At 53.7% G+C, this 42,858-nt stretch carries 34 protein-coding genes, 1 tRNA gene and 1 pseudogene (1 of these 36 cut by a window edge); 15 read left to right on the forward strand and 21 right to left on the reverse strand.

The genetic code is table 11. The annotated features are described in order from the left end of the window. Window positions 1-912: the 5' portion of a DUF445 domain-containing protein gene (locus tag CSR02_RS08085; protein ID WP_095045857.1), read on the reverse strand. The gene continues 453 nt to the left of window position 1, outside the view; only the first 912 of its 1,365 coding nucleotides appear in the window; its start codon is at window positions 910-912; its stop codon lies beyond the left edge, outside the window. A 106-nt stretch (window positions 913-1,018) separates the two neighbouring features. On the opposite strand from CSR02_RS08085, the gene CSR02_RS08090 reads away from it, so the two are divergent. Next, window positions 1,019-3,817 carry a phosphoenolpyruvate carboxylase gene (locus tag CSR02_RS08090; RefSeq protein WP_099541204.1) on the forward strand — a complete coding sequence of 933 codons (2,799 nt, stop codon included), beginning with the start codon at window positions 1,019-1,021 and terminating at the stop codon, window positions 3,815-3,817. 45 nt (window positions 3,818-3,862) lie between these two features. Here CSR02_RS08090 and CSR02_RS08095 read toward each other — a convergent pair whose 3' ends face one another. The 5 genes from CSR02_RS08095 to CSR02_RS08115 all read right to left on the reverse strand — a co-directional run bounded on the left by CSR02_RS08095 (window position 3,863) and on the right by CSR02_RS08115 (window position 9,920). Continuing rightward, window positions 3,863-4,888, reverse strand: a complete 1,026-nt coding sequence (locus tag CSR02_RS08095) for an alpha/beta fold hydrolase (RefSeq protein WP_099541205.1) — start codon at window positions 4,886-4,888, stop codon at window positions 3,863-3,865. Window positions 4,889-5,036: 148 nt separating this feature from the next. Next, window positions 5,037-7,124 carry an elongation factor G gene (gene fusA / locus CSR02_RS08100; protein WP_042787520.1) on the reverse strand — a complete coding sequence of 696 codons (2,088 nt, stop codon included), beginning with the start codon at window positions 7,122-7,124 and terminating at the stop codon, window positions 5,037-5,039. A 229-nt stretch (window positions 7,125-7,353) separates the two neighbouring features. Further along, entirely contained in the window at window positions 7,354-7,659 is a 306-nt protein-coding gene (gene rpmB, locus CSR02_RS08105) for a 50S ribosomal protein L28 (protein ID WP_003624085.1), read from the reverse strand. A 117-nt stretch (window positions 7,660-7,776) separates the two neighbouring features. Further along, window positions 7,777-8,070 (reverse strand): hypothetical protein, encoded by a 294-nt coding sequence (locus CSR02_RS08110; protein ID WP_042787690.1) that lies wholly within the window; start codon window positions 8,068-8,070, stop codon window positions 7,777-7,779. Window positions 8,071-8,168: 98 nt separating this feature from the next. Then, window positions 8,169-9,920, reverse strand: a complete 1,752-nt coding sequence (locus CSR02_RS08115; protein ID WP_183172616.1) for an ABCB family ABC transporter ATP-binding protein/permease — start codon at window positions 9,918-9,920, stop codon at window positions 8,169-8,171. A 181-nt stretch (window positions 9,921-10,101) separates the two neighbouring features. Here CSR02_RS08115 and CSR02_RS08120 point away from each other — a divergent pair, with 181 nt between their 5' ends. Next, window positions 10,102-10,974 (forward strand): NUDIX hydrolase, encoded by an 873-nt coding sequence (locus CSR02_RS08120; RefSeq protein WP_099541207.1) that lies wholly within the window; start codon window positions 10,102-10,104, stop codon window positions 10,972-10,974. Window positions 10,975-10,978: 4 nt separating this feature from the next. Here the strand turns inward: CSR02_RS08120 and CSR02_RS08125 are convergent, their stop codons facing one another. From CSR02_RS08125 to CSR02_RS08135, 3 genes are read right to left on the reverse strand one after another with little or no spacing between them, the layout of a single operon-like run. Beyond that, on the reverse strand, window positions 10,979-13,966 hold the full coding sequence (locus tag CSR02_RS08125; protein ID WP_244176870.1) for a [protein-PII] uridylyltransferase: 2,988 nt from the start codon (window positions 13,964-13,966) through the stop codon (window positions 10,979-10,981). Window positions 13,967-13,974: 8 nt separating this feature from the next. Next, entirely contained in the window at window positions 13,975-16,629 is a 2,655-nt protein-coding gene (gene mutS, locus CSR02_RS08130; RefSeq protein WP_099541208.1) for a DNA mismatch repair protein MutS, read from the reverse strand. A 40-nt stretch (window positions 16,630-16,669) separates the two neighbouring features. Further along, the gene (locus CSR02_RS08135) at window positions 16,670-18,556 is read right to left on the reverse strand and encodes a tetratricopeptide repeat protein (protein ID WP_099541209.1); all 1,887 of its coding nucleotides are present in this window, start codon (window positions 18,554-18,556) and stop codon (window positions 16,670-16,672) included. A gap of 74 nt (window positions 18,557-18,630) precedes the next feature. Here CSR02_RS08135 and CSR02_RS08140 point away from each other — a divergent pair, with 74 nt between their 5' ends. From CSR02_RS08140 to CSR02_RS08170, 7 genes are all read left to right on the forward strand, one after another. Continuing rightward, the gene (locus CSR02_RS08140; RefSeq protein ID WP_099541210.1) at window positions 18,631-20,136 is read left to right on the forward strand and encodes a carboxypeptidase M32; all 1,506 of its coding nucleotides are present in this window, start codon (window positions 18,631-18,633) and stop codon (window positions 20,134-20,136) included. A 146-nt stretch (window positions 20,137-20,282) separates the two neighbouring features. Further along, window positions 20,283-21,434 carry an L-dopachrome tautomerase-related protein gene (locus CSR02_RS08145; RefSeq protein ID WP_099541232.1) on the forward strand — a complete coding sequence of 384 codons (1,152 nt, stop codon included), beginning with the start codon at window positions 20,283-20,285 and terminating at the stop codon, window positions 21,432-21,434. Window positions 21,435-21,500: 66 nt separating this feature from the next. After that, window positions 21,501-22,901 carry a threonine synthase gene (thrC, locus tag CSR02_RS08150; protein WP_099541211.1) on the forward strand — a complete coding sequence of 467 codons (1,401 nt, stop codon included), beginning with the start codon at window positions 21,501-21,503 and terminating at the stop codon, window positions 22,899-22,901. 66 nt (window positions 22,902-22,967) lie between these two features. Further along, window positions 22,968-24,233, forward strand: a complete 1,266-nt coding sequence (locus CSR02_RS08155; RefSeq protein WP_099541212.1) for a M16 family metallopeptidase — start codon at window positions 22,968-22,970, stop codon at window positions 24,231-24,233. Next, window positions 24,230-25,570, forward strand: a complete 1,341-nt coding sequence (locus CSR02_RS08160) for a TldD/PmbA family protein (protein ID WP_099541213.1) — start codon at window positions 24,230-24,232, stop codon at window positions 25,568-25,570. Before CSR02_RS08155 ends, CSR02_RS08160 begins: the two co-directional genes overlap by 4 nt. A 26-nt stretch (window positions 25,571-25,596) precedes the next feature. Beyond that, window positions 25,597-26,568, forward strand: a complete 972-nt coding sequence (locus CSR02_RS08165; RefSeq protein WP_099541214.1) for a Tim44 domain-containing protein — start codon at window positions 25,597-25,599, stop codon at window positions 26,566-26,568. Between the two features lie 86 nt (window positions 26,569-26,654). Next, complete coding sequence (locus CSR02_RS08170) at window positions 26,655-26,852, forward strand: hypothetical protein (protein WP_099541233.1); 198 nt, start codon at window positions 26,655-26,657, stop codon at window positions 26,850-26,852. A gap of 57 nt (window positions 26,853-26,909) precedes the next feature. On the opposite strand, the gene CSR02_RS17155 is transcribed toward CSR02_RS08170, so the two are convergent. The 4 genes from CSR02_RS17155 to CSR02_RS08185 form a co-directional block, all read right to left on the reverse strand. Beyond that, window positions 26,910-27,044, reverse strand: a complete 135-nt coding sequence (locus tag CSR02_RS17155) for a hypothetical protein (RefSeq protein WP_264820427.1) — start codon at window positions 27,042-27,044, stop codon at window positions 26,910-26,912. A 5-nt stretch (window positions 27,045-27,049) separates the two neighbouring features. Continuing rightward, window positions 27,050-28,018 carry a heme o synthase gene (locus CSR02_RS08175; RefSeq protein WP_099541215.1) on the reverse strand — a complete coding sequence of 323 codons (969 nt, stop codon included), beginning with the start codon at window positions 28,016-28,018 and terminating at the stop codon, window positions 27,050-27,052. Beyond that, complete coding sequence (locus CSR02_RS08180) at window positions 28,015-29,271, reverse strand: cbb3-type cytochrome c oxidase subunit I (RefSeq protein WP_099541216.1); 1,257 nt, start codon at window positions 29,269-29,271, stop codon at window positions 28,015-28,017. The genes CSR02_RS08175 and CSR02_RS08180 overlap by 4 nt, the downstream gene beginning before the upstream one ends. 155 nt (window positions 29,272-29,426) lie before the next feature. Further along, on the reverse strand, window positions 29,427-30,224 hold the full coding sequence (locus CSR02_RS08185) for a class I SAM-dependent methyltransferase (protein ID WP_095045859.1): 798 nt from the start codon (window positions 30,222-30,224) through the stop codon (window positions 29,427-29,429). A 34-nt stretch (window positions 30,225-30,258) separates the two neighbouring features. On the opposite strand from CSR02_RS08185, the gene CSR02_RS08190 reads away from it, so the two are divergent. Next, a complete protein-coding gene (locus CSR02_RS08190; RefSeq protein WP_244176874.1) occupies window positions 30,259-30,465 on the forward strand; it encodes a hypothetical protein in 207 nt (68 codons plus the stop codon). Between the two features lie 3 nt (window positions 30,466-30,468). On the opposite strand, the gene gshB is transcribed toward CSR02_RS08190, so the two are convergent. From gshB to CSR02_RS08210, 4 genes are all read right to left on the reverse strand, one after another. Beyond that, a complete protein-coding gene (gene gshB, locus CSR02_RS08195) occupies window positions 30,469-31,464 on the reverse strand; it encodes a glutathione synthase (protein ID WP_099541217.1) in 996 nt (331 codons plus the stop codon). 99 nt (window positions 31,465-31,563) lie between these two features. Next, on the reverse strand, window positions 31,564-33,039 hold the full coding sequence (locus CSR02_RS08200) for an ArnT family glycosyltransferase (RefSeq protein WP_244176876.1): 1,476 nt from the start codon (window positions 33,037-33,039) through the stop codon (window positions 31,564-31,566). After that, window positions 33,036-34,121 (reverse strand): glycosyltransferase, encoded by a 1,086-nt coding sequence (locus CSR02_RS08205; protein ID WP_183172615.1) that lies wholly within the window; start codon window positions 34,119-34,121, stop codon window positions 33,036-33,038. The genes CSR02_RS08200 and CSR02_RS08205 overlap by 4 nt, the downstream gene beginning before the upstream one ends. Window positions 34,122-34,153: 32 nt before the next feature. Beyond that, on the reverse strand, window positions 34,154-34,669 hold the full coding sequence (locus CSR02_RS08210) for an Lrp/AsnC family transcriptional regulator (protein ID WP_042787693.1): 516 nt from the start codon (window positions 34,667-34,669) through the stop codon (window positions 34,154-34,156). A 183-nt stretch (window positions 34,670-34,852) separates the two neighbouring features. Here CSR02_RS08210 and trxB point away from each other — a divergent pair, with 183 nt between their 5' ends. The 4 genes from trxB (at window position 34,853) to CSR02_RS08230 (ending at window position 38,239) form a co-directional block, all read left to right on the forward strand. Then, entirely contained in the window at window positions 34,853-35,800 is a 948-nt protein-coding gene (gene trxB / locus CSR02_RS08215) for a thioredoxin-disulfide reductase (protein WP_099541219.1), read from the forward strand. A 116-nt stretch (window positions 35,801-35,916) separates the two neighbouring features. Then, the gene (locus CSR02_RS08220; RefSeq protein WP_099541221.1) at window positions 35,917-36,798 is read left to right on the forward strand and encodes a LysR family transcriptional regulator; all 882 of its coding nucleotides are present in this window, start codon (window positions 35,917-35,919) and stop codon (window positions 36,796-36,798) included. Window positions 36,799-37,315: 517 nt separating this feature from the next. Continuing rightward, a complete protein-coding gene (locus CSR02_RS08225; protein ID WP_099541222.1) occupies window positions 37,316-37,780 on the forward strand; it encodes a MucR family transcriptional regulator in 465 nt (154 codons plus the stop codon). A gap of 147 nt (window positions 37,781-37,927) precedes the next feature. Beyond that, window positions 37,928-38,239, forward strand: coding sequence for an integration host factor subunit beta (locus CSR02_RS08230; protein WP_042787541.1), 312 nt, complete (start codon window positions 37,928-37,930; stop codon window positions 38,237-38,239). On the opposite strand, the gene CSR02_RS08235 is transcribed toward CSR02_RS08230, so the two are convergent. Together CSR02_RS08235 and murJ are read right to left on the reverse strand one after the other, a co-directional pair. Next, window positions 38,231-39,493, reverse strand: a complete 1,263-nt coding sequence (locus tag CSR02_RS08235; protein WP_099541224.1) for a UdgX family uracil-DNA binding protein — start codon at window positions 39,491-39,493, stop codon at window positions 38,231-38,233. The two genes, CSR02_RS08230 and CSR02_RS08235, sit on opposite strands and share 9 nt — an antisense overlap. 27 nt (window positions 39,494-39,520) lie before the next feature. Further along, complete coding sequence (gene murJ, locus CSR02_RS08240) at window positions 39,521-41,071, reverse strand: murein biosynthesis integral membrane protein MurJ (RefSeq protein ID WP_099541226.1); 1,551 nt, start codon at window positions 41,069-41,071, stop codon at window positions 39,521-39,523. Between the two features lie 173 nt (window positions 41,072-41,244). Here murJ and CSR02_RS08245 point away from each other — a divergent pair, with 173 nt between their 5' ends. Continuing rightward, complete coding sequence (locus CSR02_RS08245; protein WP_052013538.1) at window positions 41,245-42,417, forward strand: AI-2E family transporter; 1,173 nt, start codon at window positions 41,245-41,247, stop codon at window positions 42,415-42,417. A 42-nt stretch (window positions 42,418-42,459) separates the two neighbouring features. On the opposite strand, the gene CSR02_RS08250 is transcribed toward CSR02_RS08245, so the two are convergent. Both CSR02_RS08250 and CSR02_RS17000 read right to left on the reverse strand, forming a co-directional pair. Beyond that, window positions 42,460-42,533: transfer RNA gene (locus CSR02_RS08250), tRNA-Pro, on the reverse strand. A 64-nt stretch (window positions 42,534-42,597) separates the two neighbouring features. Then, window positions 42,598-42,858: pseudogene (locus tag CSR02_RS17000) on the reverse strand (MerR family transcriptional regulator); the annotation flags it as partial.

The raw sequence follows: 42,858 nt of genomic DNA on the forward strand, positions 1-42,858 counted from the left end.
TGTTTCTATGCGATCAATCTGGCCACGCACCCAGCTGGTAAAGCCTTCACGCAAGCTGGAATTTTGTGGATCGATTCGGTCCAGCTCCTTTGCTGCAGCCAGCAGGACCTTGGTGGCAATAGACCCCCCTATTGCCCAGCCCAGCAAACGCCCGCCCTGTTCACGCACGCGCTCCTCAATCATCTGGCGCAAAGCGCCTTCCTTGGATTGTAACGCATCCTTGATCTGCTCAAGCAGGAAGGAGAGCACTTCCTGATGTTTATCGTCATCCACAAGGCTACGCAGGGCACGCGCAATAATAGGAGCGAGATTACTGCCACCCAAAAGCTTGGGCATAATGCGGGCCACAGCATTACTGGCACGGCCATCTTCCAGCCTGTCCAGCATCTGTGGCAAAGAACGTGTTATGGATTTTACCAACGCATCCCGCGTGCCGGGGTCATCCAGCATATCCGCCATAAAAGCAGGAAGATCTACCTGCCCTAATACACGCTCAACTTCTTTTTGCGTAAACACCTGCCCGGCAACAAACCGCCCCAGCGCCCGCCCCAGCCTGTCCTTTTGAGCTGGCAGAATAGCAGTATGCGGAATAGGCAGCCCCATAGGCCGCCTAAACAGCGCCACCACAGCAAACCAGTCTGCCAGACCACCTACAACGCCGGCCCGCGCCCCGGCCCGCAGCATTTCCAGCCAGAAACCATCCCTCACCCAACCAGCGGCTGGGGCTGCATATCCCAGCACGGTTACGCCAGCCATAAGGCCCACCAGCCCTGTAGCTGCATTCTTATATCGCCGCAGTGTCTGGCGGGCAGCGAAATCCGCATCCTGATGAGGTTGAGATGTCATAACCCATTCAATAGCACTGTGCGCAAACACCCCCAAGAGTGCGTGAGCTGGTTGCATGCAAAACATAGACGTGAAAAGTTGTTCATCACTCTTTTTCACTTTGTTTCGTTGTTATTTCGATTCATTCCGGCTTTATAACCGTTCTATTGCAGGAACCTTCAGGACGCCCTTGATGACTATGGATAACGCATCTTCCCCTTCTTTTTTGGACAATATCCTTGCGTCCGCCACAACACATCCAGATGCTGGCACGGCCGCTGAGGGCACCAATCCTGTTATGAGCATTGCGCTCCGACTAGGAGAAGCTTTTTGCCGCAAAGAAGTTTCGCAGGCAGATATTGTTTCCTTGGTGCAAAAGCTGCGTGATGAAGCCTTTCTGGCGCGTGCGCGTAAGCTGCATCGGTATGTTGGGGGTGCCACGGTTGACGCCACCAAGGAAAAACTCCGTAATGTGGCACGTGGCGTGGCTGAAGCATGTGAGAACGGTTCTTTTACTGAATATCAAGATCGTATCTCAGCCATTCAGTTTGCAGCGGTTTTTACGGCACACCCCACTTTTGCCCTGAGCAATCCGGTCTATGCGGCTTTGGCAGAAAGTGCATCCCAAGCCATCCCCCCGCAGGAAGCACCATTTTTTGAAACGCACAGACGTGCCGCTCCCCCCACTTTGGAAGAAGAATTCACACTGGCAGCGCAAGCCATTACCCGTGCACGGGATGCCATGGACCTGCTGGTTGCCGCCTTGCTGGAAGAAGCCGCTACCCGCTGGCCAAAAGAATGGACCAGCCTGAAGCCCTGCCCCGTTATTGCCACCAGCTGGGTTGGATATGATACCGATGGCCGCACGGATATTGGATGGTGGGATACCCTGCGCCTGCGCCTGCGTATGAAGCTGTTCCAGCTCATGCGGCTGGAAAGCCAGATCATGCATGAAGGCGTGCTGGCCCCTGAACTGACAGAAAAACTGCAACGCGCCATAACTTGCGTAAAGGAACAGATTAGCGCTGTTCCTACTGGCCCAAGCGATGTGCAGGCTGTGGCGCATTTTGCAAAACTTCTGGTTTCTCAGCGTGATGCAGCATTAACACATGCTGCGGAACTGGATGCTCTGCTCCAAACGGCCATCAATACGGCACCCCCTTCTGCGCGTATTCCATTGGCCGTCGCCCGCGCGGGTTTTCTGGCACATGGGCTGGGGCTTGCACATACGCATGTGCGGCTTAATGCCTCCCAGATCCATAACTTTGTCCGCCAGAAGCTAAACCTGCTGGATGACCCCAACAACCCCGCACATCGCCGGGCGCTACTGAACCAGATTAACGAAGCACTGGAAGCCGTATCTCCTGTTCCTGTAGATTTTGGTGCATTGTTGAGTGATCCGTCCAGTGCCGGGCGCCTGATGATGACCATTGCGCAAATGGTCAAATTTATCGATTCCGACACGCCTGTCCGTTTCCTGATTGCGGAAACTGAAACAGGCTACACTCTGCTTTCAGCCCTATGGGTGGCCTCCTGCTTTGGCGTAGCGGATAAAATAGAAATCTCGCCCCTGTTTGAAACAGAAGACGCGCTCATGAATGGTGAGCACATTGTGGAAGAAGCCCTGCGCTCGCCCACATGGCGTGCGTATATCCGCCGTATTGGCCGTATCTGCTTCCAGTTTGGATATTCCGATTCTGGCCGATACGTTGGCCAGTTGGCAGCAACGTATCTGATAGAGCGCCTGCGCCTGCGTATTCATGATCTGCTTGTGCGCTGGAACATGCAGGATATTACCGTGGTGTTTTTTGATACACACGGTGAAAGCATAGGCCGCGGCGCGCATCCTTTCCGTATGGCAGACCGGCTGGATTACCTTTCTCCCCCACATGTGCGTGCCCGTTTTAAAACAACAGGCATTGCCTGCCGTGAGGAAACGGCTTTTCAGGGCGGTGATGGCTACCTGCTTTTCGGCACACCAGAACTTGCGGGGGCAACATTAGCCACTATTGCGGAAAATCTGTTTCTGCCCCTACGGCAGGAAGAAGACCCTATTTACGATCAACCGGATTTTTCGGCTGATTTCTTTTCCAGCATTAGCGAGGGCATGAAAAAACTGGTGGAAGACCCCGGTTATGCCGCACTATTGGGCGCTTTTGGCCCCTCGCTTATTGATAGAACGGGCTCTCGTCCACCTGCACGGCAAAGTGCAGAAAGTGCCACCCGTAAGCGCATTACGCACCCCGGACAGCTCCGTGCCATTCCCAACAATGCCATTCTTCAACAGTTGGGGTGGTGCGCCAATACTCTGCAAGGGCTAGGGGCTGCTGTACGCCGCCACCCGGAAACCTTTGAAACATTCCGCACATCCAGCCCGCGTTTTCATCGTGCGCTGGATTTTGCCCAGCATGGTCTTGCCTGCTCGGATGATAAGGTTCTGAAAAGCGTTGTCTGCCTGCTTGATCCCGGCTTCTGGCTGGACCGTGCTACAGAAGAGCAAACCCCTGCGCGCCAGCAGGCTTTTCTGTCTTTAATGCATGATCTGGAAAAGCTTGATCTCTCGGCAGAACTTCACACCATGTTTCGCCGCATTCAGGCTGATCACCTTGCATTAAGAGATGCATGGGTACATGCGCCGCGGACAGAACCGCAAATTCGCTTGCTACATGCCATCCGCATTATGCTTATTGAACAGATTTGGCTGCTGGCATGCCGTATTCCTTTCTTCATGCCGCGTGGGGGTTTTAATCATGATGTGATGATGCAGCATATGCTGTGTCTGGATATTCCAACCGTGCTGGAAGAACTGGCGCATATCTTCCCCACCACAACCAGCCCAACCACCCTTGATTTTCATGAACCACAAGGCCCGCGGGAAGAAGGTATTTACGAACGCGAACATCGCGACATCTTTGCACCCATGCAGCAGATGTTTGAACTTATCCGTGAAATTAGTGTGGCCATCATGCACAACATTGGTGCATTTGGTTAAAGCTTAATATTTTACCGGGGTTACCTGCATGGTAGCCCCGTATATTTACCGGCCACCCAGAAAACTTTCTACCGCCAACGTAAACAGTTGCGGATTTTGCAAAAATGCAAAATGGCTGGTGTTGGGCAGCACAAGTAAGCCTGCTCCTTCTATTGTTGCAGCCATATGCTCTGCCTGTACACGCCCCACAACACCATCATGATCTGCCGCAGCCACCCATAATGGCGCTGTAACCCGCATCAGGTCTGCATCATTCCAGTTAGGCTGCCTGCTGCGCATGGTTTGTAGAGCAGACTCAACATCTTCAAACCGATGCGGTGTTGGAGAAAGTTGCCGATATTCCTGCCGGGTTCTTTCCATAAAGGATTTGTAAGCGGGAATACCTTCTGCACGGGATAACAGGCCATCTGGCGTGCTCCACGGTGCAAACGCAAATATGCGGCTTACGCTGCTTGGGTGGCGCATGCCTACATCCAACGCCTGCACGGCGCCATCTCCCCACCCAACCAAGGCCACACGTCGCAAGTGTAGAAAGGCCATAACTGTCAGCACATCATCGGCCAGTAGGTCATACCCCAAAGGCAAGGCCCCCAAGGTACTACGCCCATGCCCGCGCATATCCACAACAATCACACGGCATCTGGCACGCAGCAATGCACGAGCCAGATCTCCCATATAGTTGGAATTGGCCAGACCATCATGCAGCAGCATGACGGGCACCCCTTCTCCGGCTGAAGCATAATAGAGCTGTGCCTTGCCTTGCGCTGGCACCATGCCCGTATCTACTGATAGACCACCACTTTCCGCTTCCAGCGCCAAGGGCGTTGGGGGCAAGGCACGCCAATCATAAACTCCGTTGATAGGCGGCATTTTATCTACAGAAGAAGATGCAAACGCCAATGAAGGCGCCTGCGCAAAAGCTTTGCGCGCAAAAAAGCCCGATGCCATACCCCCTAGCGCAAACTGCACAAGCTTACGCCGGTTTACCCGCGTTGTCTGCGTGATCGCATCGGGTGCACATCCAAACAGCTTTGGCATCTTGCTTGTCTTTCCGTTTCTTTTCTGTGCCATCACAAAACACTCACAGCGCGGTGATCTTACGCCACAACATGCCGCTTTGTATTTAGCGCACGCAACGTAATCTGGTTTTACACAATAAAAAAGCCGCCCCCTTTGCAGAGAGCGGCCTTTATATTCCGAAACCGAAAACCGGCTGAAATTACTTGGACTGTGCCATGATTTCTTCAGCAACGTTGCGCGGCACCGGATCGTAGTGATGGAACTGCATGGTGAAGGATGCACGACCCTTTGTCATGGAACGCAGGTGAGAAATGTAACCGAACATTTCTTTCAGCGGCACATAAGCACGCACCATAACGGTAGAACCGGAGGTTTCCTGGCTCTGGATCATGCCACGACGACGGTTCAGGTCACCCACCACGTCACCAACGTGATCGTTCGGGGTGGTGATTTCCACGTCCATGATCGGTTCCAGAATAACCGGACCAGCTTTTTTCATGCCTTCACGGAAACAGGCCTTTGCCGCGATTTCGAACGCCAGAGCGGACGAGTCAACGTCATGGTACTTACCGTCAAGCAGCGTGAACTTGAAGTCCACTGTCGGGAAGCCTGCCAGCACACCGGTGGAAGACTGAACGCGAATACCCTTTTCAACTGCCGGGATGTATTCTCTGGGAACAGCACCACCAACAACCTTGTTTTCGAACAGGATACCTTCGTTACGTTCAACCGGCTGGAACTCAATCTTCACTTCAGCGAACTGACCGGAACCACCAGACTGCTTTTTATGGGTGTAGGTTTCCGTATGCGGCTGCGTGATGGTTTCACGGTATGCCACCTGCGGTGCGCCCACGTTTGCATCCACACCATATTCACGACGCAGACGGTCGATAATGATGTCCAGATGCAGTTCGCCCATACCGGACAGAATGGTCTGGCCTGTTTCCTGATCGGTCTTGAGCTGCAGGGAGGGATCTTCACCAGCCAGCTTCTGCAGGGCCAGTGTCATCTTTTCCACGGCATCCTTGGTTTTCGGCTCAACAGAGATGTCGATAACCGGAACCGGGAAGGACATACGTTCCAGAACAACCGGATCTGCCGGATCTGCCAGCGTGTCACCAGTCTGGGAGTCTTTCAGGCCCACAAACGCAGCAATATCACCAGCGTGCACTTCCGTCAGTTCTTCACGCTTATCAGCATGCATCTGATAGATACGGCCAATACGTTCCTTGTGACCCTTGGTGGTATTCAGAACCGTATCACCGGTTTTAAGCACACCGCGATAAACGCGCACAAAGGTCAGCGTGCCGTATTTGTCGTTGATGATCTTAAAGGCCAGACCAGCAAACTTACCATTCGGGTCAACCGGAATGATGGGCTGGTTTTTTTCGTCTTCTTCTTCACCTTCCGGCGGAGCGCAACGAATACCTTCAACGTCGTTCGGAGCCGGCAGGTAATCAATGATGGCATCGAGCAGGGGCTGCACGCCCTTGTTCTTGAACGCCGTGCCGCACAGAACTGGACGGAACTCACCAGAAATAGCGCCTTTTTTGATGCAGCGCTTCAGGGTTTCAACAGAAACATCACCCTTATCGAAGTATTCTTCCATAGCTGCATCATCAACAGCCAATGCCGTATCCAGCAGGTTCTGGCGTGCTTCTGCAGCCTTTTCCTTCAGATCAGCCGGAATTTCTTCGTCGTGGAACTTCGCGCCAAGTTCACCGCCTTCCCAGACGATGGCCTTCATTTCCACCAGATCAACAACGCCAACAAACTTGTCTTCTGCGCCAATTGGCAACTGCAGCGGGATAGCAACGATATCCAGCTTTTCTTTCAGCGTATCAAATGCACGGTAGAAATCTGCGCCAGTACGGTCCAACTTGTTGATGAAGATGATCCGAGGCACCTTGTAGCGGTCTGCCAGACGCCAGTTGGTTTCGGACTGCGGCTGCACACCAGCCACACCTTCAATAATGAACACGGCCCCATCGAGCACGCGCAGGGAGCGGTTCACTTCAATGTTGAAGTCGATATGTCCGGGTGTATCAATAATGTTGATACGGTGGCCGTCCCACTCACAGGTCACGGCGGCGGACGTAATGGTAATACCACGTTCACGTTCCTGAGCCATGTAGTCAGTCGTGGTGTTACCTTCGTGCACTTCACCAATTTTATGGGACACGCCGGTGTAGTACAGCATACGTTCGGTCGTGGTCGTCTTACCTGCGTCAATATGCGCGGTAATACCGATATTACGAATCTTGGACAGATCGGATGTGGCGGACACGAAAACCTCCAGAAAACAGGTCAGGCGCGAATGGAAACCCCTTCGCGCCTGTGGCCGCCGCGCGCCGTATTGGCACCTGTGATGTTAAAATCTTCAGGAAACCCGGCTGCCGGAAACCGGCCGATAGACGACGATGTCTGGCACCTTGCCAGACATCTACACCGCAGAAACCGGCCCTACCCTTTTAACTGAGCAGATCCGGCCCCACTGAATAAGGTAAACCCCTGAATCAGGCGCCTGCGGCAGCCTGCTTTTTGGCCTGAGCGCGCAGAACGCGGCGCTTGATGACCTGTGCTTCTTCAGGAAGCTTGCGGTTAGGCGTGCTCAGCAGGAATGCATCCAAGCCGCCATTGTGCTCAATGGTGCGCAGGCCACGGGCGCTTACGCGCATACGCACGGCAGAACCCAGAGTTTCAGAAACCAAGGAAGCATCCTGCAGGTTGGGCAGGAAGCGACGGCGGGATTTGTTGTTAGCGTGGCTGACGTTGTTTCCGGTCAGCACACCTTTGCCGGTAATCTGGCAACGACGGGACATTGTCTCATCCTTGTCTTATACAAAATAGGAACAGAGGGCCGAGACAAGCGCCCGGCGACCACATTCAGGATTGGCGCGGCTTATGGCTTAGCCACGGCGTTCAGTCAAGGGTTGTGCTCAGGCTTTCTCGTTTTCCTGCCCAGTCTGTGCCCTGACAGACGCATGCACTTCCCCCGATCTGACGCTCTGGGAAGCTGAGTCGAGAATGCGCAAAACGGTGTCCTTATCCATAATCTGGGCAAGAATACCTACAGAATTGCCCAAAAGAGCGGAGGCCACTGCCAGCGGAGGATATTTTTCATTCCGCAGGTGCTCAACGGCGTGCTGAATAACCATGTTGCACCGTTCCAGATCTTCGGGCACGTCTCTGTTTGATCCGGCTTCGGGAGTCTGCCCTGCTGTTTCGGTCATCTCTTTTGATCCTTCATTTTTCTGCGGCCCGTATCCGCTGCGGGCGCGCGATTCGTCAGACATAGTCCAGCCTTACCCGCAGGCCAGCCCCTTGCTTATCATGCCTCCTGCCCGCTTTCTCCACCTTGGGCAGCCCACATGGATGCATAGACAGCATTCTGGGCAAGCAGGGCTGCATGCGTGCCACGCTCAACAATATACCCATCTGCCATAACCAGAATTTCATCTGCATCCACAATAGTGGATAAGCGATGGGCAATCACAAGCGTTGTGCGGCGCGCTGAAACCGTTTTAAGCGCGGCCTGTATTTCTTTTTCAGTATGTGTGTCTAACGCACTCGTGGCCTCGTCAAGCACAAGAACGCGTGGGTCTTTCAAAATCGTACGGGCAATGGCAACACGCTGTTTTTCTCCACCGGAAAGTTTCAGCCCCCGCTCACCAACCTGTGTTTCATACCCTTCCGGCAAGGACATGATAAAATCATGTATCTGCGCAAGCTGGGCCGCCTGCTGCACCTCTGCGGGCGTGGCCCCTAGTCGTCCATAGGCAATATTGTAGCCAATACTTTCATTAAACAGCACGGTATCTTGCGGCACCACGCCAATGGCTGCCCGCAAATCTGCTTGTCGATAATCCCGCACATCATGCCCATCCACCATTACGGCACCGGACCATACATCGTAAAACCGGAACAATAGTCGGCTGATGGTGGATTTTCCTGCCCCTGTGGTGCCCACAATGGCCACCTTGCGCCCTGGAGCCACCTCAAAACTGATACCATGCAGAATTTCACGCTCCGGTCGGTATCCAAAATGTACATCCCTGAACGCAACACGTGCAGGCGCAGAAACCTGGAGGCGCGTGGCGATTGAGAGCGGATGCACAGGGTCTGCCACCTCCACTTCCTCTTCCGTCAACCCCAGCATGTGTTCAAGATCCACCAACGCGGTACGAATGGCGGAATAAACAGAACCCAGAAAATTCAGCGGCCCATAGAGTTGCAGCAGATATGTGTTGACCATCACAAACTCGCCAACCGTAATGCGCCCGGCTTCAATATCATGCCCGCCCAACAGCATAATGGCGGTAAGCGACAGCGCGATAATGGCGGCCTGCCCAAAGTTGAGAAACCCTAGGGAATACTGCGTTTTGCGCGCGGCCAGTTCATAACGCGCCTGTGCGCTGTCATACCTTTGGGCTTCGTGCTGCTCATTGCCAAAATATTTTACGGTTTCGTAGTTCAGCAAGCTGTCCAGCGCTTTGCCCGTGGCCTCGCTGTTGGTTTCATTCATCTCACGTCGAATACCAAGCCGCCAGGATGTAAAGCGCACGGTAAACAGAATGTAGGCTGCAATCATCAACGCCATTAGCGCCACATACTGCCAGTTAAAAACACGCCAGATAACCACCATCACCAGCGCTGCCTGCACGATGGTAGGAGAGATGGACATGATCATCCGCAGCAGAGTTTCCACAGCCTCTGTGCCGCGTTCAATCGCGCGTGTGACCCCACCAGTACGACGGTCCAGATGGAACCGCAGGGAAAGTGCATGCATGTGCTCAAAACTGCGGTAAGCCGCCTGCCTTGCCACCCGAAACCTGACTGGCGCAAACAACGCATCTCGCAAATTGGTAAGTGCTGCAGAAACCAGCCGCACTAATCCATAACAGAGAATAAGAGCCGCTGGCGCCATGGCCAGCGAATGCGGGTGCGTAAACTTATCCACCACACGGCTGTAAACAAGCGGAATACCCAATGTGGCCAGTTCGCCCCCCAGCATAACCACAAGAACCAGCACAACGCGCCAGCGCAGGGCATGATTTTCCTGTGGCCACAAATATGGCAGCAAACGTGAAAGTGTTATGGAAACCGGCTTTTTGAGCGACCCGGCAGCCGCGCGACGTGGGGACATACCCCGCATGTGCCATGCTGGGCGCATTTTGCAACCCCGCCACACCTTGCCACCGCCTTTACCACACCCGATAACAACGTCAGACACGTTCGGCACAGTTCAACAGGATCTTGTTTCCATGTCTTCTGACATCACGCCTTTTCTTCGGCATCTCAGGCAGTGCAACACGGCTATCATTCCTGGCAAACGTGCCTCTTTTTCTCTGGCGGGTACAGCTGCGGGATGGATTACACCGGAACTGTTTGACAGGCTGGAACAAGAAGGCCTTGGCAACCGCACATCCGGCTTTAACCTACCAGACCCCACCAAACTGGAAGCGTTGGGTGAAGTTCTGGCGCAGGAAGGCTTTTATCGCTCCCACCACGAGCTGTTTGATGTCCGAACAGATGCAGGCCAACCTGCCATTGGGCGCATTGACCGAGGAGCCTTACCTCTGTTTGGGCTGGTTGCCGTAGGCGTGCATATGAATGGATTGGTCCGCAAGGCAGATGGCCTTTACCTATGGACAGGTCGCCGGGCTGCAAACAAGCGGCTGGACCCCTCCAAACTGGACCATCTGGTGGCAGGTGGCGTACCTGCGGGCCACACCCCCCGCGAAGCCTTGATAAAAGAAGCTGCGGAAGAAGCCAGTATTCCCCGTGATCTTGTCGCTCAGGCACAGGAAACCGGGCATCTGGTTTATGCCATGGAACGGCCTGAAGGCCTGCGGCGGGATATTTTAGTCTGTTACGATCTGTATCTGCCCGAAAACTTTGAGCCAGAAGCCGCAGACGGTGAAGTGGAATCCTTCGCCCTACTACCTTTATCCGAGGTTTTTCAGATCGTGCGGGACACGGATGAATTTAAGTTCAACGTCAATCTGGTACTGATTGACCTGTTCCTGCGCCATGGCCTGATAGATACCAGCACACCCGCAGGCCAGCAGCTACGGGCGGGGCTTAACCACGGTCTTTCCGCCGCCAGCCCCGGCCATCATCCTGTTTCAGCCTGAAAAATCAGGCTGAATAACGGGCATCCGCACATGCGCTGGCCTCGGCTTCAGCCTCTTTCAGCCCGGCCAGCAAACGCTCCCGAATTTCTTCCAGACGTTTTTTATCCGTGATTTTCAGACCAAAAAGGTCTTTCACATAAAAAACGTCCACGGCCCGCACGCCATATGTGGTGATATGGGCCGAGGCAATTTGCAGGTTTTCACGGCTCATGGCTGCTGTCACATCATGCAACAGGCCGGGCCGGTCACGCCCATTGATTTCAATAACGGTATAGGTGTTGGAAATTCCGTTATCTATGACCACGCGCGGTGGAACATGGATGGCACGCATGCGCATAGGCATGTGTCCAAACCCGGCACGGGCAATTTCCTCACCAATATCCAGATGGCCGCTTAATCCCTGCTCAATCAGAGATGCCAACCGGGCAAGTTTATGCGTTTCCTCGTACGCCTGCCCGGAGGTATCCTGAATCCAGAATGTATCCAGCGCCATACCGTGCGTCATGGTATGAATACGCGCATCCACAATGGAAGCGCCAGCCAAAGCCAGAGCCCCAGCTATTTTTGAAAACAGGCCTGGCACGTCCACCGTGTAAATGGTGACTTCCGTAACCCCTCGCGCTGGCAGGGGCAGTACTTCTACTGTAAGCGGCGCATCCTTAGCGTCTGCCGCACGAATAAGACGCGCATGGCGCCGATGTGTTTCATAATCAAAGGAAAGCCAATACCCTGCATATCCCAACCCCAGAAAACGTTCTATATCCTTTTGCGGAATACCGTCTTCAGCCAGAATATCTGCTGTAATTTCCTTGGCGTGGCGCACACGCACATCGCGCTCTGTTGTTGCCAGCCCCCCGGCCAGAACTTCTGCCACACGCACATACAATTCACGCAGGAGCGTGGCCTTCCATGCATTCCATACGCGGGAACTGACGGCACGCATATCCACAATGGTCAACAGCAGCAACAGGCGCAGACGTTCTGGAGACTGAACAATATCCGCCACATCCAGAATGGTTTTGGGGTCATCAATATCACGCTGGAATGCTGTATGGCTCAGCAGCAGATGATGCAGCACCAACCATGAAACTGTTTCTGTTTCCTCACCCGACATACCAAGGCGCGGGCAAAGTTCTGCCGCAATTTCCGCCCCGATTTCAGAATGATCTCCACCCCGCCCCTTGGCCACATCATGCAGCAACACGGACATATACAGCGCCCGTTTGGAATGCAGGCCCTTGACCAGCTCGTAAGCAATGGGGATTTCATCTGCCATGCGGCCAGCGGCTACTTCATCCAAAATACGCACGGCTTCTATGGTGTGCTCATCCACCGTAAACACGTGGTACGTATCAAACTGCATCTGCCCGACAATACGCGCCCAATCTGGAATCAGACGGCCAAAAATGCCGGTTTCATTCAGAATATGCAGCCAGTGTGCATGCCCTGCTGGCGGATATTCTCCATAGGCCGCAGAGTAGGACAAGCCACTTTCTTCCACCACAGACGGCACAGAAGCTGTTGCGGGGCGACGCCGGGGCTTTTGTTCCACCGTGGACTCATCACCACACAGCAGATCAAGGAAAATGCGTGAGGCTTCCGGGTTATCCCGCAGGCTTGTGGCCCTCCGCTCCCACCGGATAAGCTGATGCCGCGCCAATGGATGCAACGGACGGCGGCGCACACGTGCCCAATCCAGAATCTGCATCATTTTAATGGGTTCCTGATCGAAGCTTACGCCACGATCAGGTAGGATCTGCCCGTCCAGCAAGGTAAACCCGGCCTGCCGCATGGCCTCATCCGGCTTGGCCGCATTGGCCACAGGGCCTTGAGCCTGCCGCAGCACTGCAGGTTCCAGCACATGGGTCAGCCGCATAACTTCCCGCGCAGTCAGGAAGTAATGGCGCATAAAGCGCTCTACCCCATTCTGCCGCCCATGCCGGGTATACCCCATACGGGCACCAATAACGGGCTGCATATCAAAGGTCAGCCGTTCCTCCGCACGCCCTGCCACATAGTGCAGGTGCAAACGCACCGTCCACAAAAAATCCCAAGAACGTCGGGCACGCGCAGCTTCCTGCTCCGTCAGCAGGCCCATCCAAATAAATTCTGGAGCTAGCAGGTCTTTTACATGCCGCGTGCCAAAGGTGTTGCGGCACATCCAATACAGGGTTTGCAGATCACGCAGCCCGCCGCGCCCTTCCTTGATGTTGGGTTCCACCAGGTAGGGGCTATCTCCAAAGCGCCGGTGCCGTTCCAAACGTTCACGGCGTTTGTCATGGATAAAACCAGCAGCACCGGCCTCTACGCTGGCCAGAATATATCGGGCCTCAAACGTTGCAAAAAGAGCTGTATCTCCGGCCAGCTGGCGCGCATCCAGCAATGCTGTGCGGACTGTGGTGTCCTTTTTGGATTCTTCAATACATTCATTAATGGTGCGGGTGGCGTGCCCCACCTTTACGCCCAGATCCCATAGAAAATACAAAACGTATTCAATAAGCGGGTGAGCCCGTTCTGCACTTTCCTCCGCCACCAAAAACAGCAGATCAATATCACTGAACGGCGCCAGAAGCCCACGCCCATAGCCACCTGTTGCCGCTATGGCAAAACTGGGCAATGTGCCACTTTCTACAATACCCACTCCAATAGTGGCGCGTACAGCCAGATCTACAATGGCCCGTACCATAACATCTGTAAAAGCCGCTATCTTTTTGGCCGCCGCAGCCCCTTTAAGCTCATGCTGCTCAAACCGGGCACGAATATCTGCCTGATACCGCCCCAGATGACGGCGGAAAATGGCAACAGCATCATCCCGTTCAGGAATAACAGCATCTTCCGGTGTGGCGTCTCTTAATTCCCGCGTCAGACACGCAGAAAGCATTTCTGGCGTTAGGGTTGCCAGCATGGTCATGTCGGACTGCTGCGCGGCGGCAGGCTCTACGGAAGGGGTGGGCATGAGAGGGGAATTCTGCTCCTGAATACGGTCTGGCATCTTGGTATCTATTCTGCCACCTGTGCCTGATCTTCCTGCGCGGCTTCCTTGCGCAATTCATACAGAAGATCCAGCGCTGCACGGGGTGTCAGACTATCCGGGTCAATCTCCATCAAACGTTTACTTAACGTATTTTGGGGTTCAATGGGTAATGTCTTCTGCGTGTCAAACAGCGGCAGAGGTTCGGGTATTGTATTTTCAGCACGTTCCAACTCCCGCAGCAGGCGTCCGGCCCGGTCTACTACAGCATGCGGCACGCCAGCCAACCGGGCAACATGCACACCCCAGCTTTTTTTGGCTGATCCTGCAAGCACTTCATGCAAAAACACAATCTGCCCCCGCCATTCCCGCACTGCCATAGTGTGCAGGGAAAGCCGCGGCAACGTATCCACCAAGCGCGAAAGTTCATGAAAATGCGTTGCAAAAATTGCGCGGCAGCGCACGGTTGAATGCAAAGCCTCCAACACGGCCCATGCAATAGCCAAACCATCCAACGTAGCCGTGCCACGCCCGATCTCATCCACCACAACCAAAGAACGCGGGCCAGCCTGATTAAGAATGGCGGCTGTTTCTGTCATTTCCACCATAAAGGTGGAGCGCCCACGTGCCAGATCATCAGAAGCCCCCACGCGGGAGAAAAGCTGGTCCACCACCCCGATTCGCACCCGATCTGCGGGAACGGGAAAGCCACCCTGCGCCAAAATAACAGCCAGCGCCGTCTGGCGCAGATAGGTGGACTTACCGGCCATATTTGGCCCTGTGAGCAGCATAACGCGCTGTTGCGGTGCTAGATCACATGTGTTGGGCGTAAAGCGTGTGCCTGCTGGCAGGGCAGCTTCCACCACCGGGTGGCGGCATCCTTCCAAGGCAAATGCACAATCTTCCGTCACCTCTGGCCGGCACCATGTGCCATTCCCCGCCAGATCAGCACAGGACTGTAAAACATCCAATACAGCCAAAGCCTGTGCCAGAACCGGCATGCTACGCTCTGCCAGAACCTGCGCAACCAGCTTGCTGAACAATTCTTTTTCCCGTTGCGCGGCCTTCTCTGCTGCTTCTGTTATGCGGGCATCCAGCGTTGAGAGTTCTTCCGTAGCAAAACGCGCGTTGCTGGCCGTACCCTGCCGCAAGATAAGTTCTGGCTTATCCTTCAGTTTGGCGCTGGCAGCCACAGGCACTTCCATGACATAACCAAGCTGCGCGTGATGGCGAATTTTAAGGCTATTTAACCCGTAATGCGCAGCATATTTGGCCTGCAAACCCGCGATCAGACGGCGCGAATCATCACGCAATCCACGGTATTCATCCAGCTTGACATCATAGCCTTGTGCAATAACGCCACCATCATCCAACCGCGCCGGAAGATTTTCCGCCAACGCGCGCACCAGTTCGGCTTCAAGCGCCTGCCCTCCGCCCAACCGTGTAACAGCCTGATGTATGGCTGGCGGCAAAGAGGCGTTGCCCCCCGTAAGAATGCGTGCCGCTTCCCGCGCTACCATAAGGCCATCACGCATGGCTGCCAGATCTCGCGGTTGCCCGCGGCCCAGAGATAAGCGACCGAGTGCGCGTGCAATATCGGGCGCTTTTTTAAGTGTGCCGCGCAATGCCTCTCGGCGCACGGAATCTTCTTTCAGCCACCACCAGCCATCCTGCCGGGCAGCAATCTGCCCTGCATGTGTAAGGGGGGCGGCCAGCCATTCCGCCAGCATACGCGCCCCTGCGGCACTGACCGTACGGTTTACGGCGGAAAATAACGTATGTTCCTCCCCTCCGTCTCGCGCACGCAAAATATCCAAACTGGCACGTGTGGCCGGATCTATCCCCAGAATCCCGCTTTCATTCTGCGGAACCGGATGCGCCAAACGTGGCAACTTGCCAGCCTGACTGCGCTGCACATATTCCACTGCCATAGCAGCGGCCACGCTTTCCTCATCCGTAAAAGTGCCAAAGGCTTCTATACTGGCCACATCAAAGGCATTGGCCAAACGCTGGCGAGCTGTATCCGCGCCTGATGCCACCGTTTCTGGCGCACGCCGGGCCTCGTAATCCGCCAGATCAAGAATGGCGGGCGCCAGAATTTCTGCAGGATCCAAACGGCCCAAAAGCGCGGGAAGGCCTTTGCCTGTCAGGCTTTCGGTTTCAAACAGCCCGGTTGAAACATCAATCCACGCGGCACCGATCACTGTATCAGCAAAGGATACCTCGGCCTTTTTACCTTTCCCCTTTCCTTGCGGCGCAGCGAGCGCCAATGCGAGCAAAAGGTTGGAGCGCCCAGGTTCCAGCAGTTCATCTTCTGTAAGCGTGCCGGGAGTAATCACTCTCACAACACCACGCGCCAAAGGTCCCTTGTTGGCTGGCCTGCCTTTGCGGGGTGTTTCTGTCTGTTCCGCCACCGCCACGCGGAAACCGCGCCGGATCAGACGCGCAAGATAAGCAGGGGCCGCCGCCACGGGCACCCCACACATGGGAATCGGCTCCCCCGCATGCGTGCCGCGCGCTGTCAGGGCAATATCCAGCGCAGCGGCTGCAGCCGTGGCATCATCAAAAAACAGTTCGTAAAAATCACCCATGCGAAAAAACAGCAGGGCTTCTGGGTTTTCGGCCTTGAGAGTAAACCATTGCGCCATTGCTGGCGTGGCACCTTTGGAGGAAATGCGTGTCATACCTCTATCATAAAGTGCTCACACACAGCGGCAACAGCCTTTAGGGCACGATATCTGTGCGTTTTTCAGCCATCTTCTGCAAAATCTGCACAACGGTGGCAATGCAGGGTTGCCACGGGGCATTCCCCTCGCCTGCCTGTGGCTGGCGTATCACCCGAACGGATGGATACCACAGGCTACGCACTTCTCCATCTGGCTGCGTGATGGTGGAACCAGATGCCCAGCGCCAGTCTCCGCCAAAGCGATCAAGCAGCAATACGGGCACGCCCAGCAGACCGCCCAAATGAGCGATCATGGTATCTACAGTCACCACCACATCCAGGCCGATCATGATACGGGCTGTTTCCAGCACATCACCTTGAGGCAATTTTTCCATTGGGAATGGTGGTTGCGTGCCCTCAGCATATTTTTGAAGAGACTGGAACACAACATTATCCAGCCCACTCAAGGGCGCCAAAACCTGCGGATTTATTGAACGCCTACGGTCAAACTGATAAGTTGGGCTTCCGGCCCAGCATAGCCCGATCCGCAGCAGTTTTTTTGCCCCAACTGATATGGGTTTTTGCACGCCTGCAATATCGGACTGCCATGCAAAAGGCGCTGCCAACCCTAGCACATCCGGCAAGCTCATAAGACCACAAGCCGCTGTGGCTTTGGAGGCATGTTCGTTAGGAGATACTTCTACATTCGGCAGATGGGCGAGATCCATCTGCTGCACAAAACGATGGATGCTGTGCGGCACATGTAGCAAAACCGGCACACGCTGGGCCGCAGGGGCAACATAGCGCAGAAACTGCAACACATCGCCCAAACCTTGCTCAGCATAAAGCAGCACGGGGTCTGCTTGTGGCTTACCCTCCCATTGCGGCAACCCGGCAGCACAGGCCGGAGGGGCTACAAGCTGGCGACGGGCCTCTAACAGTTGCCAACCTTGGGCAAACCGGCCTTCTGCCAAATACATCACGCCACGGTTCATACGTGCACGAGCGGCATCCACACCTTTGCCAGCCAGCTCCTCTGCTTTGCGAAACAATGCTTCCGCCTGCGCACTTTCACCCAGATCAGCCAGAACAGTGCCGTAATTAAACATGAGGCGTGCATCATGATGTTGCAATGCACATGCGGCCTGAAGTTCTTGCGCGGCTTCTTTCAACTGCCCCAACGCCATACATACCAGCCCCAGATTGCTGCGTGTTTCTGCTGCTTTGGGTTCCAGTTGGGCAGATTTTTCCAGAACGTTTCGGGCTTCCTCATAATTGCGGGTTGCAAACAACGCCGCCCCATGATTGGCCAAAGCGGGTGCGGACGTTGGCAATTCTGCCGCCACCCTCCGAAAATACGGTTCAGCCTCCGCAACCTTGCCAGCTCCATGCAAAATCATGCCATGCAGATTTTGTGCAAACAGATTTTGCGCATTCAGCCGCAAAGCCTTGCCCGAAACATCTATCGCTTTCTCCATCTGTGCGTGACGAGATAGAAAAGCAGCCAGAGCCAGATGCCGCTCCTGTTCCAATGGCCGTAACTTTATGGCCGTGCGCAAAGCACGTTCAGCCTCTGCAATACGTTGCTGCGCTTCCAGAACACTGGCCATGGCATCATGCGCACGCGGGTCTCTTGGTGATGCCAGAACGGCAACGTGGATAGCTGCGCGTGCGGCCTCTATCTTTCCTTCCGCCAGCAACGCCAAACCCAGCGTGATATGAAAATGTGGTTCAGCCTGTAACTGCACAGCCTTGGCCGCCAAAGCCACAGCGGCACGGTTATCTCCGCCCGCGCGCGCTACACAGGCCATGCCATGCAGTGCGCCAGCATGGTGCGGATTCTGCCGCAAGCCATCTTGCAGAACACGCAAAGCCTGTTCAGCATTGCCCTGTGCCAGCAACTCCAGTGCAGATTCTACCTGCCTATCCATTTGCATGGCTGTCAGCGGCTCCTTTTATAGTCTGATATGCCTCACAAAGTGCATTCCGTGCGCGGCGTGTATGCTTTACCATATATGCCATGAATAAAGCCTATCTTTCCCTTGAACGCCACTTTGCTCGTCTTTCCTCGCTGAATGATGCCATTGGCATCCTCTGTTGGGACAAGGAAGTGATCATGCCTTCCGGCGCGGCAGAACGCCGGGCAGAAAACCTGGCCATGCTGGAAGGGCTGCGCCACGAAATTCTGACAGCCCCGGTTGTTGCTGAACTGCTGGACCAGGCAGAACCGGGTGATGACATCTGGCGCCACGCCAATCTGGAAGAAATGCGCCGCCTGCACGCCCACGCCACTGCCCTGCCCGGAGAACTGGTGGAAGCCAGCACGCAGGCCACAGCCCGGTGTGAAATGGTATGGCGCACCGCACGCGAGGATGGTGATTTTGCGGCCATTCTCCCCACGCTCTCTGAAGTTCTGCGCCTCACGCGTGAAGTAGCTGTTGCAACAGGCGAAAAACTGGGCCTTTCCCCTTACGATGCGCTGCTGGACACGTTTGACCCCGGCACCCGCCAAACAGATATAGACCCGGTTTTTACACAACTCGCTGCGGGCCTGCCTGAACTGATAAGCACCGTGTTGGAAAAACAGAACAGCCTGCCCGCTGCCACCCCATTGCCCGGCCCTTTTTCCGTGCCGCGACAGGAAGCACTGGGGCGCCAACTGATGCAGCAACTGGGCTTTGATGTGACACGCGGGCGGCTGGATGTCAGCACACACCCGTTCTGCGGTGGGGCAACACATGATGTGCGGCTAACCACCCGTTATGATGAAAGTGATTTCATTCCCGCCATGATGGGCGTGCTGCATGAAACAGGCCACGCTTTGTATGACATGGGCCTGCCAGAAGTGTGGCTCTCCCAACCCGTTGGGCAGGCCGGGGGCATGACGCTGCATGAAAGCCAATCCCTGTTGATGGAAATGCAGGTGTGCCGCTCCAATGCTTTTGCCGGATGGCTTGCACCCAAACTTCAGGCCGCATTTGATATTCCTGCAGGCACTGCTGGGTGGAACGCACAGAATATTCACCGTCTTCTCACCCACGTGCAGCCCGGCTTTATCCGTGTGGATGCAGATGAAGTCACGTATCCAGCGCATATTCTGGTGCGGTACGAACTGGAAAAAGCACTGATTTCTGGCGATCTTCCGCTAGCCGACCTTCCTGCTGCATTTAACGCGCGTATTCACGCGCTTCTGGGCCTGCATGTGCCGGATGATGGTCGTGGCTGTTTGCAGGATATTCATTGGCCGGAGGGGCTATTCGGTTACTTCCCGTGCTACACCCTCGGCGCCTTAACGGCAGCGCAACTGCGAGAGGCCGCCTGCAAACAGGTGCCGCAGATTATGCCTGCCATTGCAAAAGGTGATTTTACACCGCTGCTGGGCTGGCTGCGTGAGAACGTGCATAGCCGGGCACGCAGTGCCTCCATGCCCCAGATTGTGCAGGATGCGACAGGGCGCAAGCTGGATGCCTCAGCCTATCTTGCGCATATCCACCGCCGTTATGTGGAACGTGCGGAAGACGCATAATCGCAAACGCCCCTCTTGCTTCATGCCTGAATGTGGCAGAGGGGCAGCCGCCCCGCACAGAACGCGTTTGCACAAACGCCGTGCAGGCCCGAAACTGCCGCATTCATTTTTCACCTGTTTGCAAGATTTCTGACCGGACGCCCCTGATGAAGCATTCTTTCCTGCGTTCTGTTCTGCCGCGCCGCACGGTTTGCCGTGCCATGCTGGCGGCTGCCCTGTTCTCTCCATTTATGGGGCACCCTGCATGGGCTGTGCATATGCCCAAAGTGCCGGAACTTCCTGCTTCCGCACTGGTGCCTTTCATGCAATCCAATCAGCAGATATGGGATGCTGTCTTGCCTCTGCCCGATGGCCGGATGCTGCTGGAAGCCCCGGCATGGGTTGGTAATACTGGCCCGCAGCTATGGGTGCGGCAGACCGATGGCAGCCTTGCTCCATACCCAGATGCAGACTGGAACAACCGCGCGGCCACAAATGATACCCATTTTGTAGCCCTTGCAGGCATGACACGTGCTGCAGATGGCAGCATCTGGGTGTTGGATAGCGGCGTGCCAAACCGTGAAAAACCACCTGTTGCGGCCCCACGCCTGATCCAGATTGACCCAACCACCAACACCGTGCCCCATACTGTGCCAATAGAAGCCAATCTGCTGCATCAGGGCAGTATTCTTTCTGGCATTGCCGTGCATGGCTCTACTGCTTATGTGCCAGATTCTGGCGTGGCAGGGTTGTTGCTTATTGATATTCCATCTGCATCAGGGAGGCGTTTTCTGGACCATCACCCAGCCCTTACCGCCACCAAACCGATCCAGACCCCTACAGGCCCACTGCTGAATGCAAATGGTCAGGCCATTGCCGTAGATACCAGCATGATTGCCGTAAGCCCGGATGGCACGTGGATTGTCATGCAGCCGCCCGCAGGCTTTCTCTATCGTGTTTCCACCTCCCTGTTCACAGACCCGGACGTAACACCTGCTGCGTTTGAGGAAGGTGTGACGCAATGGTACAAAACCCCCGCATTGGGTGGTCTGACTATTGATAACGATGGCACGCTTTATTGGTCAGACATCACCACAGGCAGCATTCTCAGCTATACGGTCGGGCGTATTCCACGCCGGCTGGTTACGGATGAGCGCCTGAAATGGCCCACCACCCCCGGTTTGGACGGGCACGGCCATTTGTATGTGGCGGCCAGCCAGCTTGATCACAGTATCGGGTTTGGGGCTGCAACGCCTTCCATTTCATGGCCAATTACTGTGTATCAGCTTACGTTGCCCACCACGCCTCCGCCACAATAAGGCGGTAGACTTTTCTTCTAAAAAGGACACTTCGCGGCGTTCGCCATTCAGGATATAAGTTTCTCCATGCGCTATATTTCCACACGCGGGAATGCTCCCGTCCTTTCCTTTTCCGATGTTCTGCTGACCGGTCTTGCCGAGGATGGCGGCCTGTATCTGCCCGAAACATGGCCCGAATTTTCGCTATCTGATTGGGAAAGCCTGCGGGGCCTGCCTTATCCGGAACTGGCTGCGCGTATTCTGGCCCCGTTTGCAGCACCGGATATTGATCTGGAAACACTGCGCGGCCTGTGCGCCAAGGCCTATGCCAATTTTGACCACCCTGCCATTGTGCCCCTTACACAGGTGGAAGACGGCCTGTTTGTGCAGGAACTGTTCCACGGCCCCACGCTGGCGTTCAAGGACATGGCCATGCAGGTGCTTGGCCAGCTTTTTGAACACGTGCTGATCCAGCGGAATGACCACGTGACCATTGTTGGTGCAACCTCTGGTGATACAGGTTCTGCCGCCATTGAAGCGTGCCGTGGGCGGGACCGTTTATCTGTTATTATCCTACACCCCAAGGGCCGCACATCTGAAGTGCAGCGCCGCCAGATGACAACCGTGCTGGATTCCAACGTGACCAATCTGGCCGTTGAAGGCACGTTTGATGACTGTCAGGATCTGGTAAAGGCCTTGTTTGCTGACCTGCCTTTCCGCCGGGAAATGCATCTTTCTGCCGTCAATTCCATCAACTGGGCGCGTATTGCAGCGCAGATTCCCTACTATGTTTATGCGGCCCTGAACTTTGGCGCCCCAGAGCGTGAAGTTTCCTTTGCTGTGCCCACGGGCAACTTCGGCAACATTCTTGCCGCTTGGGCTGCACGCAAAATGGGGCTGCCTATCAAGCATCTGTGCGTTGGTTCCAACCGGAACGATATTCTCACCCGGTTCCTGAATGCCAATGACATGACAATCAAAGGTGTGGTGCCCAGCCTTTCACCTTCCATGGACATTCAGGTTTCTTCCAACTTTGAACGCCTGCTGTTTGAACTTCTGGGCCGGGATGCCGCTGCCTGTGCACGTATCATGACGGGCTTCCGCGCCACCGGGCATATGGATGTGCCCGAAGAAGTGTGGGAAAATGCCCGCACCGTCTTTTCCGGCCTTGCGCTGGATGATGAACAGACGGAAGCGGAAATTCGTAACCTGCACCAGAAATCCAATTATCTGGCAGACCCCCACAGTGCCATTGGCATTGCCGCGGGCCGCAAGTTCCGGCAGCCAGGCGTGCCCATGATTGCAGAAGCCACAGCGCATCCGGCCAAGTTCCCCGATGCCATGGTGGCGGCCACCGGTATTCATCCGGCATTGCCTGTGCATTTGGAAGATCTATTTGAACGGGAAGAACGTTATCGCACTGTTCCGGCAACCGAAGGCGCTATTAAAGATGCTGTGCGCGCTGCGGTACTGGCAAACGCTCCCTAACACCCCACATCTTACTTTCCCGTGTCAGGCCGCCTTGCCCGGCGGCCTTTCTTTTTCAGGACAAGAATGACAGACCCCATCAACATTACCCGCCTGCCCTCCGGCCTGACTGTTGTAACAGAACGCATGGAACGGGTGGAAACTGTTTCTTTCGGGGCCTATGTGGCCACAGGCACACGCCACGAAACGGCAGAAGAAAATGGTGTTTCCCACTTTTTGGAACACATGGCCTTTAAAGGCACAACCAGCCGCTCCGCCCTGCGCATTGCCGAGGAAATCGAGAATGTTGGCGGGCATATCAATGCCTACACCGCGCGGGAGCAGACTGTTTATTACGTCAAGCTTCTGAAGGAGAATCTGGGGCTGGGCGTTGATATCATTGGTGATATCCTCACCAACTCCACGTTTGATCCGGCTGAAATGGAACGTGAACGCGGTGTGATTCTGCAAGAAATCGGGCAGGCAAATGATACGCCTGACGATGTGGTTTTCGATCATTTTCAGGAAACAGCGTTTCCTAACCAGCCCATGGGCCGCCCCACATTGGGCACGGAAAACCTGATCCGGGAAATGAGCCGCGAAACCCTGATGCGCTACATGAAAGCGCATTACACCACAGACAACATGATTGTGGCTGCCGCAGGCAACCTGCACCATGAAGAGGTTGTGCAACGTGTGCAGCAGCATTTTGCTGCCCTGCCTGCATCTTCTGCGCCGCCTACACTTTCGGCTCGTTATGGCGGCGGTGAATTTCGGCAGGTAAAGGAACTGGATCAGGCCCATGTTGTGCTGGGCTTTCCCTCCTTTGGGTATGAAGACCCGGATTACTTCCCCGCCCTTCTGCTTTCCACTGTTCTGGGTGGTGGTATGTCCTCCCGCTTGTTTCAGGAAATTCGGGAAAAGCGTGGCCTTGTTTACTCGGTTTATTCCTTTAACGCACCGTTCACCGATGGTGGCATCTTTGGCATTTATGCTGGCACAGGTGCCAAGGAATGTGCGGAACTAGTGCCCGTAACGCTGGAAGAACTTGGCAAAATTCAGCAGCACGTTACGGAAGAGGAACTGGTGCGTGCACGTGCGCAGTTAAAAGCTTCCCTCCTGATGTCTTTGGAAAGCACTGGCAGCCGGTGTGAACAAATAGCCCGCCAGTTACAGATTTTCGGCCGGATTATTCCTACAGCCGAAACTGTTAGCAAAATTGAGGCTGTTAACGCAGCGGATATCTGCCGGGCGGCATCTCGCATTTTTACAGCCATACCAACGCTTGCGGCCCTTGGCCCGATTGAGCACATTCCTTCCCTTCAGAGCATTACGGAGAAACTGGCAGCATGACGGAACAAACCCTAGACCGTATTTCTGATCTGGTTGCCCGCGCCTGTAAGGCTGGAGCAGATGCAGCAGACGCCGTATTTGTGCGCAGCGTGGCGGCTGGTGCCGGGGTCCGCAATGGCGTAACAGAAGAACTGGAACGATCTGAAACCACGGATCTGGGGCTGCGCGTTTTTGCTGGCAAGAAAAGTGCCATTCTTTCCACCACCACACCTGAACCCTCCCGTTTTGATGGGCTGATAGAACAGGCCATGGCAATGGCCCGCGTTCTGCCAGAAGACCAGTATGCTGGCCTCAATCCGCTCGCTCAACAGGGCCGCTTTACCCAGAATGATCTGGAATTGGCAGACCCTGCCGAACCAACAACCGAACAACTTCTGGCCCGCGCCCGTGCTGGAGAAGAGGCTGCGTTGGCCATAAAGGGCATTACCAACAGCGCCGGTAGCAATGCATCTTGCGGGCGTACGGAAGTATTTCTGGTAACATCTGCCGGGTTTGCTGGCAGTTATACCCGCACCCATCACTCCAATTCCGTATGCGTGTTGGCCGGTTCTGGCGAGAACATGCAGCGTGATTATGATTACCACGGCACTGTATGGCTGCGTGACCTGAAAGATGCCGCAGAACTTGGTAAAAGTGCGGGTGAAAAAGCCATTGCACGCCTTAACCCCATTCAACCACGCACTGGCCGTTATCCGGTTGTGTTTCATCCACGTGTGGCAGGAAGCTTTCTGGGTCATTTTGCAGGGGCCATTACGGGCACAGCCATTGCACGTGGCACATCCTTTTTGAAAGATAAGCTGAGCCAGCCCATTTTTGCCCAGAACGTTACCGTTACGGATGATCCTACGCGTAAAAAAGGTCTGCGGTCCCGCCCGTTTGATGGCGAAGGTATGCAGGTGGCACCGTTACATCTGGTAGAAAATGGTACCTTACAGACCTGGATTCTGGATAGCCGAAGTGCGCGCCAGCTTGGACTGCAAAGCAATGCCCATGCTGCACGCGGAACATCTGGGCCGCCCGGCCCTTCTGCCACCAATCTGTTTTTTGAACCCGGCACGCTTTCTCCTGCCGAGCTGATGGCAGATATCAAGGAAGGCCTCTACATTACCGAGATGATGGGATCATCCATCAATGGCCTTACCGGTGATTACAGCCGTGGTGCTTCCGGGTTTATGATTCGCGATGGCAAGATTGCAGAATCCGCTGCCGAGTTCACCTTAGCGGGCAACCTTCTGGATATTTTTGCGTCCATTACATTAGCGAATGATCTGGACTTCCGTTTTGGCACGGACGCCCCCACATTACGTACAGATGCCCTGAGCATTGCCGGGGCATAACCTCTCACCCGGAGACTATTCTTTCTGTGAAACCCCGCATTCTTGCACCTGTTCTCACTGCCTTCCTGAGCATCAGCCTTCTTGCCGGACCTTTGGCCCTGCATGCTGATGCCCGCCCCGGCCAAGGTGGCTCTATGGGAAGCCGTGGCAGCAGAACGTGGAGCGCACCTCCGCCTACACGCACGGCACCGTACAGTGCGGCCCCAATGGAGCGTTCCATTACGCCGCGTACGGCACCTTCCCCCAACTATGGGCCGCAAACTGCACCATTCGCTCGTCCAGCAGCTCCTTTTGCGCAGTCTGGCGTTCGGCATCCCTTTCTGACGGGTTTTGCTGGCGGCTTTCTGGGGGCTGGGCTGTTTGGTCTGTTAAGTGGGCATGGCTTGTTTGGCGGCATGCATAGCTTTTTCAGCCTGATTGGCCTGATGATTCAGGTGGCCCTTGTTGTCATGGTGGTTATGTGGCTGGTGCGGCGCTTTACCGGCAATAAAAACTCTGGTGGCAGCCATTTTGCCATGGGTTCTGGCGGCGTGGCCAATGCACCGGGTGTAACACCGGGAGCGGTTCCTTCTGCTGGCGGAAATGCTTCTGTGCAGATTAACACTGCAGACTATCAGGCCTTCCAGCAAACGCTGATGGATATTCAGACAGCGTGGAACCAGCAGAATATTGCGGCCATGCAGCAAATGGCCACGCCTGAAATGGTTTCTTACTTTAACGAGCAGCTTTCGGCCCTTGCCAGCCAAGGGGCACGCAACGTTGTATCGGATGTGCACTTCATTCAGGGTGATCTGGCAGAAGCATGGCGTGAAAACGGTATGGATTATGCCACTGTTGCTATGCGCTACAGCCTGATTGATCTGACGACTAATGCCATGGGGCAGGTTATTCAGGGAAGCTCTACCGAACCGGTGAATATTACCGAGTTGTGGACCTTTACCCGGCCTTCTCGCGGGGGGCGTTGGCTTCTTTCCGCCATACAACAAACCCGCCAGTAAGCTCTGGCATTTTGTAGCCCCGCCCTTTAACCTCAAGGGCGGGGCTTTTTATTGCCTGCTGTATGAAAACAGAAGGAACACACGATATGCTGCTATTAGAAATTCTCACAACGTGCAGCGTAACCTTGGCGATCTGTTTTGGAGTGTTTTTTCTATTTTGGCAGAAGCGTAAAGTCGCCGAACTGGAAGCCGATCTCGCCCATCTGCGCGCGCATGGTGTAGAAGTAAACAAAGATGTACTTCTCACCACGCCCCAGCCAACACAACCACCTATACAGAACTAAGTTATAGAACTGCTTCTACGCGTTTTTCCTTGCGTGGGGAAACAAGCGTGAAACTTGTTATGGCTGAACCAAAGTCAAGCCGAACATAATTGTCACCAGCACCATCATAAACCCCAGCATGGTGCACACGCGTTCTTTTTGCCGTTTGTGCTTTTCTGTTTGCTCAAGCAAAGCATCCTGCCGTGCATTCATGCCACTTACCCCCATACCTGAAGAAAGTGATCTGCCAACAGACCACAAAAAAGAAAAAACAAGTAAGCCAGAGAAAAGCGGAAGGAAATGCGGGCCGCTTTATCCCCTTTCAGGCTCACGCCTTGCGCATCCTGCGGTTCCAGCAACACACGCACTGCACACGCTATAAACCCAAGGCCAAGCACCAAAGCTGTGCCTGTATAAACCCAGCCGCACAAATGCATGAAAGACGGCACCAAAGAGACGGCCAGCAGCACCAAGGTGTAAATAAAGATCTGCCAGCGTGTGTGCCGCGCACCGCGCACAACCGGCAGCATGGGAATACCCGCACGCCCGTAATCCTTACAGGCATACAGAGAGAGCGACCAGAAGTGCGGAGGTGTCCAGAAAAAGACAATCCCGAACATAACAATAGGCAGAACAGCCATATGGCCTGTTACAGCTGCCCACCCAATCATGGGCGGAAAAGCCCCTGCTGCACCACCAATAACAATGTTCTGTGGCGTGGAACGCTTAAGCCACATTGTGTAAATAACAGCGTAAAAGAAGATGGAAAACGCCAGAATACCAGCAGCCAGCGTGTTGGTTGCCATCCACATCAAACAAACAGAAAGGCAGGAAAGCCCTACCCCGTAAGCCAGTGCCTCGTTTTCAGGAATACGCCCACCGGGAATAGGGCGCGTGATGGTGCGCTGCATCACAGCATCAATATCACGGTCATACCACATATTGATGGCGCCAGCCGCACCCGATGCCATACAGATGCAGAATATGGTAACCAACGCCACAAAGAAGTTCATGTGGCCGGGTGCCACAATCATACCTGCCGCACCTGTAAAAACCACAAGCGAGATTACGCGCGGCTTCAGCAGCATAATCCAGTCCCGCGCACGGGTGCCAACCTGCTCAGCCTTAAACCGTGGACGACGTTGTGCTGTTGCTTCCAAGGAAGCAGTTGCCACGCTGTCACTCATGATCGGTATCCCTTGGAAGCCTGAACAGAAAGCGTTGCCCAGTGTGCTGTAACCTGCTGGTTACGGCGAAAGCTCATGACAGCTGCGGCAACAAAAAACAGAGCCGCCAATCCAAACAATGCGCCACTTGCCATTTGAGCACCCGGCACAAAAACCAGCACCGTTGCCAAAGCTGTAGAAACAAAATGTAGGTACGCCATAAGCTGCGGATACCAATATCCACATTCCTCACCACGCCACAGGTAAAAGCCACCGCACACAACATACAGGGCACCAAGCTGAAGTGCGGAATGCAGGCCACTTCCCTGCACAAGCTGAACAAGCCAGCCACCGGAAACCACGCTCATAAAGCCCAGCCCCCAAAGCAAGGGCACGCGTAAAGTCACGCGGGCTTTCCATGTTCCGGCCAGCCACAGCACAGCCAAACATGTTGCCGCGAAGGAGCATACTGCCAGCATAGCGCCACCAATTTGCGTGGCTGCTGCACTTTCAGTCCCTTGCATGAAAATGCTTTTGGTCCATGCCACCACGCCAGAAGCCGCAGCTCCTGCCATAATAAAAGCCACAGGTTTTTCAGAAAACTTGCCAACACGGGCACTGATTTCAAATACCACGCCAAAACCGGCTAGCAGCACCACCAACCCTACAGGGCCAGCAAAACTTTCTACGTTTACAGCGGCAGCATCATGCCAGTGTTTTACAATCTGCCCAGCCATAACAGGCACAGTAAGCAGCATAACAGCGGCTGCCAGCATTTCTCCCCACACAAAAGGAGAAAATGACTTGCGTTCCTGCATATCGGCACAGGTATCAAATACAGTAGCCAGCAAAGCCATGCTTGTCATCAAGGTGCCCGCACACCACAACAGCGTGGCGGTTTTTAACTCAGCACCTGTAATAGTCAGCGCAGCACCGGCAAAAACACATAGAAAACCCGCATCATTCAGCCGTGGCAGCAATATACCCGAACGCTGCACAGCACGTGGCAACCATAAAGAGCCAAAACCACCTAACAGAGCCGGAACAACAACATATAAAAGCATCAGCACAGGATGTGCCTGCACAACAGCATGCCACCCCGCCGTTGCTGGCATAATGCCCATTTCAGACAGAGTGGAAGCACCGCCCCCCGCCAATGCCGCCAATGCCGCCAGCACTACGTAAGCGGCCCCTGTGCCGTTTCCTTTTCTGGCAACGCGCATACCATCTCCAGATATATCACTCTGTTGGCTCTGGTTAGGGGCGACCATCATGCTCCAATTTCCAATTTCTTACTGGCATTATACGGCCCTACGCCGTGGGCATATGGCCACAGCATAAAACTGCTCCACTTTAATCCATACATACGCGCAAATGCCATTTTCTGCCACGCACAAGAAACGCCCCTGCCTTGGCAGGAGCGCACAGGTTACGCGGGCAGATTTTCCAGCGTAACCAAAGTAAACAGCCCTAGAGGTGGCACAGGCTGAATATAGGCACGGCGTATATCTTCATCCGGCAACAAGGATTGTATTGCAAAATCTGGATGCCAACCCAAGGAATGGGATGCCCGACCCAATGCATGTTCTACAGCCCCGCGCACACCACCGGGCGCCAGAAAGTGGTTTACAAACAGAATATAACCACCAGGGCGCACAACGCGCTTGAGCTCACGCAGCAACTGGCGTGGATGCGGCACCACAGAGGCCACAAACATGGCCACCGCGATATCGAAGGAAGCATCTTCAAACTTCGTATCTTCGGCATCCATTTCCAGAAGGCCGCGCACATTGGTTAGTTTATCACGCTGCACACGCTCGCGCGCCTTGGCCAGCATATCCGCAGAAAGGTCAATGCCTGTAATCTGCTTTTCTGGCCGGTAATGGGGCAGTGCCAAGCCCGTGCCCACCCCCACTTCCAGCACATCTGTACCGGGAAGACCGTTTACGGCTTCCACAGCCCGCAAACGCCCGAACCGGGAGATGCCGCCAAAAACAACATCATATACATTTGCCCACCGGCGATAGGCGGCCTTAACAGCCTCCGCATCCAGTGCCGAGCGGGAAGGAGGAGGCGCGGGATTATCCCCCCCGCCGGAAGGATAATTTTGGAGAACGTCACTCATGTCCTCTCTCTGCCTGCTGGTGGACATTTCTTCAAGAGCCACAAAAGGTCTTCCTCTTCTGCACAAGGCACGCGTCACAAAAGCGCCCTTGTGTAAGGGCATATACTCCTTTTACGCTGCAACCACGCAATAGATAGTGTTAAATAAAACCATGTTTGAATTTCTTATCGCCATCTTCGCCCTTGCCATATGGGCCAGCGTTATCATCTACTATTTTCGGGGTCCGATATTTCAATGGCTGGACAACCGCTTTGGGAAAGATACACCATTGGCTGAGCTAGAAGCAGCACACAAGAAAAAGCCCCCTGCGGCCTCACCCCCGCAGGAGCAAGGCAAAGGCTGAAGCTTATGTGGCACTGAGCTTGCGTTCTATGCAGTTCCAGATTGCCGCCGCACCATTTATACCATCAAAACGTTCCAGTTCCTGAAGGCCGGTAGGAGACGTAACGTTAATTTCTGTCAGATACTGGCCAATCACATCTATCCCTACAAAAATCAGCCCATGCTCTTTCAGAAACGGGCCAATGGCCGCGCAAATTTCGTGGTCACGCGCACTAAGCCCGATCTGCTTGGCCACACCGCCCACATGCATGTTTGAACGATGGTCTTCCCCTGATGGCACGCGATTTATTGCACCTATTGGTGCGCCATCTACCAGAATAATACGTTTATCCCCTGCTGTTACGGCAGGCTCATAACGCTGGATCATCAATGGCTCGCGCGAGCGGGCAAAATGCATTTCAAGCAACGCATTCAGATTCTGGTCATCCTCACGGATACGGAACACTCCGCTCCCACCATTTCCGAAAAGTGGCTTTACAATAATATCGCACCATTTGGTCCGAAATGCCCGAATCTGCTCAATATCCCACGTAACCAATGTTGGCGGCATCAGATCTGGAAAGTGGGTGACGAGGAGTTTTTCAGGGCTGTCACGCACCCAGCGCGGGTCATTCACCACCAAAGCCTTGCCGGGCCCTATGCCATGTACATGGTCGAGCATATGAGTGGCAGTAATATATGCCATGTCAAAAGGTGGGTCTTGGCGCATCAGCACCACATCCATCTGCCCTAATGACTGGCGCGCTGCCGGGCCAAATGTGGCATGGTTTCCTTCCTCCCGTCGGACTGTAACAGGCTGCATCAAAGCCGTGACCTGCGTTTTGGAAGCGTGCTCCGGTTCTACTGCACCTTCCCCCAATGCCAGTGAGTTGACCTCATACACATACAGGGCATGCCCGCGTTTCTGAGCTTCCAACATAAGGGCAAAGGTTGAATCTCCATGGATATTGATATGCTCCAGAGGATCCATCTGAACCGCAACCTGTAGGGGTGATGCCATTGAGGTATGTTTCCTGTTGCTCTTGGCGATAAAAAGTGAAATCAGCGTATCCTGCCCTGCCTGTATGGCGCAAACAACACGGCAAGGCAGTGTGTCCGTCTAATATCTGTAAGAAGGCAGTAATGCGGTCTCTTCCAGTATAGCGGTGCCTTCCGTGCAGCGTAGTCTCACACGGTAAACAGCATAACTGTCAGCTACAACGCCACGACGACTGCGTAAAATATCTGGAAGTTGGCCTATAACATCAAAAAATGCGGGATCTGGCAGATCATGCCGTCTGCGGCTCCGCAGCAAATAGCCCTCCGCTCCACATGTAGAATGGGGAAACGCAAAAAACTGCCACCTTGGTTCAACCGCCAGCACTTGGCGATTCTGGGCGTAAAAAGACAGCTCGCCTGCAAGGCCATATTCATCCGCAATCAACATGGCATGAGCGGGAATCTGATTTTCCACATTCCTTACAAATGCGGGCCACCCCCCCATTTGCCGCAACGTCATATCAAAATGAGGCGAAAGACGCGCCGGAGACCATAAAGCCTGCCCCACCACAACGACAAACATGGCAACACCCAGAATACAGGCTGCCTTCCACCACCGATATGGCACGCACACAACGGACAAGGCAAAAGCTGGATACAGCACAACAGGCCAGTTTGCCTGTACGCGTGCCCCAGTTGCATGCTGCACAAAAACCGCCATCGGCAACAGGATCATACATAGTAACAACTGTGCAAAAGAATCCCGCAGCCTGAACAAATATCGTATGGCCACTATAAACAGCACAAAGATGAAAGGAGAGGCCAAGCCAATCTGGCCGCCCAGCAATTCCCCCATAAAAGTTAGCATACGCGCGGGTTGCCAATCCCCTGCCCGGCCACCCTGTTTGAGAAAACTCGCCCAGTGATGCGCTGCATTCCACATCACAACGGGAGCTATGCAAACACCGGCAACACTCAGCCCCAACCAAGGCCACAGCGTACGCAGCCATTGCCGCCCTTCCCGCGTTACCAGCAACCATACTCCCAGCCCCGCCACAGGCAAAAGAGCCGTATATTTGCTATCAAACCCCAACCCGGCAGAAAGCCCCGCCAATAACCAGAACGCAGGATGTGCGCCAGAAAGCAGATGGCTCATGCTCCACAGCAACAGCACCATAAAAAAGACCAAAGGGGTATCTGGCGTCATAAGCAGGGTGCCGAGCCCAACCGCCAATGTGCTGTTCAGCACAATGCCGCTCTCAAGTGCTTTTTTTGCTGGAAACTGTTGGAAAGACAGCCATATTTGCGCTGCCTTTACCAACAGCACCGTGCCAACAGCGGCAGAAACAGGCCCCATCAGGCGCAAGCCTTCTGCGGTATCTCCCGCAAAAAACATGCCAATGCGCATCCACAGCGCCACCATGGGGGGATGGTCCAGATATCCCGCGGCCGGGGCAAGTGCCCATAAACGGTAATAGGCTTCATCTGGAGAAAGGGGCAGCCAGGATACCAGAACCAGCCGCAAAAATGTGACCAGCCCCAGCACAATCAGCCAGCCCCACATACCGAAAAAGCGGTTTGCCAATTTTACGCTCACGAGCGCCAGACAACGGTTGAAGACATGGCATAATTCCAGACAACAGCAAGAACAGCACCCGCCAGACTTGCTTCATTAAGCATATGGTTCTGCCCATAAATCATGCGGGCAATACCAACATCCGCCAGGGCGCCCACCGAACACACCAGCATAAACAGAACCAACCCGCGGCCACATGCCCATCCACGCAGACGCCTGTCACGATAGGTAAAATTGTTATCCAGAAAAAAATTCAAGATCATAGCAGCTACGGTGCCAATAGCCTGCGCCATGGAAAAATGCGCCCCCACAAGGCGAGCACACTGCATAACAAGTAGGTTTGTGCCAACACCTGCCAAGCCCACCATACAAAAGGCCACAAACCGCAAAGGCACCCAGCCCTTGGCAACTTTGTCTAAAAGAAGGGCCGCAAACTGGAGCATGACCAGTGCATCCAGCTTGCTTTCCCCCGCAGCACGTGGGCGAAAACCGCACGGCACCTCCTGCACACGCAGGGGCTTGGCAGCAGAAAGCAACAAATCCAGCAAAATCTTAAAACCAGTACCAGACAGACGCGGCGCAATGGCGGCAAATGTCTCCTGCCTTAATGCAAAAAATCCGCTCATTGGATCTGTCAGTTTTACAGGCAAAAACCGCTGGGCAAGCCAGATACCGCTATCTGACAAGGCATGCCGCCATGCGTTGGCTAAACCTGCGTTATCTCCGCCTTCTACATGCCTGCTTCCCACTGCAACATCGCATGTATTGTTCAGAACCGCGTCTATCAGCGCACCCAGTTGCGATTCATCATGCTGGAGGTCACCATCCATCACAGCCACAATCTGAGCGGAAGAGGACATAACGCCCTCAATAACCGCAGATGAAAGACCCCGGCGCCCTATGCGGCAAATACCGCGTACCCGCGCATCATTCCGCGCCAGATCCCGCACGCGCAAACTGGTCTGATCGGGTGAATTGTCATCAACAAAGATAACCTCCCATCGCCTGCCAGCCAGCGCACCTTCCAGTGCTTTTACAAGAGGCGCGACATTTGCCGATTCGTTATAGCATGGCACAACCACACTAATATCCGGCCCCCTCATAACGGTTCCCGCTGAAACCGCCGGAAGGTCTGTCACGGAGTTTGCCCTTCCCCTTCATTTTCAACCGGCACCCCCCAACGCTCCAGACTTGTGCGGATGGTTTGCAGGGTTTGGACACGTATCACATGCTGTGCTTCTGTCAGTTGGCGGGTCAGCCGGTTTTCATGCGCTGCATCCCGCGCAATCAAACGCACAAGAAAATCTCCGCCACCACGGATCATGTGGCATTCACGCACTTCCGGCCATTGGGCCAGCTGTTGCTCAAAACTGCACAGAATGGCCTCTTTTTGGCTTTCAAGGCCGATCAACGCAAAAAAGGTAATAGGCCAGCCCAACGCCGCGGCATTGGGTTCTGCATGATAGCCACGGATAATGTGTTCTTCTTCCAGCCGCCGGACACGACGCAGGCATGGCGGGGCCGAAATACCAACACGGCGGGCCAATTCCACATTGGTCATGCGGCCATCGTTCTGAAGCTCTGCCACAATGCGAAGATCAACTGCGTCCAGATCTGTCACGTTTCCTGATCCATCCTGCACAAGAGGCATGCACCCCAAATTAACTTGCGCGAGTATATGCCATGCAGCACATCTGGCGGCAAACACCTAAAGCACACATGCCCTTGCCCAAAACCCAAGTGGCAGCCATATGCTTCACGCAGTTTTATGTGCAGGCCATTTTCATTACGGTGGTCTGTAAAGCCAATTTCCATCTGCGGGAGCTCTGCCAATATGGCTGAAACCATTACAACTGATCTGCTCGTTATTGGTGCGGGACCTGCCGGATACACCGCAGCCATTTATGCGGCACGTGCCAACCTTTCTCCCGTTCTGGTCGCTGGCCTTCAGCCTGGTGGGCAGCTCACCATTACTACAGATGTTGAAAACTATCCGGGTTTTGCCACAGCCATACAGGGGCCGTGGCTGATGGAACAAATGGCAGCCCAGGCGCAAAACGTGGGCACACGCATTGAATACGACATTATTACATCCGTTAATTTCAAAGCGGGTTCACCTTTTCTGCTAACAGGTGATTCCGGCACAACCTACAAGGCCCGTGCTGTTATTGTTGCCACAGGCGCACAGGCACGCTGGCTTGGCCTGCCAAGTGAAAAGCATCTGCAAGGTGCCGGTGTTTCTGCCTGCGCCACCTGCGATGGCTTTTTCTACCGCGGGAAGAACGTTGTGGTTGTCGGCGGCGGTAATACTGCGGTTGAAGAGGCCCTGTATCTCACCCACCATGCCGCGCATGTCACCTTGGTGCACCGCCGAGATAGCCTGCGCGCTGAAAAAATTCTGCAAGACCGGCTTTTTGCCAACCCGAAGGTTTCGGTGATCTGGAACAGTGTGGTGCAAGATATTCTGGCCGACGGAACGCCAGAAACCGTATGCGGTGTGCGCCTCAAGAATACGCAGGATAATAGCCAACAGACTGTGCCGACCGATGGCGTATTTATTGCCATTGGGCACGCCCCTAACACAGGCATCTTCCGCAACCAGCTTACTCTGGATGCTGAAGGGTATATTGAAACCACACCCGGCACCACACGTACATCTGTGCCCGGAGTCTTTGCCGCGGGGGATGTGCAGGACAAAACATACCGCCAGGCCGTCACTGCGGCTGGGACTGGCTGTATGGCTGCGCTAGATGCGGAACGGTATCTTGCTGGTTTGAGCTGATAACTTCATAGAAAACGGCTTCATCCCTTGACCAAGGGGGCCAATTCCTGCACGTAATACACCGCATAAAACACGGTTGTGTTTTTGTAACTTCATTCAATTTGCAGGAGGCATGCGTGGACTGGGACAAACTCCGGGTTTTCCATGCAGTGGCAGAAGCCGGTTCCTTTACCCACGCGGGGGATGTGCTCAACCTTAGCCAATCTGCCGTATCACGGCAGATTTCCGCGCTGGAAGACGTCCTTCAGGTTCCTCTCTTTCATCGGCACGCCCGCGGCCTGATCCTTACGGAACAGGGTGAAACACTTCATAAAACCGTGCGCGAAGTCTTTTCCAAACTGGAAATGACGCAAACACTGCTGACAGAAAGTAAGGAAAAGGCAGCCGGGCGGCTGCGCGTAACCACAACCACCGGCTTTGGTAACTGTTGGCTTATGCCGCGGCTTCATCGCTTTATGGCAGATAACCCGGAAATAGATATCTGCCTGATTTTGGAAGATAATGATCTTGATTTAGGTATGCGGGAGGCTGACGTAGCGGTGCGTATGCACGCACCAAGGCAGCCAGACCTGATCCAGCGCCATCTGGCTGATTTTAGCCTGCCAATTTTTGCGGCCCCTCGCTATATCGAAAAATTCGGCATGCCAAAATCTTTGGATGAAATCAAAGAGCATCAACTGGTGCTGTTTGGTGAGCATCATCCACCTGTTGCGCATGTTAACTGGCTTGCGCAGGCATGCCGTACGGATGGCAGCACACAAACTGCCCGACTAGAAGTTAACAGCATGGCAGCTATGGCCTCAGCTATTGCCGCAGGCTTGGGCATTGGGTCCATTCCAACTTATGCGGCAAAAGAATTTCCGGACCTGGTACAGATTCTGCCGGAAGTTACAACACCAACCGTAGACGCTTATTTTGTTTACCCTGAAGAACTGCGGAGTTCTAAGCGCGTTGCTGTTTTCCGCGATTTTCTTATGAGCGAACTGGGTATTCGGTAAATATAAATCGCTTACGAAATATCATTTCGTTAAAAAAAGCCTGCTTTTCACAGAAGAGCAGGCTTTTTTACATTTCAGACATAAATATCTGAAAATACTACTTTTCATGGAAAGCAAAAATTAAACATTTTCTATATTTATATGTAAACTTATTACATATAAATATTTCTTATTCTTCGTTATTTTAATATCATACAAAAACAAAATATTCCTTTAAACCATGCATGTCATATTCCATATCATCTTAAATGATATGTATGCGTTTACATAAAACGCGCACATACCCTATAGCAGAACAATAAACCCGAACGCATCATTACATATCTCAAAAATATTACCGTTTATTTATTATTTGGGATGAACAATTTTTCCTGCACTCCCATGAATTCCTGCACTCCCATGAATAATGTTCTTTTATGGACAATTATGAGATGAAATTATGCCTGCACTATTCACAAACTACAGTTAAAGGAGTATGTGATGTGGGTATTCACACCAAATTCCCATTGGATTTATCATGAGTGAGAACCAGGACTACTCTCCCCTCCTTGATTTGGTATCAGAGATTGTTTCCGCACACGTCTCTAATAACCAGACAGACCCAGCTCTTATCCCGGGCATGATCCGTGATATTTATCAGGCTCTGAAAACAGCTGAACTTCCGCAGAATGAGCCAGAAAAGCTGCAGCCGGCTGTGCCAGTAAAGCGCTCTGTGTTTCCAGATTACATTATCTGTCTGGAAGATGGGAAAAAGCTTAAAATGCTCAAGCGCCACCTCCAAAGCGCTTATGGCATGACACCTGAACAGTATCGTGAGCGGTGGGGTCTGCCGGCAGACTACCCCATGGTTGCCCCCAATTATGCAGAACGCCGTTCTACCTTGGCGCGTGAAATCGGCCTTGGCCGCAAAATTCATGACGTAGGGGATGAAGAAGAACAGGGCGGCCGCGGGCGCCGTAGCAAGAAGTCTCCTGCAGCGTAAATATTTCAGGAACTGACTACAAAAAAGTCTGGCGGTATTTCTCTGGTTCATACTGTCAGACTTTTCTGTCTTGACGTCTTCTTCATCATTACGGAATGTGCTGAGTATAAATATTGTAAGCACAACAGCCGGGTGGGAGAACTTAAGATGACCAGATCCGAGCTGATTACAGCCCTGATGCAAAAAAACCCGCATCTTCAGCTGAAAGAAGCAACGCGACTTGTAAATATTGTATTTGGCAGCATTACCAGTAGCCTCGCGGAAGGTAATCGCGTGGAATTACGTGGATTTGGTGCATTTTCCGTAAAAGAGCGAGACCCACGCATTGGCCGCAACCCCAAAACTGGGGTGCAGGTTCATGTTGGCAAAAAGCTTGTTCCCTTCTTTAAAACAGGAAAAGAACTTCATCAGCGGCTGAACAAGCCTGTTGCTGGTAAATCTGCACGAAAATCAGCCTGATTGAGCTGCAATAAAATTCAGCGCCATACGTAAATCTTCTACAAAGCGTGCATATTCACGTGCTTTGGCATCCTCACTGGGTAAACGCAGCAAATAGGACGGATGAACCGTAACCAAACCTGAAGACTGCTCATCCAACTGAAAGATGCGCGAGCGCTCGCGTGAGATCGTAACAGGGCGCTTAAGCAGGCTTTGTGCAGCTGTTACGCCGAGCATAACAATTAACTTGGGCTGCACCAGCCGACGCTCTGCATCCAGCCAGATTCGGCATGCTTCAACAGATTCCTGATCTGGCTTCTGATGCAGGCGCCTGTTGTTTCTCCAAATAAAACGAAAATGTTTTACGGCATTTGTCACATAAACGTGATTACGCTGAATACCTGCTTCTTCTAATGCCCGGTCGAACACCTTGCCTGCTGGTCCAACAAATGGATGCCCCGCCAGATCTTCCTGATCTCCCGGTTGCTCTCCAACAAACATGAGTGGTGTATTTTCTGCACCTTCTCCAAAAACCGTCCGCTTGGCGGGCTCCCATAAGGAACAAGCACGACAATCCATTGCTTCTGCACCGAGAGACAATAAAGAGGATGCCTGTGCAACATCTTTCAATGTGGGCACCAGAACCGTGTTAGGGTAGCCTTGCCATATGCCCTGCCCATCCATCTGCCACATATCAGCAGATACATGCTGGGCTTCTGCCTCACCCACAGCAAAATGCAGCTGGTTTCCATCCCACCACATACGCCGATACGGTGTGATAACCTCCCACGGCTGGGCGTCCCGTTCTATGCAGAAATGCGCATTTGCTTCTATAATATAATTCTGTGGGGCGTAATGTAGGCTTTTACTTTGGCGTTGAAGGCTGAATTCTGAAAATGCCAGACGGAATTGCTCTGTTTCTTGCTTAACACTGTGCACAAGCGCACGTAACTGCTGAATATCTTCATCTTCACGCAAGTTCGTCATATCCAACAAATCATGCGTAAAACGATACACAACCCGGTATAAAAGCGCGAAGCGTTCAGGCTGATGTGCCTGTAATGCTTCCAACACTGCTGTGACCAACTTTCGCGGTAAATTGAGTGGCGGATCATTTTCAGCAGACTCTGGAGCTTCTAGCGCCCAAGGTATTTGCCCCTGCTCTGCTACCCGCCATGTTATACTTTCAGGAAGCACCTGCTTTTGCACATAATGGCGCGTTGCCGCCCGCCATGTTGCCATATCCACCTGATGTGCCAGTACAATCTCAACCATATCCGGCCTCTTTTACTCTTTTGTCGATCAGCGACGCTTGCGGTTCAAACGGCTACGTAAAGCTGCCAGCACTTCTGCCAAGTCCATAACGCCCAGTATGTGTAGCATTGCTGCGTAGAACATGCCGCCTACACCGACCATAACGGTCAACCACAATAACCGGAGGATAAAATGCGCAGGTAGCGGCAATAAAGTTTCCAGCCCTACCAGCAATATTGCCATTACGGCAGCTCCCAGCCCTACCCGGCCGATGCCGCCCAATGTTTCTGGCGCAAGCAACAGCGCATTTTTTTGCCGAAGCAAAAGGGCCAGCACTGCCACGTTTATGCACGCCGCCAAACTACTGGCCAAAGGTGGCCCCATATGCACCAACGGCTTCATGAACAGCAGATTAAGCAAGAAATTCAGCAGCAGAACACCAATGCCAATATAAACCGGCGTGCGCGTATCACCTCGCGCAAAAAATGCCGGAGAAAGCACTTTCACCATTACAAAAGCAGGCAGACCAACAGCATAGGCCCTTAAGGATTGTGCTGAAAGCAGGGCATCATGCTCGGTAAAAGATCCGTGGCCAAACAGAACGATCATGATAGGTCCTGCCAACACCAACAAGCCAGCTACAGCCGGAAGGGTTAGTAGCAGAACATACTCAATGGATCGATTTTGGGCAGCATGAGCTGCATCTGTTTCTCCCGCGGCTAAATGGCGCGTCAGAACAGGCAAAAGTGTGGTGCCAGCAGCAGCCCCCAAAACCCCCAAAGGCAATTGGTTAATCCGGTCTGCAAAATACATCAGGGAAACACTGCCAGCCGGAAGCAACGTGCCAATAATAGTATCAATGGTGAGGTTAATCTGCCCAACACCACTGCCAATCAGCCCCGGCACCATACGGCGCAGCAACAGGCGAATACGGGGCGTAAGAGCCGGCCATAAAGGTGTGAGGCCAAAATGCGCACGCTCGCATGCCCAGAACAACAACCCCAGTTGCGCAACGCCCGATGCAGTTACGCCCCATGCCGCAGCATAAGCAACATTTGGCAAAAAAGGAGACGCCAGAAGAATGGCCGCAATACCCACTACATTGAAGGCCAGATATGCTGCCGAGGCCACACCAAACCTATGCAAGCCATTTAAAACGCCAGCCAATAAAGCCGCCGCACAAATTAACACCAGATAAGGAAAAGTAATCCGGCTGAGGCTGACAGCCAGAGCGTATCTCTCCCCACTTTGCAAAAAACCGGGCGCAATAACTTTAAGAACCTGCGGCATAAAAATTTCGCCCAGCACGCATAAAAATACCAGCCAGACAAGCATGACGCCTAAAGCCCTGCGCGCAAAAAGCTGAGCTTCTTCCTTGCCCTCTTTTGTCAGCAAGGCAGAAAACAGCGGTACAAAGGCTGCGTTAAACGCGCCCTCACCAAACAGACGCCGGAACATGTTGGGCAGACGAAACGCAACCTGATAGGCATCTTGCAATGCCCCTGCCCCCATAAAGGCCGCCAGAAGCTGATCCCGAACAAGACCAAGAACACGGCTGAGCATTGTCCAGCCGCCAACGGTAAGGAAATTTTTGAGCATGACAGGATCAGTTCTTAATATGCCGCAGGAAACTGCGCGACACTACCGAAAGTATCAGAAAAAGATACGGGAATATGATCCTTATGCAGCATATCTGGTTATGGCATAGGCACGGCTGCCATAGCGCGATATGGTTTGATAACTAAGCTTATGCTCACCACAGCATACAAGGTATGCTGAAGATAGAATGTTATTGCGGAACCCCTGGGAGAACACACCGGAATATGCCCGATTCATTGCCATCACAATTTCTTCCGGATTCACCACGGTGCTCTCTTATCAAACCAAGCCAGCGTTCTCGCCGGGGGCAGGAAATGGCGCGTACTATCCTCGCGCTGTTTATTGTGGGCGTAGCCGTTTACACCATTCAGGGTTTTTTACCTGCATTGGCGTGGGGAAGCGTTTTTGCCATTGCGACATGGCCTCTTTATACGCGCGCCTGCAATAAATGGCCCCATGCTGCCTCTGGCACGCTTTTGCCCCTGCTGTTTACAGCCGCCATGGCATTGTTATTTGTTATTCCCCTTACCCTTGTCACTCTGGAAGCCGTAGGGGAAGCCCAAAGCGCGCTGGAATGGTTATCTCATGCGCGTGAATACGGTGTGCCTGTGCCAGATACCATCCACCGCCTGCCATTTGGCAGTGCCGCCATAAGCAAATGGTGGCAGGCGCATCTTTCAGACCCGAGAGACCTTTCTGGCATGCTGGGTAATCTGGATAGCAAAGGCGTGGCTGTTACGCGGGCTGTGGGCTCACAGGTAGCGCATCGTGCCACGCTGTTCTGTTTTTCCATTCTTACCCTATTTTTCCTTTATAAAGATGGGCTTTCCGTTATCCGCCAATGCCGGGTGGTTTCATGCCGCGCTTTTGGCAAACGGGGGGAAAGCATTGGCCGCCAAATTGTGGCTTCCATTCATGGTTCTGTTCAGGGGTTGGTGCTGGTTGGCATTGGGGAAGGTTTGCTGCTTGGCGTTATTTACGTGTTTGCACATGCGCCACACCCTGCCCTGTTTGGCGTTATCACAGCCGTAGCGGCCATGATTCCTTTTTGCGCCATGATAGCTGTCGGGTTGGTTTCTCTGCTTATTCTGGTTCAGGGCAGCTCGGTTGCGGCCATTACAACCTTTTGCATTGGCGCTGTTATTATTTTTACAGCCGACCATTTTATCCGCCCTGCCCTTATTGGCGGCAGCACCAAGCTCCCTTTCCTTTGGGTGCTTCTAGGCATTTTGGGCGGTGCCGAAACATGGGGCCTTATTGGCCTGTTTATTGGCCCTGCGGTTATGGCTGCGCTTAATCTGCTTTGGTGCCGGTGGGCATACGGAAACAACCCAAAAGCCAGCTAGGCTTTTGGGTTGTTTTGTAACACTGATTTTTCACAGAAAATATCGGGCAGGCGGGATTCGAACCCACGACCCCCAGTCCCCCAGACTGATGCGCTACCAGACTGCGCTACTGCCCGTTAAGTGTGGAGTGGTGTTTAGCAGGAGGTTTTCTACAACACAACCCACCCCTTACACAATTTTTTAAGAAACCAGTTTTTTACGGAACTCTTCCAGTTCTACCAACACATCTGCCAGATCCTGACGCAGCAGACGATTCTGCTCCACCAGTTCCGTCATGTGCGGATGTGGCTCAACAGATGCAAACGTAATAACGGCATCTTCCATTTCTGGCGATATTTCTGCGGCATCCTGAACATTTTTAGCCACATCTTCTGGCTCTGGCTCTGGCTCTGGCTCTGGCTCTGGCTCTGGCTCTGGCTCTGGCTCTGGCTCTGGCTCTGG

Origin of the sequence: Acetobacter pomorum (assembly GCF_002738225.1) — a bacterium.
Taxonomy (GTDB): domain Bacteria; phylum Pseudomonadota; class Alphaproteobacteria; order Acetobacterales; family Acetobacteraceae; genus Acetobacter; species Acetobacter pomorum.

What these genes read in the sequence shown, in the direction of transcription:
- gshB (WP_099541217.1), bottom strand. Translation starts at nt 31,464, where the DNA reads ATGGCATCACCCCTACAGGTTGCGGTTCAGATGGATCCTCTGGAGCAT.
- CSR02_RS08155 (WP_099541212.1), top strand. Translation starts at nt 22,968, where the DNA reads ATGACAGACCCCATCAACATTACCCGCCTGCCCTCCGGCCTGACTGTT.
- CSR02_RS08180 (WP_099541216.1), bottom strand. Translation starts at nt 29,271, where the DNA reads ATGATGGTCGCCCCTAACCAGAGCCAACAGAGTGATATATCTGGAGAT.
- CSR02_RS17155 (WP_264820427.1), bottom strand. Translation starts at nt 27,044, where the DNA reads ATGAATGCACGGCAGGATGCTTTGCTTGAGCAAACAGAAAAGCACAAA.
- CSR02_RS08175 (WP_099541215.1), bottom strand. Translation starts at nt 28,018, where the DNA reads ATGAGTGACAGCGTGGCAACTGCTTCCTTGGAAGCAACAGCACAACGT.
- CSR02_RS08245 (WP_052013538.1), top strand. Translation starts at nt 41,245, where the DNA reads ATGCTGAAGATAGAATGTTATTGCGGAACCCCTGGGAGAACACACCGG.
- CSR02_RS08090 (WP_099541204.1), top strand. Translation starts at nt 1,019, where the DNA reads ATGACTATGGATAACGCATCTTCCCCTTCTTTTTTGGACAATATCCTT.
- mutS (WP_099541208.1), bottom strand. Translation starts at nt 16,629, where the DNA reads ATGACACGCATTTCCTCCAAAGGTGCCACGCCAGCAATGGCGCAATGG.
- rpmB (WP_003624085.1), bottom strand. Translation starts at nt 7,659, where the DNA reads ATGTCCCGTCGTTGCCAGATTACCGGCAAAGGTGTGCTGACCGGAAAC.
- murJ (WP_099541226.1), bottom strand. Translation starts at nt 41,071, where the DNA reads ATGCTCAAAAATTTCCTTACCGTTGGCGGCTGGACAATGCTCAGCCGT.
- CSR02_RS08140 (WP_099541210.1), top strand. Translation starts at nt 18,631, where the DNA reads ATGAATAAAGCCTATCTTTCCCTTGAACGCCACTTTGCTCGTCTTTCC.
- CSR02_RS08210 (WP_042787693.1), bottom strand. Translation starts at nt 34,669, where the DNA reads ATGCCTCTTGTGCAGGATGGATCAGGAAACGTGACAGATCTGGACGCA.
- CSR02_RS08110 (WP_042787690.1), bottom strand. Translation starts at nt 8,070, where the DNA reads ATGACCGAAACAGCAGGGCAGACTCCCGAAGCCGGATCAAACAGAGAC.
- CSR02_RS08095 (WP_099541205.1), bottom strand. Translation starts at nt 4,888, where the DNA reads ATGGCACAGAAAAGAAACGGAAAGACAAGCAAGATGCCAAAGCTGTTT.
- CSR02_RS08230 (WP_042787541.1), top strand. Translation starts at nt 37,928, where the DNA reads ATGACCAGATCCGAGCTGATTACAGCCCTGATGCAAAAAAACCCGCAT.
- CSR02_RS08205 (WP_183172615.1), bottom strand. Translation starts at nt 34,121, where the DNA reads ATGAGGGGGCCGGATATTAGTGTGGTTGTGCCATGCTATAACGAATCG.
- CSR02_RS08235 (WP_099541224.1), bottom strand. Translation starts at nt 39,493, where the DNA reads ATGGTTGAGATTGTACTGGCACATCAGGTGGATATGGCAACATGGCGG.
- trxB (WP_099541219.1), top strand. Translation starts at nt 34,853, where the DNA reads ATGGCTGAAACCATTACAACTGATCTGCTCGTTATTGGTGCGGGACCT.
- CSR02_RS08225 (WP_099541222.1), top strand. Translation starts at nt 37,316, where the DNA reads ATGAGTGAGAACCAGGACTACTCTCCCCTCCTTGATTTGGTATCAGAG.
- CSR02_RS08120 (WP_099541207.1), top strand. Translation starts at nt 10,102, where the DNA reads ATGTCTTCTGACATCACGCCTTTTCTTCGGCATCTCAGGCAGTGCAAC.
- CSR02_RS08160 (WP_099541213.1), top strand. Translation starts at nt 24,230, where the DNA reads ATGACGGAACAAACCCTAGACCGTATTTCTGATCTGGTTGCCCGCGCC.
- CSR02_RS08170 (WP_099541233.1), top strand. Translation starts at nt 26,655, where the DNA reads ATGCTGCTATTAGAAATTCTCACAACGTGCAGCGTAACCTTGGCGATC.
- CSR02_RS08125 (WP_244176870.1), bottom strand. Translation starts at nt 13,966, where the DNA reads ATGCCAGACCGTATTCAGGAGCAGAATTCCCCTCTCATGCCCACCCCT.
- CSR02_RS08185 (WP_095045859.1), bottom strand. Translation starts at nt 30,224, where the DNA reads ATGCCCTTACACAAGGGCGCTTTTGTGACGCGTGCCTTGTGCAGAAGA.
- thrC (WP_099541211.1), top strand. Translation starts at nt 21,501, where the DNA reads ATGCGCTATATTTCCACACGCGGGAATGCTCCCGTCCTTTCCTTTTCC.
- CSR02_RS08145 (WP_099541232.1), top strand. Translation starts at nt 20,283, where the DNA reads ATGAAGCATTCTTTCCTGCGTTCTGTTCTGCCGCGCCGCACGGTTTGC.